Consider the following 56434-nt stretch of genomic DNA (forward strand, 5'->3'; position numbering starts at 1 on the left):
GAGAACGTTCCTCCTCGACCATCCCCGACACGCTGGCGTTCCCGGCCGCGCGTTGCAGACCGAGCATGCCCCGCGCGCCCAGGACGTCCGGCCGTCCCGCCGCAGCCGCCTCGAACGAGGTCGAATCCTCGTCCGATGTCACGCGGTCTCCGCGAGGGCGCAGATCGCCCCCGTGCTCCTCGCCGCCGTGCTCGTGTCCACGCATCACATCTCCTCGGTCAGTTCGCGCGGGGGTTGGGACTGAAGCTGCCGCGCAGGGTCGGGTCCGTGGCGCTCGGGAGGGACGTGACGGTGAGGACCCCGCGGTTCTCCGGCTCGGTGGCGATGCACAACGCGTCGTTCATACGGAGGTCGGAGACCTTGATGGGCTCGGGCGAAAGGCCGACGTCGCTGCACCGGGACTGCAACTCTTGGGGAGTACCACCGCGGAGCAGGATCATCTGCCGCCTCGGGACGGGCTGGATTTCGGGTGCCGGTCCGGCGGTCACGAGCAGGTCCACACCCGCCGGTGCATTGACGCCGATCGGCGCCGTCACCCCGTTGTCCACGTCGATGACGACGCCGAGCGAGAGGATGACCGTCGTGGCTCCGGCCGGTCCCTGGGCGCCGGGTGCTCCTGCAGCGCCGGGTGCACCTGGAGCGCCGGGTGCACCTGGAGCGCCGGGGGCGCCCGGAGCGCCGGGGGCGCCGGGGGCGCCCGGAGTGCCGGGCGCGCCCGGAGTGCCGGGTGCTCCCGGTGGACCTGCGGCCGGCCCCGGGACGGACCCAGATGAGGGCCCGGCACCCCCGCCGGGTGCAGGGGAGGGTCCGGAGCTTTCTGGCGCCTCGGAATCCGGCGACGCCCCCGCCGGGGGAGAGGTCGGTGGTGAGACCGACGTCGTGGTCGTGGTGGTCTCGCTGGACGCCGTCGTCGTGGTGGAGCTCGCCGCCGGCGGCACGACGGGCGGGACGGCAGGTGGCAGCGCGACGCTGGGGACGGACGCGGGCGGAGCCTCGGCCTCGCCCGACGAGACCTCGGACGGCTCCGTGGCGCGGCTCGACGGCGCCTTGTCCGCTGCGCCACCCGGGGCGGGTGCGGCCGCGGCTCCGCCCGGATCTGCGCCGCCGGGAGCGGGCGTAGTGCTCGGGGCCGGGGCGGGCGGCGGGGCCTCGCGGCCCGTGATGAGGTCGAGCGGGTTGATCCCGAGCGCCGTGGCGACCCCGGCGCCCGCTCCGAGGAGGGCCAGCACCGCGGCCAGGATCACCATCCACCGCGACAGCAGCGGCACGACCTCCCGCGTGCCCCGCAGCTCGACCTTCTGCGCCGGAGGCCGGGGTGTCACACGCACCGTGAACGGGTGCTGGGTCGGCTTCCCCAGCCAGCGCAGGCGGTTCCGGACGACGAGGCGCACCGTTGTGTTCCCGGGTGCCACCGCGAGGTCGCCGCGGTCGAGGGTGAGGCGGAGCTGCTCGTCCTCGTCGAACGCCTCGAGCGCGACCGGTTCGAGCACGTTGCCCTGGTTGGATAGGGTCACCGCGTACCGACTGCGCAGCCGTGCCCGCTGCGCGGCGGGCGAGATCTCGCCCGAGAGCTGGTGGAACTCGCCGATCGCGAGGCGGCCGTGGCGATAGGTACTGAGCTCCGGGTGGACCTGCGAGTCGGCGCGCACGGTGAACGGGGCCCGGCCCGCCGGCGCGGTCATGGACCGCGGCGGAGCGAACGTGATCGTCGCGCGGTCCTGGCCGTCCGGATAGATCGACAGCATGTCGGGGTCGGGAGTCGCCCATTCCGCCGCGGGACCGGTGACCGCGATGCGGAAGGACTCCACCTGCGTCCCGGTGTTGTGCACCGTCACCGCGATCGTCACCGACGCGCCGGGCTCGACGCCGCTCTCGGCCGGATCGAGCGTCATCTCGGCTCCGGAACGCTGCCCGTCGGGGACGTCCGCGCCCCCGGCTCCCGGCGCCTCGCCCTCCGGCCAGAGCGGCTTGGTCGACGGCGCGGTCGTCTCGGCGTCGTCGTGCCCGGGCCCGTTGCTCCATCCGAGGTAGCGGCCGCAGTGGCGGCAGAACGCGGCCTCGCCGTCGTTGGACTCGTGGCAGTACCGGCAGGTCACGGGCACGTCCGGCACCTCTCGGTCGTCCGACCCGACCAGCCTCCGGCGGCAGCCCACCCGACGGCAGGTGTGTCCGGGAGCCGGTCCGGGCAGCGGGACTGCCCGTCCGGGCAACGGGTGGGCATCAGCCCGCCAGGTCCGCGTACGCGCCGAACTCGCGGTCCAGGCACAGCCGGCCGAGCTTGCGGTACTCCGCGGCCACCGCGGTCACGAGATCGCCCATCTCCACCGGCCGGGCGGCCTCGGCGGCGCGGTACGCGGCGGTGACCGCGACGGCCCGGATGCTCCCGCCCGCGAGGTCGAAGGCGCGGGCGCAGAAGTCGAGGTCGAGATCGTGGGCCCGGGGGAGGCGCGTGCCGAGGCACCGGTCCCAGAGCGCGCGACGCAACGCCTCGCCCGGCGTCGGGAAGTCCACGATGACGTCGAGGCGGCGCACGAAGGCGTCGTCGAGGTTGGCGCGCAGGTTGGTCGAGAGCAGGGCGAGCCCGTCGAAGGACTCCATGCGCTGCAGGAGGTAGGCGCTCTCCATGTTCGCGTAGCGGTCCTGGGCGTCGCGGACGTCGGAGCGCTTGCCGAAGATCGCGTCGGCCTCGTCGAACAGCAGCACCCCGTTCACCCGCGCCGCCTCGACGAAGATCTTCTCGAGGTTCTTCTCGGTCTCCCCGACGTACTTGTCCACCACACTCGCCAGGTCGACGGTGTACAGGTCCAGCCCGAGGTCCGCGGCCAGGACCTCCGCCGACATCGTCTTGCCGGTGCCCGACTCGCCGGTGAGCAAGCCGATGAGGCCGTGCCCCCGACCCCCGCCCGGGCGCATGCGCCAGCGCCCGAGCACCAGGTCCCGATGCCGCGCGCGGGCGGCGAGGCCGTGCAGCGCCGTCAGGACGGCAGCGGGCAGGACGAGGTCGTCCCACCCGACGGCGGGTTCGATCCGCCGGGCCAGTCCCTCGAGACCGGCCGCGTTCTGCTCGCGCGCCCCGCGCCGCAGCAACGGGCCGTCCACCGTGGTCCCGGTCAGGTCGGCCTGCAGGACGGCGGCCCGCGCGGCCCGCGCGATCTGCGGCGGGTCGAGCTGGAACTGTGCGGTCTCCCGGGCGGGGTCGACCCCCTCGCCCAGCCGCGCGCCGAGCATCGAGCGCCAGGTCGACTCCCGCACCTCGACCCCGGCCGCCGTCACCGTGAACTGCAGCGGCGGCTCGAACGACCAGCCGGGGTCCCAGGCCCCGGGCCCGACCAGGAGCACCGACACCGGAGCCGTCGCCAGCAGGCGCAGCAGGGCGGGCCGGTCGGCGAGGGCCGTGACCGGTTCGACGACGAGTCCGGCTCCGGCGAGCCGGGCCTCCCGGACGAGCACACCCGCCGTCGCGACCGGGTCCGCCGTGGCCGCGAGCCGGGTCGCGTCGACCGTGAGGACGGGGCGGCCCACGCGCTCGAGCGCCGTCGCCCCGAGCAGGGAACCCGAGGCGCCCGGTTGCTCGCGCAGGTAGACCAGGCACGCCCCGCGGTCCAGCGCACCGGCGAGGGCCTCGTCGCCCGGGAGCGGCAGGTGGCCCACCGGAGGTGGCGCGACGAGGACGTCGAGGAGGGCGGGGTCGGGCCGGTCGTCCCCGAGCAGGTGGGCGGTGACCCGGTCCGGGACGCGCAGCGCCCGGGAGAGGAAAGGCCGCTCGGCGTCGTCGATCACCACGAGCCCGCCGGCGACCAGTGGTGCGTCGTGCCCGAACCGGACCCGGCCGTCGAGCCGGGCCTCGGCGCACCCGCACAGCCGCAGCGCCGTGCCGATCGTCGCCCGCCGACGGCTGACGTCGTCGTTGAGGTAGCCGTAGAGCGGCTCGAAGCGGCTGTCGAGGTCGGGGGCCGTCGCGAGGAGGAGCAGCTCCACGTCGAGGGGGACGAGCCCGAACCGCTCGGCGAGCAGCCGCAGCCGGACGGGACCGCGCGCCGCGTCCGCGTCCTGCTCGACCCGGCGCAGCAGTGCCTCGTCCACCGGATCGGGCCAGGGGACCGGCCGTTCGGTTTCGTCGAGCAGCTGCTCGACGCGATGGTCGGACACGTACAGGCCGCGGAACGGGTCGTCGGGCTGGGGGTCGGTGGTGCGCCGTGCGGCGACCGCCCGGCGGACCCTGGCCTCCACCACGGCCAGGCGCCCCAGCACGTGCGCGTGATCCGCCCCCGGGCTCACGCGGGACGCTCACGCTCGGAGAGGTCGACGACGATCTCTCGGGCCGCGGGCCCCGCCGGCCACCGCGTCCCCGTGACCAACGGAGCCGTCACGACGACGTCGAGCGACGGCTTCAGCTCGCCGCCGAGCGCGTTCCAGACGTCGGCGAAGGAGCGATCTTCGGGCGGGGGCAGCGCCACCGCGAGCGGGACTGGCACCCCGTACCCGGCGAGGGTCGTCCCCAGGACGCCCGGCGGGAGGCTCTCGTGCGCGAGCAGGGTGGACAGCATCGAGGCGAGCAGGCGGTGCTCGTCCTCGGGTCGCTGGGTCCAGGCGGTGACGAGGTACGAGAGCTTGACGTGCCGCGGCGGGGGGCGTCGGGCGACGATCGTGCCGCGGTCGTCGTACTCGTTGATCATTCCGCGCTCGCGCCGGCGGAGGTCCTCCCGGATGTCGTAGAGGTACAGGTCGACCGTCGGGGCGCTGCGTCGTGCGGCCCACTCGCGGGTCGGGGCGTCGAGGACGACATCGACGTCGGCGGCCCCGAGCGCCTCCTCGCGGACGAGCCGACGCAACGCCTCGTCGACCTCGTGGATCATCAGATGAGCCCCTCGCGCAGGGCGAACGCCACGGCGTGGGCCCGGTTGCGCAGCCGCAGCCGGGAGGTGACCTCGTGGATCACGTTCTTCACGGTGCGCTCCGAGTAGCAGAGCTCGGCCGCGATCTCCTCGGTCGCGTGGCCCTCCGCGAGCATCCGCAACACGGTCACCTCGCGGCTCGTCAGGCCGGAGGCGGTCAGTCCTCGCGGGGTGAGCGCGTCGCGCTGCATCCGCCCGACCTGCTCCAGCAGGCGTCCGAGCAGGTCCGGCGCAAGCGTCCCCTCGCCGGCGGCCGCAGCCTGCACGGCGGACACCAGTCGCTCCGGGAGCGCCTCGACCCGGCGCAGCATCCCGGCGCACCCGGCCTCGACCGCGACCAGCAGGTCGGCCGCGTCCAGCTTGGTGGCCACGGCGACGACCCGGCACCCGGCGCGCTGGTGCGCGCGCACCAGCTGCACCCCCTCCTCGTCCATCCGGTCGACGACGACGAGAGCTACGTCGGCAGGCCGGTCGGTGTCGACGAGGTGGACCTCGGGCCGGTAGCGGAGCTGGCTCGCGACGCCGGCCCGCGAGATCGGGTCGAGTGCGTGCACCGCGACGGTGACGCGGTCGCTCATGGGCCCTCCCTCACCTGGGCGGCGGCTCACCGCACACACTCGATGCTCGTGGCCCGCCCACTCCCCACACCATCCGAGAGATCCCTGACGCGGACCGGCGCGCTGAGTGAGCCCGGCGGCGCGGGGAGCGACGGTCGTGACCCCTCGCTCCGAGACGCTCTCCCAGCGTCACCGGAGGACGCCCGTCCCTTAAGACGAACGAGCTAAGGACCCTGACAACCCGGTCACCCACTGGCGACACTCGAAGCAAGGTCGAGGTCGGGGGACAGTCGGATGGGCGTTCTGGTCGGGCGCGACGACGACATGGCGTTCCTGCTCGACGCCTGGTCCGAGACGCGACGGGGGGCCCGCTCGATCGTCCTGCTGGGCGGCGAGGCCGGGATCGGGCGGACCGAGCTCGTCGCGACCTTCACCGAGCGCGTCCGCGCCGACGGCGTCGACGCGGTCGTCGCGCAGGCCGTCACGGTCGCGGGGCAGCGCCCCTGCTGGACGGTGGTCGCCGCGCTGCGGCGCCGCCTCGGGCTGGCTGACGACGAGGTCGACCCGGGGGCGGTGCTCACCGGGGTCGGTGACCTCCTGTCGCGCCTCGCCCGCTCCGGCCCGACCGTCCTGGTCGTCGAGGACCTGCACCTCGGGGACTCCTCGTACACCGACCTGCTCGACTACCTGCTGGCGGAGCCGGACCGGGGGTCGCTGCTGGTCGTGGCCACCTACCGGACCGAGGTCGCCCGCCGGCTGCCTGGTCTGAGTACGGTGCTGGCCCGCCTCGGCGCCCACCGGGCCGTCCGCCCTCGCGAGCTCTCGCCTCTGACCGAGCCGAGCGTCGACGAACTCGTGCGACGGTCGACCCGTCGGGACGGGGGGCTCTCCCGACGGGTGTGGCAACGCTCCTGCGGCAATCCGGCGATCGCGCTCGCGAGCATCGAGGCCGGTGACGACGAGCTCCCGGTCACCCTGCGGGCCCTCGCGCTCGACCGGCTCGACGCCCTGCCCGACGGCGCCCGGACGGTCGCGCGGGCGCTGGCGGTCGTCGGCGAGCCGGTCCCCCACGGCCTGCTCGCCTCCATGCTCGACCTGGGGGAGCCACACCTGACGGCTGCCGTGCGGGCCGCCGTCGAGGGCGCCGTGGTGACGGTGGACCGCGACCGCTACGCGCTGGTCAACGGGCTGCTCGGGGAGGTCCTCGACGGCGAGGTCCTGCCCGGGGAGCGGGCGCGCCTGTGCGTCCCGCTCGAGCGCCGCGCCGCGCCGCCGGAGCACGACGAGGTGCTCGCCGCGTGCTTCGCGGTCGCGGGCCGCAGCGATGACGATGACGCGACCCTCGCCGCCCACGAGACCCTCGCCGGGCTACTCTGCGGTCCGCTGGGACGGCTCGACGACGGGGTGGCCCTCGCCCGGCGAGTGCTCGGGGAGCTCCCCGAGCCGCGGCGCTCCGACCCGGCCGCCCTGGGCCTGCGCGCCGTGCTCGCCGATGCGCTGGTGCGCCTCGGCCGCTGGGACGAGGCGGCGTCGGAGCTCGACGCCCCCGACGTCCCGACCCCTCGCCTCCTGCTGGTCGCCGCCCGGCTCGTGCTCGGGCGTGGGGACCTCGACGCGGCGGACGAGAGGCTGGCGGTGGTCCCCGGTCTCGCGCAGACGGTCGGGGACACCCGCTTCGCCGACGACGTCGTCGACCTGCGAGCCCGCCTCGCCCTCGCGCGCGGCGACCGGGGCACGGCCCGACGCCTCGTCGCGCAGCGGCTCGCGACGGGGCGTGGCGGGGCCTGGGTCGTTGCGCCGGTGCTGTGCACGGGGTTCCGGGCCGAGGCCGGTGACCCCGATCCCGAGGCACTGGACCGGCTCGTCCGACGCCTCGACACCCTGGCGGACCGCGTGGACCGCGGGGACCCCGTTCTCCGCTCGGCGGCGGAGGCACACCTGGTGCTCTGCCGGGCGGAGGCGGGTCGCGCGGAGGGGGAGCGGCGCCCCGAGGACTGGGAGCACGCGGCCGGGCTGTGGTGGGCCCGGGGCGAGCTGCCCGCGGTCGCGTACTGCTCGTGGCGGCAGGGGGAATCGATGCTGGACGTCGGCCGCCGAGCGGCCGCCGTCGAGGTGCTGCGGGAGGCCGAACGCCTCGCCGTCTCCCTCGGCGCGACCGGTCGGATCCGGGGGATCCGGCGGACGCTCGAACGCGCCGGGTCTCCGACGACCTCCGCGCCGGACGACCCGCCGTTAGTACCAGGCATCGACACCCTGACGGCCCGCGAGACGCAGGTCCTCGCCGAACTGTCCCGCGGCCTGACGAACCGGGCGATCGGGCGACGGCTGCGGATCAGCGAGAAGACCGTCGAGGTGCACGTCACGCACGTCCTCGCCAAGCTGGGCGCACGGTCGCGCCTCGAGGCGAGCACGGTGTGGCACGGCGCCGCGGCGTGCACGTCCGGGCCTCGCATCGTTCCCGCGTCGCTGCCCCGCCGTCCGCGCGGCGAACTCACCCCAGGTAGGCCGTGAGCACGAACTCCAGGACGCCGTAGACGACGTAGCCCGCGCCCAGCAGGACGAGGACGACGAGCAGCCACGCCGCCCACCGCTGCAGACCGCCGCTGCGGTTGGCCGACTCCGCGAAGTCGCGCACCCCGTTCAGCTCGCCCTCGACGGTGAACATGGGACGCACCCGCTCCATCCGGTCGAGGTGCTCGGCGAACGCGCGCGCCTCCGGGTCGTCGGGGTCGAGCCCGACGAGGTCGTCGTGGAACCGGCGAGCCGGATCCGGACGAGCGGCCCAGGTCATGACACTCACGGTAGCGTCCGGAGCCGTGGCGCGGTCACCGGCGGTGGAACTCGAGGTCGGCGGGCGCGAGGTGCGCGTCTCGAACCCCGACAAGGTCTACTTCCCCGAGCCGGGGATCACGAAGCGGCAGGTCGTCGAGTACTACGTCGCCGTGGCCGACCCGCTGCTCGGGGTGCTGCGCGACCGCCCGACGCACCTCAAGCGGTTCGTCGACGGCGTGACGGGCGAGTTCTTCTACCAGAAGCGGCTGGCCAAGGGGGCTCCCGATTACGTCGAGACGGTGCAGGTCCGCTTCCCCTCCGGGCGCGCCGCGGACGTGCTGTGCCCGACCGAGCCGGCCGTCCTGGCCTGGGCGGCCAACCTCGGGACGTTCGACTTCCACCCCTGGCCGGTCCGCCGCCCCGACGTCGACGCCCCCGACGAGCTGCGCATCGACCTCGACCCCCAGCCCGGCACCGACTTCGCCGACGCCGCCGTGGTGGGAGCGACGCTGCGCGAGGTGCTCACCGACGCCGGGCTCGTGGGCTGGCCGAAGACCTCCGGCGGGCGTGGCATCCACGTGATGGTGCCGATCCGGCCGGAGTGGGACTTCGTCGCGGTGCGCCGGTGCGTGATCGCGATCGGGCGCGAGGTGTGCCGGCGGCTGCCGGAGCAGGCCACCGTCGACTGGTGGAAGGAGGAGCGCGGCGAGCGCGTCTTCATCGACTTCAACCAGGCCGCCCGGGACCGCACGATCGCGTCCGCCTGGTCGGTGCGCGGCACGCCACGGGCGACGGTGTCGTTCCCCCTGACCTGGGCCGACCTGCCCGACGCCGAGCCGGACGACTTCACCGTCCTGACGGGTCCCGGCCTGCTCGCCGAGCGCGGCGACGCGCACGCGGGGCTGCACGACGCCCCGGCCGGGCTGGAGACGGTGCTGGAGTGGGTCGAGCGCGACCAGCGCGACCACGACCTCGGCGACATGCCCTATCCGCCGGAGTACCCCAAGATGCCCGGCGAGCCGAAGCGGGTGCAGCCGTCGAAGGCCCGCGCGGACACCCTCGGCAAGCAGGTCTGAGGGCCGTCGCGTCCACCCGTGGGTGGACGCCGAGGTGCCATCTGCGGGTCGACGATCGGCCCCGGAATCGTCACGACACTTTCTCGTATTCCGCCGACGGGGCGGTTCGAGAAAGGGACAAGACGATGGACACGCTGCACACCGACGAATCGTTCGGCGTCGACGGCCACCTCGACTCGGCGAACGGCAAGGTCCGCCTGGTCCTGCAGAGCGACGGCAACCTCGTCCTCTACCGCAACGATTCCGGGCAGGCGCTGTGGGCGAGCGACACGGTCGGCAGCGGCGCGGACCGGGTCGTGATGCAGGGCGACGGGAACGCCGTCCTCTACTCCGGGGCCGCGCCGCACTGGGCGACGGGTACCGACGGCCACCCGGGCACGCGGCTCGTGCTGCAGGACGACGGGAACCTGGTCGTCTACGGCGCGGACAGCGCGGCACTCTGGGCGTCGAACACGGTCACGGACTGGTCGGCACGCACCGCGTCGAGCGGCGACGTCCACCTCGGGACCGCCCGGTGGATGAACACGACGGCCCAGCTCAGCGCGGGTGGCACGATCACGGGGACCACCCGGATCTGGTGCACCTGGGCGCTGCGCGGGTACACGGGCAGCGTCGCGCCGATCGTGCTGGACGCCCAGGACCGGGTGCTGTGGCCGGAGAACGTCCGCGACGTGAAGCAGCAGTACGGCGTGGACGGGACGGCCATCCCGTTCAAGCCCAGCGACCGGACCGAGTCCTGGTCGGTGAACGTCCCGACGGAGATCATGCAGAGCGGGCAGGTGCACCGTCTGGCGCTGTTGCACTTCCTGGACGGGAAGAACCGACTGCTCGAGGACATCAAGATTCTCGGGGAGATCGTCGGGGCGATCATCGAGGTCATCCGGATCATCATCGAGAGCATGAAGAACGGCAACGAGGCCCCGGAGAACGGTACGGGGATCGTCCTGACCTGATCCGCGATCAGCCGAGTGCCGCGTCGAGCTGCTCGCCGGTCGGCATCGCGGCGCGCGGGCCCGGGGCCGTCGTCGCGAGGGCGGCGGCGACCACGGCGACGCCCAGCGCGTCCTCGAGGTCCTCGCCGCCCGCGAGCAGGGCGGCGAGGACGCCGAGCAGGGCGCTCTTGGCGCCGGCGGGGTCGACCACGGTGGCCGGGTGTGCCGGGAGCCGGCGCACCCGGCCCCCGTCGGCGAGCAGCACACCGTCCGCCCCGAGGGTCACGACGACGGGTGCCCCGCTCCACGAGTGCAGGGTCGCGGCGGCCTCGTGGGGCGGGCGCCCGGCGGCCTCCCGGCTCGCGCCGCGGCGCACCAGGTCCGCCAGCTCCGCGGCGTCCGGCGTGAGCACCGCGCCGAGGTCGAGCAGCCCGAGCACGGTGGGGATGACGGGGTCCGGGTCCAGGACGCACCGCACGCCCCGCTGCGCGGCGGTGCCCACCGCAGCCGCTACCACGGCCGCGGACACGTCCGTCCCGACGAGCACCGCACTGAGGCCCTCGATCCCCTCCAGGACACGGCGCACCGGGTCGGCGTCGAGGTGGCCGGCCGTGGTGACGGCGGAGACGTCCACGCCCTCGGTCGCGAGGTCCCGCGTGCCGGCGCCCCCGGCGGCGAGGCCGACCAGCCGGACGTCCGCCCCCAGGCGGGCCGCGGCGACCGCGGCGTCGGCGACCGTCCCGGGCACGGCGCCGACCACGGCGACGACGGGCGGGGCCTCCGGCTCGGTCACGCGAGCATCCTGGCGTCCGAACCGGCCGCTGTCATGATCATCGAGCACGTGCAGCGGTTGCACGGCCGTCCGACCGCCGAGGGTGCTCGCTCGTTCGTCACGGACCGCACACGCCTGGTGCCGAGAACGTGACCTGCATCGCGCCGCGCGGGCTCTTTCGCCCGGTCAGCGGCCCGAGCTGCTCCGCAGGGGGCCGACACGAGCGGGAGACCCGCCTAGGGTGCTCCGGGTGAAGGTGCTCCTGCTCGAGAACATCCACCCGACCGCTGCCGAGGCGTTCCGCCGCGCCGGACTCGAGGTCGACGCCCGCCCGGGGTCCCTGTCCGGGTCGGAGCTCGTCGCGGCCCTCGACGGGGTGTCCCTGCTCGGGATCCGCTCCAACACCACCATCACCGCCGAGGTGCTGGACGCGGGCAAGGACCTGCTGGCCGTCGGCTGCTTCTGCATCGGGACCAACCAGGTCGACCTCGCCGCGGCCGCCGAGCGCGGGATCGCGGTGTTCAACGCCCCGTTCTCCAACACCCGCTCCGTCGTCGAGCTCGTGCTGGGCGAGATCATCGCCCTGGCCCGGCGACTCACCGAGAAGACGCTGCGGATGCACGAGGGCATCTGGGACAAGTCGGCCAAGGGCAGCCACGAGATCCGCGGGCGCACGCTCGGGATCGTCGGCTACGGCAACATCGGCACCCAGCTGTCGAACGTCGCCGAGGCCGTGGGCCTGCGCGTGATCTTCTTCGACACCGCCGACCGGCTCGCCCACGGCAACGCCCGCCGGGTGGGGTCGCTCGAGGCGCTGCTGGCCGAGGCCGACGTCGTGAGCCTGCACGTCGACGGGCGCCCCGGGAACGCGGGCCTGTTCGGCGCGGAGCAGTTCGCGCAGATGAAGCCGCGGTCGATCTTCATCAACGCCTCCCGCGGCATGGTCGTCGACTACGACTCGCTGCGCGAGAACATCGAGACCGGCCACATCGCGGGCGCCGCGATCGACGTGTTCCCGGTCGAGCCGAAGGCCCAGGGCGACGCGTTCGACTCGCCGCTGCGCGGGCTGGACAACGTCATCCTCACCCCGCACGTCGGCGGGTCGACCGCCGAGGCCCAGGAGGAGATCGGGCACTTCGTCTCGACGAAGCTGCTCGGGTTCGTGGCCGGCGGCAGCACCGCCCTGTCGGTGAACCTGCCCGAGGTCGCGCCGCCGAACCCGCCCGGCGCGTACCGCATGGGCTACCTGCACTCCAGCGAGCCGGGGGTCCTCGCGGGCCTGAACAAGCTGCTCGCCGACAGCGGGGCCAACGTCATCGGGCAGGCCCTGTCGACGCGCGGCGAGCAGGGCTACGTCGTCACCGACACCGACAAGCCGCTCGCCGAGCACGTGCTCACCGAGCTGAACGGTGCCCCGCAGACGCAGTGGCTCCGGTTCTGGGAGCCGCAGACCGCCTGACCTATCGGGCGGCCCGCCGCGCCGCGTCCACCCGTTCGAGCTCCGCGATCAGGGTGGCCGCGTCGTGCGGGCCCTCCAGGCGCTGCGGGACGGTGCCCGCGGCGCCGAGGAAGAACGTGGGCGTGCCGGGCAGGTCGCTGGTCCGCGCGTCGATCTCGTCGTCGGCGACCCGGTTCGTGGTGTCGCCGTCGCGCAGGTCCTCCTCGAGCCGCCCGACGTCGAGGCCGAGCGCTACCGCGTGCCGGTCGAGTGAGTCCCGGTCGAGGGCGTCGGCGTGCGCGAACAGGTGGTCGTGGGTCTCCCAGAACCGGCCCTGCTCGGCCGCGGCCTCGGAGAACTCCGCGGCCTGCCGCGCGTCGGGGTGGTACTCCTCGAGCGGGAAGTGCCGGAAGACGTAGCGCAGCCGGTCCCCGAAGTGCTCGCGGACCTGCCGGATGCCGCCGGTCGCCTTCCCGCAGAACGGGCACTCGAAGTCGGCGTACTCGACGATGGTCAGCGGCGCGTCGACCGGTCCGCGGATGTGGTCGCGCCGCGGATCGACCGGGCGGAGCAGGTCGCGCGACGGGCCCTCGGGCGTCGGGGCGACCTTGAAGACGACCGCGCCGAGCACCAGGGCCAGCGCCGAGGCCGCCAGCACGCCGATCCGGGCCTGGTCGGCCAGCGCCTCGTCGTCGGCCAGGGCGAGGTCGACGATGAACAGCGAGATGGTGAACCCGATCCCGGACAGCGCCGCGCCGCCCGCGACCTGCGGCATCGTCAGGCCGGGCGGGAGCCGGCGCCGCAGGGCGGCGGTCGCCCCCGTGATCCCGAGGAACTTCCCGACGACGAGGCCCAGGACGATGCCCCAGGTCAACGGCGAGGTCGCGGCGGCACGCAGCGTCTCGGCGTTCAGCGCGACACCCGCGTTGGCGAGGGCGAACAGCGGCACGATGATGAACGCGGTGTAGGGCTGGTAGAGCCGCATCAGGCGTTCGTTGACGCTGACGGCCCGGTCGAGGCCGAGGCGTGCGGTGCGGGCGTACTCCGGGTTGGGCGACTGGCGGAAGCGGCGGGTCAGCTCGGCCGCCCGTTCCACCTCGCGGCGTTTCGGCGGGTACACCGGCAGGAGCAGCGCGATCAGCACCCCGGCGAGCGTCGCGTGCACCCCCGACTCGTGCAGCGCCACCCAGGTCACCAGCGACACGACCAGGTAGCCGCCGCCCCGCCACACCCGCAGCCGCCGCAGCTGCCAGACCGCGGCCAGCCCGACGATCGCGACCACCAGCGGGATCCAGTGCAGCTCGTCGGTGTAGACGAGGGCGATGACGGCGAGCGCGCCGACGTCGTCGGCGACCGCCAGCGTCAGCAGGAAGATCCGCAGCCGCTCCGCCCGCCCGGGCCCGACGACCGCCAGGGCCCCGAGCAGGAACGCGGTGTCGGTGGAGATCACGACGCCCCACGCGGACGCCTCCGGCCCGGACGGGTTGAGCAGCAGGAACAGCACCGCGGGCACCGCGAGTCCGGCGATCGCCGCGACCAGCGGGACCATCGCCTGCGACCGGTCGCGCAGCTCGCCGATCGCGAGCTCCCGCTTCACCTCCAGGCCGATGACGAAGAAGAACAGCGCCATCAGGCCGTCGTTGACCCAGTGCTGCAGGTCCAGGTCGACGCCCGTCCCGCCGACCTGGATGGAGATGTGCGTGTGCCAGAACGCCTCGTAGGTCCAGCCCCACGGCGAGTTCGCCCAGATCAGCGCGAGGAGGGTCGCGACCAGCAGGAACACCGCCGCGAGCGACTCCGAGGAGTCCCCGCGACGCGCCTCGGAGATGCGGTCCAGGACGCCGCGCAGGCGCCCGGTGCTCCGCACGGTGGTATCGGTCATCGCGGGTGATTCTTCCCGACGACGGGTCGTGCGCGGGAGTGACCTTCGCGGGTCGGCCGAGAGGTACACCAGGCACCTTCCCGAGCCCGAGGAGGTGTCTCATGTGCTTCTCGGCGACAGGTTGCCGGCGGCCGGCATCCGACGCGGCCGCGAGAGGTACACCAGGCACCTCCCGGGGCCCGCGGAGGTGCCTGGTGTAGCTCTCGACGGGTCAGTCGAAGACCCACCAGCAGAGCTCGTTGCGCCGGCGCTGGTCGTCCAGCACGAGGTCCCGGACGGCGTCCGGGAGCTGCTCGCGCTGCCAGGCGCACTCCCGACGACCTGCCGCGTCGCCGTCGGCCGCGCGCACCGCCTTGATCGCGTAGGCGGCCGCGCCGAGGTCGTGCTCGGCGACGTGGGCGACGGCGCCTGCCTGCCCCGCGGCGTAGGCGGCGAACCGCGGCGCGCCCCGCAGGTCCCGCGCCGCTCCCATCGCGTGCCCACCGGCCGCGCGCGCCGTCATCATGCGGACCTCGCCGCGCGTCCACGCCCGGGCGTGCTCGATCGCCTCCCGCGGCCGGGGGTCGTCTGGCCGCTCCGCCTCGAACAGCGGCAGGACGTGCTCGGCGCACTCCGCGGCCCAGAGCGCGAGGAGGTGGTGGTCGGCGTCGGTCAGCGTCCCGCCGCGCCGGATCGTCACGAGCCGCGCGTCGCGGTCCTTCGACAGGATCACCTCGACCACGCTAGGGCCTGTCCACTCCCGGCCCGCGAGAAATCTCGCGAGTCCTGTCGAAACCCGTCCTCTTCGTCCGACGCACGGGCGAACCCACCCCGAGGAGGACACCATGCAGATCGTCGTCACCGCCTTCACCAGCCTCGACGGCGTCGTCCAGGCGCCCGGCGGACCCGACGAGGACCGCGACGGCGGCTTCGCCCACGGCGGCTGGTCGATGCGCTACTTCGACCCGGCGGTCATGGGCGCGGCCTGGGACGACGCCATCACCTCCGCCGACGCGATGCTGTTCGGGCGGCGGACCTGGGAGGTGTCCGGGCCGGCGTGGTCGGCGCAGTCCGGCGACCCGTTCGCCGACCGGATCAACGCCATCCCGAAGTACGTCGTCAGCCGCACCCTCACCGACGCGAGCGCCTGGGCGAACTCGACGGTGATCGACGACCCGCGCCACTACCCGCAGGGCGACGGCCGGGTGCTCGTCATGGGCAGCCCGTCGGTGGTCCGGGAGCTGGTCGACGCCGACCTCGTCGACGAGTACCGCCTGATGATCGAGCCGGTCGTCCTCGGCGGCGGGAAGTCGATCTTCCCGCGGAACGGGAACAGTCGCGGCCTGGAGCTCGTGGAGTGCACGACGGCCGCCACCGGCACGCTCGTCTGCACCTACCGCAGGGGCTGAAGCGCGGCGGCGTGGGCGGAGAGGTCGTTGAAGGCGAGGAGCCGCGGGGTCGAGCCGGAGGTGTCGATCCGGCACACCGCGGCGTCCTCGACCCACATCCGCCACGCCACCTCGTCGCCCACGCCGAGGGCCCACGCGATCGCGGCCTTGATCGGCGAGACGTGACTGACGACCACCACGTCGTCCGAGGCCGCATCGGCGGCGAGGTCCGCACACGCCGCCCGGACCCGCTCGCCGACCGCCGCCACCGACTCGCCGCCCGCGGGGACGTGCGCGGGGTCGTCCCGCCAGGCCCGCCAGCCCGCGGCGTCCAGGGCGGTCGAGGGGCAGCCGTCGAGCGTGCCGTAGTCCATCTCGATCCAGCGCTCGTCGACCTCGACCGGCACCCCGAACATCTCGGCCGTCTGCCGCGCCCGCGTCAGCGGGCTGGACACCAGGCGCGCCGGGCGGGGGAGCGCCCGGGCGAGGACGGCCGCCTGCTCGACGCCCTGCGCGCACAACGGCGGGTCGGCGCGGCCCAGCAGCAGGCCGCTGCGGTTGGCCTGCGTCTGGCCGTGTCGTACGAGGGTGAGCATCCGGCTCACGCTACTGACGCGGGGCGTGTCCGATATGTGAGGCGAGGCGAGTTCGCCGGAGCGGCGGCGTCGGCCTGCGCCGGACGGGGCAGCGCGATGCGCCCGAGCAGGAGCACGCCGGCGCCGGGCAGGCACGAGACGAGTGCGAGCACGCCGTAGGTCACGGCCGCCGTGAGCCCGGCCTCCGCACCCAGCCCGGCCGCGCCGAACGCCGCGGCCATCGCCGCCTCGCGCGGGCCCCACCCGCCCACGTTGACCGGCAGCCCCATCGCGAGCAGGGCCAGGGCGAGCAGGGGGAGGAGCGTGCCGAGTGGCGCGACCGGCCCCGCCGCGACCGCGAGCAGGGCCAGGTGCCCCACGGTCGCGACCAGCGAGAGCCCGACGACGCCGGGTCCGGTCCCGCGTCGGAGGAGCCCGTCGCGCAGGTCGTCGACGAACGACTCCGCCATCGCCCGCCCCCGCCGTAGGCGCGCGGCCACGGGGCGCCGGCTGCGGGACGCCAGCGACACGACCGCCAGCGCGACCGCCACGACGACGGCCAGCACGGTCAGCACCGTGACCGGGTCCACCAGCTCGCGGGCGGGGGAGGGCAGCGCGACCAGCAGCGCGGCGCACGTCGCGATCACCACGACCTGCCCCGCCACCCGCTCGATCACCACGGCGCGGACCCCGCGCGCCACGTCGGCGTTGCGTCGGCCGTGGTCGACCGCGCGGTGCACGTCGCCGAGCACCCCGGCCGGGAGCACCGAGTTGAGGAACTGGGCGCGGTAGCAGTCGGCGAGCGCCCGCCCCGGCGCCAGTCGCAGGCCCACGCCCCGCGCGACGAGGCACCACCGCGCGGCCGAGGCCGCCGTCGTCACGAATCCGATCACGAGGGCCGCCGCCAGCGAGCTCCCCGAGACCGCGCGCAGGCCGTCGACGACGGCCCCCGTTCCGAGGTGCACGACCACGGCGGCGACCAGCAGCGCCCCCACCAGCAACTTCACGAACCTCATCGCGGCAGCCCCAGCAGGTCGACGTGCCCGACCTCGGCGGCGAACGGCTGCGCGAGCCGCCGGCCGAGGTACGCGTCCAGGTCCGCGGCGAGCGCGGGCTCCTGGACGGCGGCGGCGTCGACCCACCCGCGCACCCACTCCTCGGCCAGCGACTCCCCGGCCGCGAGGCGCCACGGCGAGGCCTCCCGGCGCACCGCGTACCCGGCGTGCTCGAGGGCCGCGACGGCGAGGTCCGAGGCGTCCGGGCCCGCGAGCGCGTCCCGGCGCTGGTGGGCGTCGAAGGCGGCGGCCACCCGGTCGTCCCACGGGTCGGCGGGGTCGAGCAGCACCCGGCCCGACACCGTCAGCGTCCAGAGCACGGCGGCGCCCGCGGCCGCGCAGGCGTCGGCCAGCCGCTCGATCTCCGCGCCGGTGAGCAGGTCGAGCAGCGCCGAGCAGACGACGACGTCGGTGCCGCCCAGGTCGACCTCCGTCACGTTCCCGACGACGGGTGTGGCCGGCTCGGGGAGCGCGGCGGACGCGTGGTGGGCGAGGTCGGCGTCGCGGTCGTGGACGTACCACCGCTGCGGCCGGTGCAGGCGCGGCGCGAGCCAGCGCCCCATCGACCCCGTGCCGCAGCCGAGGTCGCGGATCACGACGGACCCGGCACCGAGCGCCGCGTCGAGCTCGCCCGCGAGGACGGCCGAGCGCGCCTCGTGGTCCGCGGGCTCGCGCAGCGCCAGCCAGTCCGGGGTGCAGACGGGGGAGCCCGGCTCGGTCAGGCGAGCGCGGGGCGCAGCCGGTGCACGGTCGTGATCCACGAGGGCAGCGTGCCTCGCCGCGCGGACGCTGAGATCCTCCACCCGCTCCGCCGCACCGGGTCCCCCAGCCAGTGGCGCAGGGCTCCTGCCAGGGCACCAACGTTCTCAGCGGGCACTAAGGCCGAGGGCCCCGCCTCGCGGATCCCGCCGACGTCGGCAGCCAGCACGGGGATGCCCCGGGCGAGGGCCTCGGGAACCACCATCCCGAACGTCTCCATCCGCGACGGCACCACGAGCAGGTCGGTCGCGGACCACACCGCGTCCAGCCGCGGCCCGACGAGCGGGCCGGTCACCGCGATCCGATCGGCCAGCCCGTGCGCCGCCACCCGCCCCCGCAGCCCCGCGACGAACCCGGGATCGCGCGTCGCCGGCCCGACCAGCGAGCAGGTCCAGTCCCGGTCGTGCAGGCCGGCGAGCGCGTCGACGAGCAGGTCCTGCCCCTTCGTCGGCGTGAGCGCGCCCAGGCAGAGCAGGCGCGGCCGCACCCCGGTCACCGCCGACCCGGGCGCGGGCGGGGCGGGGTCCACCCCGGGCGGGGCGACGAGCACGTGGGCGGGGTCGACGCCGTGGACGGCCACGACGCGCTCCGCCGTCCACCGGCTGGTCGTGGCGACCGCCCCCGCGTGCCCGAGCGCCGCCGTCTCCAGCGCGCGCAGCTCCCGGGCACGCCCGGGAGCGAGCCCGCGCTCGTCCGCCAGCGGCAGGTGCACCAGCGAGACCAGCCGGAGCCGCGCCGCGTGCCGCCCGAGCACGTCCGGGAACCGCGCGCCGACGAGCCCGTCCACCAGCACCGACCGGCCGTCGGGTACGGATCGCAGGGCCGTGTCGAGGGCGCCGTCGTCGCCGACCGGCACCCGGAGCTCGTCCCACCCCGAGACCTCGAGGACCCGGCGGTCGTAGACGTTGCCGCCGCTCGGGACGGCGTCGAGGTCGTCCGGGACGACCACGTGAACCGTCACACCGGTCGCTCGTAGCCCGCCCGCGCGACGTGCGACTCGTGCAGCTCGACCGCGATCGTCGCGATCGCCCGGGCGCCCTCGCCGAGCGCTCCGGTGTGGATCGCGGTGGCGAGGCGGTCGGCGATCACGCGGGCCAGGAACTCCGTCGTCGTGTTCTCGCCGGCGAACTCCTCGACCTCGTCGAGGTTGCGGTAGCGGAGGTCCTCCAGCGCGGTGCCGAGCGCGGCCGTCGCGAGCCCGATGTCGACGACGATGTTGTCCGCGTCGAGCTCGGGGCGCCGGAAGGTGGCGTCGACGACGAACGTGGCGCCGTGCAGCGCCTGCGCCGGTCCGAAGACCTCGCCGCGGAAGCTGTGGGCGACCATCACGTGGTCGCGGACGGTCACGGCAAACAGGGTGAACATCCCCTTCAGTAGTCGACGCGGACCGCGAGCCCGGGTGCCCCGGCCGCCAGCCGCGCCATGGTCTCCGGCAACGCCTCGAACGGCACGGTGTCGGTGATCAGCGCCTCGAACCGGTCGTCGGCGAGCAGCCGCAGCGCGAGCGTCATCCGGTCGGCGTAGGTCCGCCGCGCGCGCCGGGCCCCCGACACCATCCCGACCTGGCTCGAGCGCACCGCCAGCCGCCCGGCGTGGAACCCCTCGCCGAGCGGGACCGACACCGCCCGGTCGCCGTACCAGGACATCTCGATCACCTCGCCCTCGACGCCGAGCAGCTCCAGGGACCGTGCCAGCCCGGCGGCCGTGCCGCTGGTGTGGAACACCAGGTCGCAGTCGCCGAGGGCGTCCTCCGGCGTCGCGAACCCCACGCCCAGGGCGCCCGCCGTGCCCGCCCGCGAGGCCTCCACGTCCACCAGCTGCACCCGCACGCCCGCGATCGACGCGAGCAGCGCGGCCACCGAGGCGCCGACCATCCCCGCCCCGACGACCGCGATCCGGTCGCCCACCCGCGGCCCCGCGTCCCACAGCGCGTTCACGGCGGTCTCGACGGTGCCCGCGAGGACGGCCCGGGCCGCGGGGACGTCGTCGGGCACGACCGACACCGCGGACGCGGGCACCACGAACCGCGTCTGGTGCGGGTGCAGGCAGAACACGTCACGCCCGACGAGATCGTCCGGCCCCGCCTCCACGACACCGACCGCGAGGTACCCGTAGGCCACCGGACCGGGGAACTCCCCGACCTGGAACGGGGCCCGCATCCGCTGCGCCTGCGACGCCGGGACCCCACCCCGGTAGACCAGCAGCTCCGTCCCGCGGCTGATCGCGGAGTGCCGGGTGCGCACGACGACGTCGTCCGGCCCGGGGGGCGGGAGCCCGACGTCGAGCACGGTCGCTTCGCCAGGACGGAGTACGCGGAAGCTGCGTGCGGAGTACAGAGTTCCTCCATCACGGTCGGGTCACGGCCTCGGGGAGGATCGTGCTCCATGGCCGCAGGAGAACCGACCCTGCCAGAGCGCGGGAGCACCCTGCTGGCGCCGCCGATCGCGGCCCAGCTGACGACGGCGGGTCTGCTCGGCGCCGCCCTCCTCGCGGCCCTGCACACGACGTCCGGGCTCGGCGGTGTGGGCCTGATGGGCGGCGCACTCGTGCTCGTCCTCGGCGGAGCGCTGCTGGCGAGGAGCGGGGAGCGCTCCCTCGGCCCCGCGGGCAGCGTGACCCTGCTGCGGCTGGTCCTGATCGCCGGCGTCGCGGGCCTCGTCGTGCAGCATCTGGCCGGGCGTCCGGTGCGGGACGTCGTGCTCGTCGGGCTCACGGTCGCGGCGCTCGCGCTGGACGCGGTCGACGGGTGGGTCGCGCGCCGGACCGGCACGTGCACGGAGCGCGGTGCGCGGTTCGACATGGAGTCCGACGCGTTCCTGCTGCTCCTGCTCGCGGTGTACGTCGCCTCCGACCTCGGCCCGTGGGTGCTGCTCGTCGGCGGGATGCGCTACCTGTTCGTCGCCGCCGGGTGGGTCTGGCCGTGGCTGACCGCGCCCCTGCCGGCCCGGTACTCGGCGAAGGTGGTCGCCGCGCTGCAGGGCGTCGCGCTGGTCGTGGCGAGTGCGCACGTGCTGCCCGGCTGGGCGGCGGCCGCGCTGGTCGGGGCGGCGCTCGTGGCCCTCGTCTGGTCGTTCGGGGTGTCGGTCCAGTGGCTGGCCCGGCACGCCGACCCCGGGGCCGCGCAGCGGACCACACCTGTCGTCGGGACGGAGTTCTCGTGGTGGCGGGGACTCCTGACCGGGCTCGCCGCGCTCGTGCTCGTCGCGGTGCTGGTCGCCCCGCGGGACCCGTCGGCGCTGGTCTGGGGTTCCTACCTGCGGCTCCCGCTGGAGGGCGTCGCGGGCCTCGCGCTGCTCGTGCTCCTGCCCGACCGGTGGCGCCGTCTCCTCGCCGTCGTCGTCGGCGTCCTGCTCGGGGTCGGGGCGGTCCTGACGGCGTTCGACGTCGGGTTCGTCTCCGTCCTCGCGCGCCCGTTCGACCCGGTGCTGGACAGCCCGCTGCTCGAGGACGGGGTGGGCTTCGTCGGGTCGACCTACGGGTCCGCCGCCGAGGTCGCCGCGATCGTCGCGGCGATCGTGCTCGGGGTGCTGCTCGTCGCCGGCGCGGGGATGGCCGCGCGCCGGGTCGCCGGCGCCGCCGCCCGGCACCGGCGCGGGACGCTGCGGGTGCTCGCGGCGCTCGGGGGCGTCTGGCTCGTCGGCGCGGTCGCGGGGCTGCAGACGGTGCCCGGCGTGCCGGTCGCGGCGGCGACCACGGCCGCGGCCACGGTCGACCGGGCCGCGGCGATGCGCACCGCGTTCGCGGACGCGCAGCGGTTCCGCGCGGAGTCCGGCTCCGACGCCTGGGCCGACGCGCCCGCGGCCGATCTGCTCGGCGGGCTGCGCGGTAAGGACGTCGTCGTCGCGATCGTGGAGAGCTACGGCCGGTCGGCCCTCGACGACCCGGGCCTCGCCGCGACCGTCGCCCCCGCCGTCGACGCCGGTCAGGCGCGTCTCGCCGGGGCCGGGTACGGGGCGAGGAGCGGGTTCCTGACGTCGAGCGTGGTCGGGTCCGGCAGCTGGCTCGCGCACGCGACGCTGCTCTCCGGGCTGCGGGTGGACAACCAGCAGCGCTACTACACGCTCACGTCGTCGGACCGCTTCACACTGTCGGCCGCCTTCGCCCGCGCCGGCTGGGAGACCGCCGCCGTCCAACCGGGCACCACCCGCGCCTGGCCCGAGGGCCGGTTCTACGGCTACCAGCGCGCCTACAACGTGCACGACCTCGGCTACCGCGGACCGTCGTTCGGCTGGGCGTCGATGCCCGACCAGGTCGTCCTGGACCGGGTCTCGCGCCTGGAGCTGGACCGACCCGCCCGCGGACCGGTGATGGCCGAGGTCGACCTCGTCTCCAGCCACGCCCCGTGGACCCCGCTGCCGCACATGGTCGACTGGGACACCCTCGGCGACGGCTCGCAGTTCGCCGCGCAGGCGGCCCCGACCGACGCGGCCGCGCGCTCCACCGAGCAGGTCCGGCAGGACTACGCGCACTCCGTCGCCTACACGATGGACGCGCTGACCTCGTGGGTGCAGCGGTCGGCCGACCCGAACCTCGTCGTGGTGGTCGTCGGCGACCACCAGCCCGCGCCGCTCGTGACCGGACCCGGCGCCGGGAAGGACGTGCCGATCTCGATCCTCAGCCGGGACCCCGCCGTCCTGGACCGCGTCGGCTCGTGGGGATGGAGCCCGGGCCTGCGGCCGACGCCGGACGCCCCGACGTGGCCGATGGAGGCGTTCCGCGACCGTTTCCTCGGCGCGTACTCGGGTCCACCGCGACTGTGACCGGCGTCACTCTGCTGCCGCGTTAACGTCCTGTCGGGCGCGGACGACATCCCGTGCGAGCCCGGCGCCGTCAGACCCCCGACCTGACGGCCCGGGCTCGTTCATTCTCCCGGGGAAGACGGACGACGGGCACCTGCCCGGCCGTCCCCCGACGGCGGCCGGTGCAGGTGCCCGTCGCTCGGTCAGCGTAACCCGTTCGTGGATCCGACCGGACGGTCTGTCGCGATCACCGCCGCGCTGCCCCTCCCCGCGCACACCCGATCCCTGGAAGTGTGGGCCGGCAGGAACGCCGTGGTTCGGATCGTCAGTGAGGTGACCGGGTGAAGACTCGTGCGGCAGTGATGGACAAGGGGCAGACGGAGTTCGAGATCGTCGAGCTCGACGTCGACGAACCCGGGCCCGGCGAGGTGCACGTCAAGTTCACGGCCTCCGGTCTGTGCCACTCCGACCTCCACCTGGTCGAGGGCATCTACGGCGACTCCCCGCGCTTCCCGATCGTCGCCGGCCACGAGGGCTCGGGGATCATCGAGTCGGTCGGCGAGGGCGTCACGCACCTCGAGCCCGGTGACCACGTGGTGTGCAGCTTCATGCCGAGCTGTGGCTACTGCCGGTACTGCGAGACCGGGCACACCAACCTCTGCAACATCGGGGCCAACATCCTGCAGGGCTGCATGCCCGACGGGACGTTCCGCTACCACCGGGGCGGCACCGACCTCGGCGGCTTCTGCATGCTCGGGACGTTCTCGGAGCGCGCCACGATCCACGCGCGGTCCGCGGTGAAGGTCGACCCGTGGCTGCCGCTCGAGGTCGCCGTGCTGGCCGGCTGCGGCGTCCCGACCGGATGGGGCTCCGCGGTCAACGCCGGCGGGGTGCGGGCGGGCGACACCGCGGTGATCTTCGGCGCCGGCGGGGTCGGGATGAACGCGGTGCAGGGCGCTGCCCAGGCGGGCGCGCAGTACGTCGTCGTGGTCGATCCGGTCGAGTTCAAGCGCGAGACCGCGCTGTCCTTCGGCGCGACCCACGTGTTCGCGGATGCCGAGGAGGCCGCCACCACGGTCAAGGAGCTGACCTGGGGCAACGGGGCGGACCAGGCGATCCTCACCGTGGGCGTGATGGACGAGACGGTCATCCGGCAGGCCTTCGACATCGTCGGCAAGGGCTCGACGGTCGTGCTGGTCAGCCAGGCCAACGCGGCGAACAACACCATCCAGCTCCCGAGCGCGCTCATGGTCCGCAGCGAGAAGGTCCTCCGCGGCGCCCAGTTCGGGTCGTGCAACCCGCACAACGACATCCCGCGGCTGCTGCGGCTCTGGAACAAGGGCAGCCTCAAGCTCGACGAGCTCGTCACGAAGCAGTACACGCTCGACCAGGTCAACGAGGGCTACCAGGACCTGCGCGACGGCAAGATCATCCGTGGCGTGGTCGTGCACGGGTAGGCGGTCACCGCGATGCGCGTGCTGGTCGCCCCGGACAAGTTCAAGGGTTCCCTGACGGCGGTCGCGGTGGCCGACGCCGTGGCGGGTGTCCTCCGGGCCCACGGACACGACGTCGAGCTGTGTCCGATCGCTGACGGCGGCGACGGCACCGTCGACGCGGCCGTGGCGGCCGGGTTCACCCGCCGCGGGCTGACCGCGGCCGGCCCCACCGGCGAGCCGGTCGCGACCTCGTACGCCCGCGACGGGGACACCGCGGTCGTCGAGCTCGCCGACGTGTGCGGGCTGGTCCGGCTCCCCGGCGACCTCGAGCCGTACCGGTCGTCCACCTACGGCCTCGGCGAGGTGCTGCGCGCCGCGCTCGACACCGGGGTCCGGCGGGTCGTGCTGGGGATCGGCGGCAGCGCCTCCACCGACGGCGGGGCCGGGCTGGCCCAGGCGCTCGGGGCGGTCCTGCGGGACGCGGACGGACGGGAGCTCCCGGCGGGGGTCGGCGGCGGTCGGCTGCCCGAGGTCGTCGCGGTGGACCGGCCCCCGGTCCTCGCCGCCACTCTCGAGGTCGCCTGCGACGTCGACAACCCGCTGCTCGGCCCGCACGGCGCCGCGGCGGTCTATGGGCCGCAGAAGGGCGCCGGACCGGCCGACGTCACGGCCCTGGACGGCGCGCTGGCCCACTGGGCGCGCGTCGTCGGCGGCGACCTCGCCGAGGTCCCGGGCGCCGGCGCAGCCGGGGGAGCGGGCTTCGGGCTCATGACGCTGCTCGGCGCGCGGCTGCGCCCCGGCTTCGACCTGGTGGCCGAGCTCCTCGGGTTCGACGAGCGGTTGGCCGGCGCCGACCTCGTCATCACCGGGGAGGGCCGCCTGGACGCCCAGACGCTGCGTGGCAAGGGCCCGGCCGGGGTCGCCGCCCGGGCCCGGGCCGCCGGCGTGCCGGTGCTCGCCGTCGCCGGGAGCATCGACCTGAGCGCGGAGGAGCTGGCCGGGGCGGGCATCGTCGGGACCGCCGCCCTGGCCGACCTCGAGCCCGACCTCGCCCGCTCGCGGGCGAACGCGGCCGAGCTCGTGACCCGCAGCGTCGATCAGCTGCTGCGGGCCACCCGGTAGATCGCACCGGCCTCGTCGTCGGACACGTAGAGCGCGCCGTCCGGGCCGGGCACCGCGGCGACCGGGCGGCCGAAGCGGGAGCCGTCGGACGCCTGGAAGCCGCCGACCAGGGTCTGCTGGTCACTCATCCGGCCGCCGTTCCACGGGAAGAACGAGACCTCCGGGGCCCGCGGGGCCTGGCGGTTCCACGAGCCGTGCACGCCCGCGACGGCCCCGGAGCCGAGGCCCGGCAGGTCCGCGAACGCGAGCCCGAGCGGCGCGGAGTGCGCGCCGAACGTCTGCTCGAGCGGCGGGAGCGCCGAGCAGTCCAGCTTCGAACCGTCGGCGTTCGTCTCGGCGTCGCGGGTGAACGGCAGGTCCGCGGACCGCATCGGTGAGTCGGGCGTGCCCGGCTGCGTGTCCGGCTCCGGGTTGCAGTACGGCCAGCCGAGGTCGCGGCCCGGGGTGAGCGCGGCGAGCTCCTCCGGCGGGTGGTCGTCGACGTAGTCCGGGAGCACCTGGCCGAACTGCGGGCCCGGCCACGGCCACGGGATGTTGTCGCGGTTGTTCACCGCGGTCCAGAGCTTCCCGTCGGGCGCGAACGCCAGCCCCGTCCCGTTGCGGACCCCGCGGGCGAAGACCTCCGGGGTGCTCGAGCCCGGCGGAACCCGCAGGATCGCGGCCCGCTGCGGGGTGGCCTCGCGGTCCTGCGGCGACACGTTCGCGGTCGACCCGACCGAGACGTACAGGGACTTGTCCGGCCCGACGACCACGGTCTTGAGCGCGTGCGCGTACGCGCCCTTCAGATCCGGGCTCTTCTCGTCGGGGAGGTTCGGCACCACGACGCGCTTCCCGGTGGCCGCGCCGTCGCGGTAGTCGAACGCCGTGATCTTGTCGCTCTCGGCCACGTAGAGGGTGCTGCCGTCGAACGCCATGCCGTGCGGCTGGGTCAGGCCGCTCGCGAGCGTCGACCGCTGCGGCGGGGCCCCGTTCGCGCCGGGGACGAGCCGGGTGACCTCACCGCTGCCGGGCAGCGACACCAGCAGCGACCCGTCCGGCGCCCACGTCTCCAGCCGGGCCTCCGGCACGCGCGCCCACACCGACACCGTCCAGCCGGGCGGGGTCAGCACCTGCCGGGGCGTGTCGAACGGGGCGTCCCCGAGCCCCGGCGGCACCGCGACGGGGCTCTCGACGAGGCCCGTCGGCGCGGCGGCGACCGGAGCGGTCGCGGCGACCTCGGACGGGGGCTGCCCGCCCGACGACGACCCGCCGTCGGACGAGCACGCGGGGACGAACAGCAGCAGGGCGGCGGCACCGGCCAGGCCGAGACGGCGGGCGCGGGCGGAGAGGGGTGCGCTCATGTCACCGTCCAGCGTGACCCCCACGCGCCGCGATCACCACTCGGGGCCGGTCCGCCCTAGGCTCGCGTGATGACGGGTGAGCCGTGGACCCACCGCCCGCCGGGCACCGTGCCCCCGGCCCGGCTCCGGCCGCGCCTGCACTACGAGCTCATCAGCTGCGGTCTGCAGGGCCACGCCCTGCTCGGCACCGACGCCGCGTCCCTCGACCCGCCCGACGACGGGTCCGACCCGCGGATCGTCGTGCGGTCCGAGGGCGGGACGCGCTGGCACCGGTGCCTGCGCTGCGACTCCTGGCTCCCGCTGCCGGCGCCGACGACCCCGACCCGCGAGCACCTCCCGACCCGCGCCGAGGTCGACCTGCCGTTGCGGGGCCGGGCGCTGCGCGACCGGTTCGTGCTGCGCCTGATCGCGATCGACCGGCTCCTGCACGTCCTGGGGCTCGGACTCGCCGCGGCGGCCGTGTTCGTGTTCCTCGCCGACCGGGAGGCGCTGCGCGGGCCGTTCTTCGCGGTCCTCGAGACCCTGCGCGCGACGCTCGGGCTGGGCGACCGCCTGCACGACGGGCTCGTCGGCGAGGTGACGAGCGCGTTCACGGCGCAGAACTCGACGATCGTCCTGGTCGGGGTCGCGCTCGCCGCCTACGCCCTGCTCGAGGGCGTCGAGGCGATCGGGCTGTGGCGCGGCCGGCGCTGGGCGGAGTACCTCACGCTCGTCGCGACGTCGGTGCTGCTGATCCCCGAGCTGTACGAGCTGAGCGTGCGGGTGACGCCGACGAAGGTCGTCGCGCTCGTCGTGAACCTGGCCGTGATCGTGTACCTGCTGATCGCGAAGCGGCTGTTCGGCCTGCGCGGGGGAGCGGCGGCCGAGCACGCCGCGCGGGCCGCCGACCAGGGCTGGGACGCCCTGGAGCGGACCGCGCCCGACGCGGGTCAGGGCTCGCGGGCCGTCCGGTAGCGCGCGGGGTCCGGACGGGGCCGGTCGCGCCACCCCGAGGTCGCCCACCGCGCCTGCCAGGCCGGACCGGTCAGGATCGGGACCAGGCCCTCCCACGACTCGCTCATGCGCGTCCACAGGTCGTCCGGACCGTCGGCGATGGTGTGACACCCCGAGGCCACCGCGACCACCGCGCGTGCCGCACGGTCCGGGTCGACGCGCTCGGCCAGGAGGCCCGCCGCCTCCGCGTCCCGGAGTCGATCCGCGGTGGCGCACTCCCATCCGGTGACCCAGGCGAGGCGCTGTTCGCGGAGGTCCGGCTCGGAGATCGCGCGGCTGATCCCGCGCACGAGGGGGTCGTACATCCACCGCGCGACGTAGGCGTCGGTCTCGAGCAGCAGCCGCCACACCGGGTCCACGCCCCACCGGCCGATCTCCTCGCGGACGAGCTCCCACGAGTCGCAGACCTCGGTCATCAGCGCGTCCGCGAGCGCCTGCTTCGAGGAGAAGTGGAAGTAGAGCGCGCCCTTGGTCAGGTCCGCGCCGGCGAGGATGTCGCTCAGCGCCGCCCCGCGGTACCCCCGGGCGTCGAAGGCGTCGGCGGCGGCGCGCAGGAGTCGACGGCGGGTGCGCCGGGTGCGTTCCCGGCCCTCGGCGTCGGCCCAGGCAGAGACGGGAACGTCGAAGGAGGCCGGCGGCGCGGACCCGGGCGACGTCACGCGCGCATCGTACGGCCCCGGACGATCTTCACCGGCGCAGGGCGTGCCGCGGCGCCCGCTCCTCGCGGGCGGCCGCGAGGAGCGCCAGGACGGTCCGGGCCGTCCCCGGGGGCGCGGGGTCCGCGGGGGTGAAGGACAGCATCGACGCCGGGGCTCCCGGGCGCCGGGCACACCGGTCCACCTCGTCGAAGATGGGCGTCGGGTCGTCGATCACGGGGTCGGGCCGCATGCCGCCCGACGGTGCCAGCTCCGGGCCGGCGCCGGCGGCCCCCGCGTGTCTGCTTCACCTCACCGAGGGGTGCCGGCCACCCGGGCGGGGAAGGCCCGGTCCCATGCGTGCAGTCGGAGTGACGGAGTTCGGCGGGCCGGAGGCCCTGGAGATCGTGGAGCTGCCGGAGCCGGAGGCCGGTCCCGGCGAGGTGGTCGTCGACGTGGCCGCCGCGGCGGTCAGCCCGACGGACACCTTCACCCGCAACGGTGCCCGCGCGAAGGTCCTCGCGAAGGACCCGCCGCCCTACGTCCCGGGGATGGACGTCGCCGGCACCGTCGCCGCGCTGGGCGAGGAGACCGGCGGCAGCGGGCTCGCGGTCGGCGACCGCGTGATGGGGATCGTCGTGCCGGGCGGGTCGCGCGGCGGCTACTCCTCCCGGATCGCCCTGCCGTCCGACTCGGTGGCCCACGCCCCGGCGGGCACCGACCACGCCGCCGCGTCGACGCTGCCGATGAACGGGCTGACGGCGCGGCTCGCGCTGGACGAGCTCGCCCTGCCCGCCGGCGCGACGCTCGCGGTGACCGGGGCGGCCGGCGCGTTCGGGGGCTACGTGGTGCAGCTCGCGAAGGCCGACGGGCTCCGGGTGGTCGCGGACTCCTCCGAGGCCGACGAGGAGCTCGTGCGCGGCCTCGGGGCGGACGTCCTCGTGCGCCGCGGCGACGACGTCGCGGACCGCATCCGCGCGGCGGTGCCGGAGGGCGTCGCGGGGATCGCTGACGGCTCGCTGCAGGGCGACGCCCTCGTCCCGGCCCTGGCCGACGGCGGCCGGATCGCGACGGTGCGCGGCTACGGCGGCCCGGAGGGCGGCAGCGGACGCGGCATCACCTGGCACCCGGTGTGGGTCCGCGACTACGCCCGCAACCGCGCCGCGCTCGACCGGCTGCGCGAGCAGGCGGAGTCCGGCGTGGTGACCTTGCGGGTCGCGGACACCGTCCCGGCCGAGCGGGCCGCGGAGACCCACCGCCGCCTCGAGGCCGGCGGCGTGCGGGGCCGGCTCGTCATCACGTTCTAGCTAGAACGTGGGCAGGACCGCCACGACGAGGAGTGCGACGACGGCCAGCGTCATGCCGACCGCGGCGACCGGGCGGCGCACCGGCGTGCGCAGGCCGACCGCACCGGCGACGAGCGCGAGCAGCGCGATCCCGATGCCGACGAAGGTGTCCCAGGCCAGGGCCATGCTGCCGAAGGCCAGCGGGCGCAGGCTCACCAGCAGGGCGAGCACGCCGAGCACCGCGGAGAACGCGGCCGCACCGTTGCCGGGCGGGCGCGGGTCGTCGGTGTCGTAGTCGGCGTCGTACTCCGGACCGTCCTCGATCGGGACCCAGCCCGGCGCCCACCCCTGGCCGGGCGGCCCCTGCAGGGGCATCCCGGGCCGGCCGGGGTGCGGCGCGTACCGCGGGCCGCCGGCCATCGGACGCGGGCCGTAGCTCTGCGGCGGGCGCCGGTCCGGGGCCGCGCCGCCGTCGCCGGTCGGTCGCGGCGTGGGTGCCGGTGTGCCCGGCCGCCCGGTCTCCTGGGTCATTCCGATCGCCCCCGATGGCGCCGTCCCCCGCTCCGTCACGGGGCTCTCGTCCGGCGCATCGGCGGAAACCCCGACGGCGTTAACCGTCGCAGTCCGGATGCGGCCGATCGGGTGAGCAGGACCTCAGTGGGTGGGGGCGGAGCTGGTCGCGTCGACGCAGAAGGCCCACAGCGCGGCGCGCTGCGCGGCGGACTCCTCGCCGGGCAGCCAGTGCGTCGGGCGGGGTGCGCGGTCGTGCCAGAACACCCCGCTGCAGCGGCCCGGCTCGGCCGCGGCCGCCAGCCACACCGCGGTGTCGGCGCCCTGCTCCGCGGTACGCAGCAGCGGGCCGGTCAGGCGGTGGAAGCCGGGCAGCGAGTCGGCGACACCGGGGGTGTCCGCCCAGCCCGGGTGCATGCTGTGCACCGCCACCCCGGCGGACGCGAGGTCGTCGGCGAGCAGTTCCGCCAGCACCACCTGCATCCGCTTGGTGCGCGCGTACGCCGCACCCCCGGAGTACCGGCCCTCGGTGTACTCCGGGTCGTCGGTGCGCAGCGACGCGGTGTACATCCCGCCCGAGGACACGAAGACCACGCGCGCCGGGTCGCCGGGCCGGTCCGGCGGCGAGCCGGCCCGCAGCAGCGGGAGCAGCTCGCGAGTCAGCAGGAACGGCGCCAGGACGTGGGTGGCGAGGCAGAGCTCGTGCCCGTCCGCGGTCTCGACGCGCTCGCCGGGGAGCACCCCGGCGTTGTGCACCAGCCCGTGCAGGGCCAGCAGCCGGTCGCGGGCGTCGAGCGCGTAGCGACGCACGTCGGCGAGGTCGGCGAGGTCGCACCGGGCGACGGTCACCCGGGCGTCGGGGTGCGCCGCGAGGACGGTGTCCCGGGCGGCCTCGCCCCGGCCGCGGTCGCGCACGACCAGCTCCACGTCGGCGCCGCACCCGGCCAGGCCGGTCGCCGTGGCCGCGCCCAGCCCGGAGCTCGCGCCGGTGACGGCGACGGTGCGCCCGGCCAGGGCGTCCGACGGCAGGGCTTCCCAGCCGGCCGACCGCGCGAGGTAGCCCAGCTTCGAGTAGCCGGGGACCACGAGGCGGTCGAGGGCGGCGTCGAGCAGACGCGGGAGGCGCGGGAACGGCACGGCGTGCACCCTACGGGCGCGGGGGCGGCCCGGCAGGCCCGGATGATCTTCGTCGGGCCCGGGTCGTCCTAGGGTGGGCAGACCGTCCCCTCCCGGGGGACGTCCTCGCGGAGCAGGTAGTCCTCGACGACCCCGGTGATGCACGGCGTCGACGGGTAGGCGCCGTGGCCCGCGCCGAGCCACGACACCAGAGCGGTGCCCTGCATGCCCGCCGCCACGCGCTGGGTCTCCGCGAGCGGCACGAGCGGATCCGCGGTCGTCCCGACGAGCAGGATCGGGACGGCGGTCCCCGCGAGCGGGGCCGGTGGCGTGGTGGGGACCGGCCACGAGGAGCAGACCAGGGCGCGCTGGGCGAACCACCCGCCGAACACCGGGTCGGCACCGCGCGCCCGGGCCGACGCCTGCGCGACCTGGTCGACCGTCGGGCGTTCCCCCTCGTCGTTGCAGGTCGTGACGAGCGCGAGGTCGAACCCGCCGTCGTTCTCGGCGGTGTCGGCCAGCGCGATGACCCCGGCCGGGTCCCCGGCGCGGGCCCGGGACAGGGCCGCGGCCAGGGTCGGCCAGGTGTCCGGCTCGGCGAGCTCGGCGGCGAGCACGCTCACGACGGTGCCCGCGGTGAGCTCCCGGTCGGGCAGCGTCCCGGTCGAGGTCGGCGGGGAGGGCAGCGGGGCCGCCCGCAGCCGGGCGAGGAGGTCGGTGACCGCGCCGCGCGGGTCGGCCCCGAGCGGGCACGCCGTCGCGACGCAGTTCGTCGCGAAGGCGTCGAGGGCCGCGCGGGCGGCGACGGCGCGCTGGTCGGCGGTCACGCCCACCGGTGCGGTGGGATCGGGCAGCGCGTCCAGCACGAGCCGGCCCTGCTGGTCGGGGTGGTCCTGCGCCCACCGGGCGAGCGTGGCCGCGCCGCCGCCGAGCCCGATCGCGTGCAGCCGGGGCGTGCCGAGCGCGCGCCGGACCTCGTCCAGGTCGTCCGCGTCGGTCGCCGTGCCGTACTCGGTCAGGGAGTCCTCGAGCAGCTGCGAGCACGTCCGGGCCGCCGTCGCGGCCGCGGCGGCCAGCGGGGCCAGCGCGGTGGGGTCGGCCGCCGTCGGGTCGGCGTCGTCGATCGCGGCGCGGGTGCTCGGCGTGATGCAGTCGACCCCGCCGGAGGCGGCCCCGCGGACGTCGACGCCGTAGAGCGTGCGCCCGGCGAGCAGGTCGGCGGGCGCGCGGGCGGCGAGGCGCACGGCCTGCTCGGTGCCCGAGCGGCGGCCCGGGTCGCCGAGCACCGCGATCGGCACGCTCGGGAGGGCGGGGGCGGGCCCGAGGGTGACCCGGGTGACCTCGACCTCGGCGGCCCCGGTGGTCGACCCCGTCCCGTAGCCGCCGCCGACCGGCACCGTCGCGCAGCCCAGCCGCAGGTCGCGCCCGCCCAGCGCGGCGGCGCCGCCGAGGCGGGTGAGCTGGCCGGCCGTGCACTCGGTGAAGTCGAGCTGCGGGGAGGTGGCCACCAGGGGCGGCAGGAGCGACGGGGGCGGCGGCGGGGCGGTGGGCGCGCTCGACGTCGGGGCCGGGGGCTCGTCGCTGTTGATCGTGGCCACGGGCGGCCGCCGGCTCGGACCGACGGCGCACCCCGCGAGGAGCAGCACGACCAGCACGCCGAGCACGGTCCGGGCAGCGGGACGGATGGGAGCACCCTTCGGGACAGCAGGATCGGACAGCAGGATCGGACAGCAGGATCGGACACCGCCATGATGCCGCCCGCCGGGTCGTCCGGCGGTGAGGGCCCGTGCCTCAGGCCGGCGGCAGGATGTCGGCCAGGTCGAAGCTGGTCGGCCGCTCGAGCTGGTCGTAGGTGCACGACTCCGGGTCACGGTCCGGGCGCCAGCGCACGAACTGCGTGGTGTGCCGGAACCGCTCGCCCTCGAGGTAGTCGTAGCGGACCTCGACCACCCGCTCCGGGCGCAGCGGCACGAACGACAGGTCCTTGCCGGCGTTCCAGCGGCTGGTCTCGTTCTTGCGCGGCGTGCGCTCGCCCTGCTCGTGCGCGGCCCAGTTCCACGGATGCTCGTCGAAGGTGGTGACCAGCGGCTGCAGCTCCGCCATCAGCTCCCGGCGTCGGGCCATGGTGAACGCGCCGACCACGCCGACGCTGGCGAGGGAGCCGTCCGCGCCGTACAGCCCCAGCAGCAGCGAGCCGAGGGCGTCCGGGCCGGACTTGTGCACCCGGTAGCCGGCGACCACGCAGTCGGCGGTGCGCTCGTGCTTGATCTTGCTCATCACGCGCTTGTCGGGCTGGTAGGTCAGGTCCGGCTTCTTCGCGATCAGCCCGTCGAGCCCGGCGCCCTCGAAGCGCACGAACCAGTCCCGGGCCTCGTCGGGATCGGTGGTCATCGGGGTGACGTGGACCGGTGCGACGTCGTCGAGGGCCTCCTCCAGCAGCGCCCGGCGCTCGGCGAACGGGCGCCGGGTGAGGTCGTCGTCGCCCAGGGCGAGCAGGTCGAAGGCGACCACCGACGCCGGGGTCTGCTCGGAGAGCAGCGTGACCCGGGAGACCGCGGGGTGGATCCGCTGCTGGAGGGCCTCGAAGTCCAGGCCGTGCCCGTCCGGGGTCGCGACGATGATCTCGCCGTCGACGACGCACCGCGGCGGCAGGTGCTCCTTGAGCGCGGCGACGACCTCCGGGAAGTAGCGGGTCATCGGTTTGGTGTTGCGGCTGCCGATCTCCACCTCGTCGCCGTCCCGGAAGACGATCGCCCGGAACCCGTCCCACTTCGGCTCGAAGTGCTGGTCGGCCGGGATCGACTTCACGGGCTTGGCCAGCATCGGCAGCACCGGGGGCATGACGGGCAGGTCCACCGCGCCAGTCTGCCCCTACTGCACCCGCGGGGCGTGGGAGGCCGCCGCGTCGAGCTCGATGCGCACGGCGGTCGGCAGCGCGTCCACGGCGAAGGCCTGGCGGGCCCGGGCGAGGACCCGGCCGTCGATCTCGGCCCACACGTCGCGGACGTCGGTGCCCTCCACCAGCCAGACCGCCATCCGCAGCGCGGGCCGGCGCTCGGTGCCGACCATGCGCACCCGAGCCCGGCTGACGCCGTCGATCAGCTCGGCGTCCGCGCGGACCGCGTCCGCGATCGCGGAGTGCTCGACGGTCAGCCGCTGGCCCGGGACCTCGGACAGCAGCACGTCGGGGCGCGGCTCGGGGCGCAGCGACCGGACCGCCCAGGTCAGGCCGACCACGAGCAGGACGATGCCGCCCACGATCGCGATCCAGCGGGTCAGGTCGGCGTTGCCGGCGATCCAGTCGCTCACCACGGGGTCGACGACGGGCCGCTGCGCGCGGTTCGACCCGAACACCCCGTAGCCGAGCAGGACCACCAGGACCCCGAGCGCGAGCAGGACCAGCCCGGTCAGCAGGACCCGGGCCCGGTCGGCGGCGGTGGACCGGGCGACGGCGCGGCGGGAGCGGCGGCTCACTTGACCCCCTTGGTGGCGGCGACGGACACCGACACGCGCGGCCGGTGCGCGAGCGGCAGGCGGGTGAGGACCTCGTCGACCCGCTCGCGGACGGCGGTGCGCACGTCCTCGGGGGCGTCGAGCGTCCCGGCCTTCACCACGACCTTCTTCTGCGACGCCACGACCGAGGCGGACACGACGTCGGCGTGGGAGCGCACCTCGTGGCCGACCGCGCGGGCCAGCGACCGCGGCGACGTGGTCACGGTGACCTCGGGGACCGGGTCGGTCAGGGCGACGTCGTGGCGGCGGGCGACCAGCCCGACCAGCAGGACGAGCAGCCCGACGACGCCGACGACGATCGCGATCGTGCGCACCGCGCCCGAGGACCACGTCAGGCCGTCGAGCCCGTCGCGCCACGCCGGCCAGGGCACGACCAGCGGCGACGAGGCCGGCGCGAGCCACGCGGTGACGACCTCGATCGTGGTGATCGCCCCGATCGCGGCGACCACCAGACCGATCAGCGGCGAGAGCAGCCGCAGCACGAAACGCATCACTGCACCCGGGTGGTCGGGGCCGCGGGACCGGCCGGGGAGGTCAGGGCGGAGACGGTGACGTCGAGCGAGCGCACCGCGTACCCGGTGAGGGTCTGCACGCGTTCGCGGACGTTGCCGCGCACGGCGTCGACGGTGAGCGCGATCGGCGCCGGGTAGGCCAGCGGCACCTCGAGGCGCACGTCGACCTGGTCGCCGTAGCCGGAGATCTTCGCCGACGCGCCGGCCTCGCCGAAGCCCAGGCCGACGACGCGCCGCTCGGTGCGCATGGTGCCGTCCGTGGAGTCCGCGGCGTGCTCCGCGATGCGCCGCACCACGCCGAAGCCGATGTGCAGGCTGCCGCGCTCGGCGGGCTCGTCGTCGGGCACGGAGCGGGGGCCGGGGGAGGACGGGACGACCGGCACCGGGGTGGTCGCGTCCGTGGCGGGGCTGCTCATCGGTCGCGACCACGCCCGGTGAACTGGGTCAGGTCGAGCTCGCCGTCGAGGACCCGGCCCACGACGAGGCCCAGGATGCCCAGCACGAGGGCGATGAAGAAGCCGACGAGACCGCCGGCGGCGGCCGCGACGCCGAGCAGGAGGCCGACGAACAGACCGGCCGTGGTGGCGCTCATTTCCTGGGGTCCTCTCGATGGACTGGTGTCAGACGACCCGGCGCGTACGGACCGGGCTCAGGGGGGCGCGGCCGAGCCAGCGTCGGCCCGCGCGCAGGGTGCGGGGGACGACGTGGCCGGAGACCGCGACGACCGGCGCGTCGAGGCGCGGGTCGTCGTCGGGCACGTGCCACGCCGGGGGGTCGGGGGTGGTCGCGCCGGACGACGGGCGTCCGGCGCGAAAGGCCTCCACCCCCCGGCGGAAGGTCTCCGGGTCGCCGCCGACGTCGGGGTGGTGACGGCGGACGAACGCCCGGAACTCGGGGCTCGTCACGGTGCGGCGGCGGCCGGGTCGGTCGGGTCGGCGGGGTCGACGACGTCGGTCACGACGACGTCGACCCGTCGGGCCCCGGTCTCGGCCGCGACCAGGGCGCGGAGGGCCTCGGCCGTCGGCCGGACCCGGGCGCCGAGGCGCAGCACGACGCTGATCCGGGCCGGCTCCTCGCCGTCACCGAGCGCGACGCCGACGAGCCGGCGGCCGGGCAGGTAGGTCGCGATCGACCCGAAGGTGCCGCCGGAGAGCCGGACCACGTCCGGGTGCGCGAGCAGTGCCCCCGCGACCCGCTCGGAGAGCGACCCCCGGCCGGGGGCGTCCGCCGACCCCGGGGAGGTGGCGCGCACCCCCGGGGCCGCCGCGCCCGCCGCCGCGACCGGGTCCGGCGTGCTCACTCGACCCGCGCGGGCTGCGCGGGCGCGGGCTCGCCCGCGTCGGTGTCGTCGCCGGGCATGTGGATGTCGTTCACGGCGATGTTGACCTCGATGACCTCGAGCCCGGTCATCTGCTCGACGGCGCCGATGACGTTGCGGCGCACCGCGCGGGCGAGCTCGACGATGCCGGCGCCGTACTCCACGACGATGTCCAGGTCGATCGCGGCCTGCTTCTCGCCGACCTCGACCTGCACGCCCGCGGCCTGCGAGGTGCCGGTGCCGCCGGGGATGCGCTCCCGGATCGCGCCGAAGGCGCGGGAGACGCCGCCGCCCATCGAGTACACGCCCGACACCTCGCGGGCCGCGATGCCGGCGATCTTCTGGACCACGCCGGAGGCGATCGTGGTCTTGCCCTGCCCCGAGTCGTCGGCGAGCCGGGCGGGGTTGGCGCCGCCGGTCCGCGGGGCGGCCGGGGTGGTCGTCGCCGAGTCGGAAGGGGTCGTCATGAGGGGCGCTCCTCTGCGCTGGTGGTTCGTGGCGCCGGTGGTTCGTGCTTCCGCCGTGGGCGGCCGACTACCCCTACGACTGCCGGCCGCGAGGGATCGTCACGCGATGTCACTCGAACGGACTAATTGCGGGCGAGTCGATAGCGCACCAGCAGCCCGTCGTCGTGGGCCAGCACCGACGCGAGCTCCAGGGGGTGGGGCGTGTCGAACGCCGGTCCGGCGAGGATCCGGCCCGGACCGGCCCCGGCGAGCTGCGGGGCGAGGCTCAGGCACAGCTCGTCGACCAGGCCGGCTGCCGCGAGGGCGCCGAACAGGGTCGGGCCGCCCTCGCAGAGCACCCGCCGGAACCCCCGGTCGGCCAGGGCGGCGAGCAGGGCCGCGGGGGAGAGGTCGCCCGCGGCCACCACCTCCGCGGCCGGCCCGTACCGCTCCCGGGCCGCGGGGGCCGCCGCGTCGGTGGTGACCAGGACCGGGGGCACGGCGGTGTCGGTGAACAGCGCCGCGTCCGGCTCCAGGGTCGGCGCGGCGGTGACGACGGCGACCGGCGGCACCTCGGCGAGGCCCCGGGCGCGGCGGCGGGCGCGGAGCTCCGGCGAGGTGCGCGCCCCGCGGTAGCCCTCGGCCGCGACGGTGCCGGAGCCGGCCACGATCACGTCCGCCAGCTCGCGGAGCAGCCCGAACACCGCCCGGTCACCCGGGGCGTGCAACCCGGTGGAGAGGCCGCCGGCGCTGACCGCGCCGTCCGCGCTCGCCACGAAGTTGACGCGGACCCACGGCCGGGCGGGCGCCGCCGGGTAGGCGTAGACCTCCGCCAGCGCCGCCCGGTCGAGCTCGCCCGCCGGGCCGCCGGGCGGCCAGACGTGCCTCACTCCTGGGTGCGCTTCTGCAGGTCGTCGATCGCGCGCGAGGCCTGGGACTTGGTGAGGTCCTTCGGCGGTTCCTCGCCCGCGCGCTGCGCGAGGGTCTCCAGGTAGCTCGCCTGCGGGCCCGTCATCGGCTCCTCGCCGGTGACCCACTCGGTGGTGGGGCGCTCCTGCTTCGAGGGGTCGCCCGCCGGGTCGGAGTCCGAGCCCTGCAACCGCTCGATCTCGTCGTGTGCCTGCGCCTTGGTCAGCCCGGAGGGCGGCTCCTCGCCCGCCTGGTGGGCCAGCGTCTCCAGGTAGCTGGCCTGCGGCCCGGTCATCGGCTCGTCGCCGGTGACCCACTGCGCCGGGTCCTTCTCCGCGGCGGAGTCCCCGCCCGGCGCCTTCACCTCGTGCGGGTCCGGCGCCTCCGGCGCGGCCCGCGTGTCGTCCGTGTGACGTCCGGGGTCTTTCCCATCCGGCGTGTCGGACGGCAGACTGTCGCGCGTGTCGGTCTCGCTCATGATGGCTCCCGAGGTCTCGGCCGTCGTGCGGCGTGGTCGGCTGGTGACGGGCGACGACCGGACCGCGGGTCGGCACAGACCCCCCGAACGGTCGAACACCCGTTCGACACGGTAACGGCATACCCCGACACCGGGGTCCCGATACCCGACGGTTCCCGCAGATCGGGCTGCGGCGAGCACCGTCGGCCGATCGGGACCGGCCGCCCGTCGCGGTGATCCCGCGCGGCGAGCCGGACGCCGACCCACCACCACCTCCAGCACGCTCGGTGACAGCGTCGTCACGTCGTGCGGCGGAATCGGTCCGGAGCACGACCGGCGGGTTGCCGGAACGTGTCGATGAGCACGGTTCGAATCGTCCTCGGACGCGTGCGCGGGGCGATCGCCACCGTTAACGTCAGGTTGCTTCGGGCCACCACACCCCCGACGTCCGGCGGGCCGCACGGACGCGGACCCGCCACCCGGAGAGTCGGCCCATCCCCCCTGACGACCCGCCCACCCGCGGCGGCACGTGCGTGCCGCCCGCCCGATCCGGCCCGGGGAGCCCCCGGCGCCGCATCCTCCGCCTCCGGACCACCCGGGGACCACCACACGACGACGACGGGAGGGCACGAGGCCGTGACCATCACCTCCGGGGCAGCCGCCGACGGCACCGCCGCCAGCACGACCCCTGCCACCACCGCCCCTGCCACCGCCGCTCCTGCGGCGCAGGGCCTCTACGACCCCGCCCACGAGCACGACGCCTGCGGGGTCTCCTTCGTCGCCGACATCGCGGGCCGCCGCGACCACGGCATCGTCGCCAAGGGCATCACCGCCCTGATCAACCTGGAGCACCGCGGCGCCCGCGGCGCCGAGCACGCGACCGGCGACGGCGCGGGCATCCTCATCCAGCTGCCGGACGGGCTCTACCGTCCCGTGCTCGCCGAGCAGGGCGTGACGCTGCCCGAGACCGGTCGCTACGCGGCCGGCATCGCGTTCCTGCCCGCCGACCCCGAGCGGGCCGCCGAGGCGACCGCGATCGTCGAGCGCCTGGCCGCCGAGGAGGGCGTCGAGGTCCTCGCCTGGCGCGACCTGCCGGTCGACCCGGACGGCGCGGGCATCGGCCCGACCGCCCGCGAGGTCATGCCGACCTTCCGCCAGCTGTTCGTCGGTCTCCCGGCCGACGTGGACGCCGTCGTCGACACCCCGAACGCGGGCGACGACGAGGCCGGGATCGAGCTGACGATGGAGCGCCGCGCCTTCGCGCTGCGCAAGCGGACCGAGCACGAGACCCGGGCCGCGGGGTGCGAGACGTACTTCCCTTCGCTGTCCAGCCGCACCGTCGTCTACAAGGGCATGCTCGCCGAGGAGCAGCTCGGGCCGTTCTACGCGGACCTGACCGACGAGCGGACCACCAGCTCGCTGGCCCTGGTGCACAGCCGGTTCTCGACGAACACCTTCCCGGCCTGGGGCCTCGCGCACCCGTACCGCTACCTCGCGCACAACGGTGAGATCAACACGCTGCGCGGCAACCGCAACTGGATGCGGGCGCGCGAGTCGATGCTCTCGACCGGGGCGTTCCAGAAGTACGACCTGGACCGGCTCTTCCCGATCGTCACCCCGGACGCGAGCGACTCGGCGAGCTTCGACGAGGTGCTCGAGTTGCTGCACCTCGGCGGCCGGTCGCTGCCGCACGCGGTGCTCATGATGATCCCGGAGGCGTGGGAGAACCACGACGAGATGGACCCGGCGCGCCGGGCCTTCTACCGGTACCACTCCACGCTGATGGAGGCCTGGGACGGCCCGGCCCTCGCGGCGTTCACCGACGGGTCGGTCATCGGCGCCGTCCTGGACCGCAACGGCCTGCGGCCCGCCCGGTACTGGGTCACCGAGGACGGGCTCGTCGTGCTCGGCTCCGAGGTCGGCGTGCTCGACATCGAGCCGTCGACGATCGTGCGCAAGGGCCGCCTCGAGCCCGGCCGCATGTTCCTCGTCGACACCGTCGGGCGCCGCATCGTCGACGACGACGAGATCAAGAGCGAGCTCGCCGCGGAGCACCCCTACGAGGAGTGGCTGCACGCCGGGATGATCGAGCTGGCCGACCTGCCGGCCCGCCACCGCGTGCCGTTCGACCACGACGTCCTCGTCCGCCGCCAGCAGACCTTCGGCTACACCGGCGAGGAGCTGACGCTGCTCCTGCGCCCGATGGCCACCGGCGGCGCCGAGGCGACCGGCTCGATGGGCAACGACGCGCCGCTCGCGGCCTTCTCCAGCCGCAGCCGCTCGCTGTTCGACTACTTCACCCAGCTGTTCGCGCAGGTCACCAACCCGCCGCTGGACGCCTACCGCGAGGAGCTCGTCACCTCGCTGCAGGTCCAGCTCGGGTCGGAGACCAACCTGCTGGAGGTCTCGCCGGCCTCCTGTCGCCGCGTCGTCCTGCCGCTGCCGGTGATCGACGACGACGAGCTCGCGCAGCTCGTCGGCATCAACGACGACGGGAACCTGCCCGGCTTCGCCCCGCACGTGGTCTCCGGCCTCTACGAGGTGGCCGGCGGGGGCGACGCGCTGCGGGCCCGGCTCGCCGAGATCCGGGCGGAGGTCTCCGCGGCGATCGACGACGGCGCCCGCGTGATCATCCTGTCCGACCGCAACTCGGACGGGCGGTTCGCGCCGATCCCGTCGCTGCTGCTCACGGGCGCGGTGCACCAGCACCTGGTCCGGGAGAAGACCCGCACCCGCGTCGACCTCGTCGTCGAGGCCGGCGACGTGCGCGAGACCCACCACGTCTCGCTGCTGATCGGCTACGGCGCCTCGGCGGTCAACCCGTACCTGGCGCTCGACACGGTCGCCGACCTGATCGACCGCGGCGTCATCACCGGCGTCGGCGTGCCCACCGCGACCCGCAACGTGGTCGAGGCGCTCGCCAAGGGCGTCCGCAAGGTGATGAGCAAGATGGGCGTCTCGACGGTCGCGTCCTACATCGGCGCGCAGATCTTCGAGGCCATCGGGCTCGGCCCGGAGGTCGTCGACGACTGCTTCACCGCCACCACCTCCCGCCTCGGCGGCATCGGCTACGACGTCCTCGCCGAGGAGGTCGCGATCCGCCACCGGGTGGCGTGGCCGGCCGACGGCGTGCGCGCGCAGCACCGCGAGCTGGTGGTCGGCGGCGAGTACCAGTGGCGCCGTGAGGGCGAGCTGCACGTGTTCAACCCGCACACGGTGTTCAAGCTGCAGCACTCCACCCGCACGCAGAACTACGACACGTTCAAGGAGTACACCCGCGCGGTCGACGAGCAGAGCTCCTCGCTGCTGACCCTGCGCGGGCTGTTCGGGTTCAAGGACCGCCCCTCGATCCCGATCGAGGAGGTCGAGCCGGTCGCCGAGATCGTGAAGCGGTTCAACACCGGCGCCATCTCCTACGGGTCGATCTCGCAGGAGATGCACGAGGTCCTCGCGATCGCGATGAACCGTCTCGGCGGGCGCTCGAACACCGGCGAGGGCGGCGAGGACCCGGGCCGCTACACCCGCGACCCGAGCGGCGACTCCCGCCGCTCCGCGGTCAAGCAGGTGGCCTCCGGGCGCTTCGGCGTCACCAGCGAGTACCTGGTCAACTCCGACGACATCCAGATCAAGATCGCGCAGGGCGCGAAGCCCGGCGAGGGCGGGCAGCTGCCCGGCCACAAGGTCTACCCCTGGATCGCGCGGACCCGGTTCTCGACGCCGGGTGTGGGCCTGATCAGCCCGCCCCCGCACCACGACATCTACTCGATCGAGGACATCGCCCAGCTCATCCACGACCTGAAGAACGCCAACGACCGCGCCCGCGTCCACGTCAAGCTGGTCTCCCAGGTCGGCGTCGGGACGGTCGCGGCCGGCGTCTCCAAGGCCAAGGCCGACGTCGTGCTCATTTCCGGTCACGACGGCGGAACGGGCGCCTCGCCGCTGTCCTCGATCAAGCACGCGGGCGGACCGTGGGAGCTCGGGCTCGCCGAGACCCAGCAGACGCTGCTGCTCAACGGCCTGCGCGACCGCATCGTCGTGCAGACCGACGGCCAGCTGAAGACCGGTCGCGACGTCATGATCGCGGCGCTGCTCGGGGCCGAGGAGTACGGGTTCGCGACGGCGCCGCTGGTCGTCTCCGGCTGCATCATGATGCGGGTCTGCCACCTCGACACCTGCCCGGTCGGCGTCGCGACGCAGAACCCGAAGCTGCGCGCGAAGTTCGACGGCAAGGCCGACTACGTCGTGGCGTTCATGGAGTTCATCGCCCAGGAGGTGCGCGAGCACCTCGCGGCGCTGGGCTTCCGGTCGCTGGAGGAGGCCATCGGGCACACCGAGGTCCTCGACACCCGCGCGGCCGAGTCGCACTGGAAGGCCGAGGGGCTCGACCTCTCGCCGATCCTGCACCGTCCGGAGCTGCACGGGGCCTACGCCGAGCAGACGCTCTACTGCTCGAAGTCCCAGGACCACGGGCTGGACAAGGCGCTCGACCACACCCTGATCCAGCTCGCCGAGGGCGCGCTGGCCGACGGGTCGCCGGTGCGCCTGGAGCTCCCGGTCCGCAACGTCAACCGCACCGTCGGGACGATGCTCGGCTCGGAGGTGACGCGGCGCTTCGGCGGGGCGGGCCTCCCCGACGACACCATCGACGTGACGTTCACCGGCTCGGGCGGGCAGTCGTTCGGTGCGTTCCTGCCGCGCGGGGTGACCCTGCGGCTGGTCGGCGACACGAACGACTTCCTCGGCAAGGGCCTGTCGGGCGGGCGGATCAGCGTGCGCCCGCACCCGGACGCCCAGCTCGTCGCCGAGGAGAACATCGTCGCGGGCAACGTCATCGGCTACGGCGCCACCGAGGGCGAGATCTTCCTGCGCGGGAAGGTCGGCGAGCGCTTCTGCGTCCGCAACTCCGGGGCTCGCGCGGTCGTCGAGGGCGTCGGCGACCACGGGTGCGAGTACATGACCGGTGGTCGCGCGGTGATCCTCGGGCCGATCGGACGCAACTTCGCGGCCGGCATGTCCGGGGGGATCGCCTACGTGCTCGACCTCGCCGAGCGCCGGGTGAACCATCAGATGGTCGAGCTCGAGGTGCCCGGCGTGTCCGACCTCGAGGACCTGCGCGCCCTCGTCGAGAAGCACTACGCGGCGACCGACTCCGCCGTCGCGCACGGGCTGCTCACCGACTGGGAGGCCGCCTCGCTGCGGTTCACCAAGGTGATGCCCGTGGACTTCAAGCGGGTCCTGGCAGCGACCGCGGACGCCGAGCGCGACGGCCGCGACGTCAACGACGCGATCATGGAGGCGGCTCGTGGCTGACCCCCGCGGTTTCATGACCACCGGCCGGGAGCTCCCGCGCCGTCGCCCGGTGGACCTGCGCCTCAAGGACTGGCACGAGGTCTACGAGGAGCTCAACGAGACGACGCTGAAGAAGCAGGCCGGACGCTGCATGGACTGCGGCATCCCGTTCTGCCACCAGGGCTGTCCGCTCGGGAACATGATCCCGGAGTGGAACGACCTGGTGTGGCGCGACGACTGGTCGGAGGCCATCGAGCGCCTGCACGCCACGAACAACTTCCCGGAGTTCACCGGGACGCTGTGCCCCGCCCCGTGCGAGGCGGCGTGCGTGCTCGGGATCAACTCCGACCCGGTCACCATCAAGCAGGTCGAGATCGAGATCATCGACAAGGCCTGGGAGGAGGGCTGGGTCCGCCCGCAGCCGCCCGAGGCGCGGACCGGCTTCTCGGTCGCCGTCGTCGGCTCCGGCCCGTCCGGTCTCGCCACCGCCCAGCAGCTGACCCGCTCCGGGCACGACGTCACCGTGTTCGAGCGCGCCGACCGCATCGGCGGGCTGCTGCGCTACGGCATCCCCGAGTTCAAGATGGAGAAGCGCCGGCTCGACCGTCGCCTCGAGCAGATGGCCGCCGAGGGCACGCACTTCGTCGCGGGTATCGAGGTCGGCGGCGACGGCGAGCAGGACCTCTCCGTCGAGGAGCTGCGCTCGCGGTTCGACGCCGTCGTCCTGGCCGTCGGGGCCACCGACTGGCGCGACCTGCCCATCCCGGGCCGGGAGTACCACGGCGTGCACCAGGCGATGGAGTACCTGCCGCCGTCGAACCGGGTGCAGCAGGGTGACTACTCCCGCTCGGACATCGACGTCGCCGGCAAGCACGTCGTCGTCATCGGCGGCGGCGACACCGGCGCGGACTGCGTCGGGACCGCCCACCGCCAGGGCGCGGCGTCGGTGACCCAGCTCGAGATCATGCCGATCCCGCCGTCGGAGCGTCCGGCCACCAACCCCTGGCCGACCTACCCGGCGATCTTCCGCGTCTCCTCGGCCCACGAGGAGGGCGGCGAGCGGCTCTTCTCGGTCAACACCGAGGAGTTCCTCGGCGACGAGCACGGGAACCTGCGGGCGCTCAAGCTCGTCGACGTGCAGCGCGTCGGCGGGAAGTTCGAGCCCGTCGAGGGTTCCGAGCGGGAGCTCGAGGCCGACTTCGTCTTCCTCGCCATGGGCTTCCTCGGCCCGCAGAAGGCCGGTCTGCTCGACGCCCTCGGCGTGGAGTACGACGAGCGCGGCAACGTCCGGCGCGACGCCTCCTACGAGTCGACGGTGCCCGGCGTGTTCGTCGCGGGCGACGCCGGCCGCGGCCAGTCGCTCATCGTGTGGGCCATCGCCGAGGGCCGGTCCGCCGCCCGCGGCGTCGACGAGAAGCTGACCGGGCGCGACGTGCTGCCGCGTCCGATCAACCCGGGAGACCGCGCCTTCGCGTAGGCGTCACCGCCACGTCGACCGTACGAGCGGGCCGTTCGTCACCTTCTTGCGTGATGAACGGCCCGTTCGTGGTTCCGGGGGCTAGGCCGAACGGCTCACGATGGGCCCGGTGTTGATCGCGGGCACCGTGACCTGCAGGCGGTGCGAGGTGACCTGCCAGAAGCGGCGTTCCGGGTCGACCCGGCGCCAGGTCTCGGCGGCCTCGTGGACCTCGTCCTGCGACAGCCCGCGGTTCGGCACCACGGCCATGGGGGAGCGCAGGGTGAACCGGCGCCGCGGCGACGGCACCACCTCGAGCGCGGTGGCGAGGGCCGCCCACGCGTCCACGGCGCTGCCGTGCACGCTGACCGTCGTCGGCCCGACACCGTCACCGAGCAGCACGGTGTAGGCGCTGACCGCGTCGTACGTCACGTTGCCCTCCTCCTGCTCCCGGCGGGAGCTGTTGGCCTGTCCAGCACAACGGGTCGACCGCCCTCCGGGCCACCCGACACGCAGGCGCCAGCGCCGGGCTGAACCGATTCCGCGTCCGGCGGTCCACCCCTCCGGACGTCGCCCGACCGGCCGTACCGCCGGGCGATCAGGCCCCGGTGACGTCGGTCGCCGAGCAGCGCAGGAGCACGATCACCACGTCGCGGGACTCCATCAGTCCGCCGAGCAGCTCCGTCTGCTCCTGCGCCTGCTGCCAGCGCGGGTCGTCGCGGTGCTCCCGCGCCACCAGCGCGTCCACCGCGTCCGCCCGCCGCGTCCACTCCGGCGGGGCCTCGGGCAGCGCGTCGGCCTCGATCCGGTCGTGCACGCGGAAGCCGGTGGCCGTGAGATCGCGGTGCAGGTCGACGTCGGTGGGGAAGGAGTTGCTCTCCAGTTCGGCGGCCCGCTCGCCCCGGGCGACCGGGACAAGCAGCCCGAGCCGCCCGCCGCGCCGCAGCACGCGGTGCAGCTCGGTGAGGACCGCCCGTTTGTCGGGGACGGTGTCCAGCACACCGAGGGCCCAGGCCGCGTCGATGCAGTCGTCGACCAGGGGGAGCTGCTCGGTCCACGCCGCGACCGCGGGCCGGCCGAACAGCCGTACGGACGCCGCGGCGGCGTGCGCCATGGGCTCCGCGAGCACCACCGGACCGCGCCACCGCCACGAGTACTCGGTCGCCAGCCAGGCCGTCGGGCCGCCGAGCCCGGATCCGGCGTCGAGGAACCGGTCGCCGTCGTCGAGCTCGAGCCCGTCGGCGAGCCAGGCCAGGTCCGCGGGCCGCCCGGACCCCCGGCAGGCGGCCGGGATGGCATGGTCGGTCCCCAGCTCCGCGACCGCCCGCTCGGTCCACGCCGCGACGGTGTCGAACTCGGCTTCCAACGCCTCCTGCACCGCGCGCTCCCTCACCTGCCGTGGGCGGCACGGACTCGCCGGCCCACTTCCGCCTTCAGTTCGGCGGCAGGTACCCATCCGGCACTCGAGCCGACACCGGAGAGATTCACCCCGACGACGCCCTCGACGGCGAGCAGCGCCCGCGCCTCCTCGACGGCTGCGGAGATGCCGGCCTCGACCGGGTCGTCGGCGTCCAGGACGGCCTGCACCGCCTCCGGCGCGAGGTCGAGCCCCGGCAGCTCGGCGAGCCCGCGGGCGGTCCGCACGTCGGTGTAGACCGCGACCCCGGCGATCAGCGGTAGCGTCACGCCGGCCGCGCGACCCGCCGTCAGGAACGCGTCCAGCACGGCGGGGGAGGCGACGTGGTTGCCGATCACGAGCCGGGCGCCGGCGGCCTGCTTGGCGGCCAGGGTCGCGACCCGCCGGTCCACCGGCGGGGCGGCGGGGGCGACGGAGACGGTCGCGACCAGTCCGGCGTCCGCGGCGAGGTGGGCCAGCCGGGTCGCGTCGAGGTCGAACACCTGGGTCGCGCCCGCGCCGACGGTCGTCGCGGCGCCGCTCCCGGGCCGGCTGTCGCCGGTCACGCACAGCACGCCCTCGACCCCGAGGGCCGCGAGCCCGACCACCTCCTGCTCGAGCACCACCCGGTTGCGGTCGCGGCAGGTCAGCGTGACCCACGGCCGCGCGCCGAGCTCGAGCAGCTGGGCGGCGAGCATCGTGGGCGGGAAGTCGGCGCGGTCGTGCAGGTCGGCGACCAGCACCGCGTCGGCCCCGGCCATGAGCCGCGGGGCCACCTCCCGCAGCGTCGACGGGTCGCGCGCGGGGACCGCGAGGTCGGAGAGCACCAGCGGGGGGTTCACGACGGCGGGTGCGGCGGGCTCGGGCCCGTCCCAGGGCAGCACCGGGGTGCCGGAGGTCCACGGGCAGGGGAGGGCCTCGTCGAGCTCGCACGCCCCGGAGGGCCGCACCCCGCCGCACGGCCCGTACTGCATCCGCTTCGGGCAGGTGATCACCGCGCGGGAGTGCCCTCTCGGAGTGGGGTTGACCCCACCCGGGCGGAGGGCCGACACCCTCGGCGCGCAGGCCGCGGACGGCGACGCTTCTCGTGTCGGTCGACCGGGACCGACGGAAGCGCCGAGGAGCCCCCCGTGACCGTCACCGCCCGTCCCGTGCCCGCCCGGGGGCAGTCGTCCCTCGAGACCCCGACCACGCGGATCCCGCTCGCCGGCACCGTCGTCGTCCGTCACCCCGCCCCGCCGGTCCGGGTGCCGCACCCCTCGTTCCCGCCGTTCCCGGCACCGCCCGTCCCGATCCCGGCACAGCCCTCCGGGTACGGCTACCCGCCGCCCGGGGCCTACCCCGTGCCGCCGCTGCAGGCCCCGTTCTCCCCGGCCGGCTCGGGCGCGGCGGGCGTACCGTGGGGGCCGCTGTCCGGTCCGCTGCCGGTCGCCCCGTCGGCCGCGGGCCCCGCCCGGCGGCGGGGCGCGACCGCGGTCGTGCTCACGGCCGTCCTCCTGTTCGTCCTGCTCGTGGGCGGCGGGATCGTGGCCTACCTGGGCACGGTCGGCCTCGTGTGATCGGTGCCGTCAGGCCTCCAGCAGACCCGCGTCCCGGAGGCGCATGACGACGAACTGGTCGGCCAGCGGAACGCCGTCGACGAGGATGCGGTCGCCCACGAGCGCGCCCCGCCCCGACGCGAGGGTGGCGAGGACCGCGCGGTCGCGGGCGGTGAGGGTGGTGGCCAGGTCGGTGGTCATGGCGATCTCCTCGTCGTCGTTCGGTGATGAGGAGAGGTCTGACGGCGGGTGTGGTTGCGTCCGGCGCGCGCGGTTCCCCCGGTGGTGTCAGACCTCCAGCAGGAACCACACGCCGGCCGCCAGCGCCCCGAGCAGCACGACCGCGATCACGATCGTCAGCAGGACGGTCCGCACGCGCCCGGTCGACGGGGGAGGTGCGGGCTCCGGGGGCGGGGCCGGGGGTGGTGGGACCGGTGACCGGAACGGCGCGCTCGGGGGCCCGCCGGGGAAGGGACCCGACGGCGGCCCCACCGGAGGGAAGGGCACGGAGGGCGGTCCGACCGCGCGTCCGGGCGGCGGTCCCGCGACGCGCCCGGGCGGGGCACCCGCGGGCCGGGACAGGGGTGGCGGGGGGCCGGCCGGCAGGCGCACGACCGTCGTCCGCTCGTCGGAGGAGTCGGACCGCCGGAGCGGGGTGAGCGTGGTGCGGCCGTCCACGATCGGCTCCGGGGAGGCGGCCGGCGGGGGCGGGGCGGGCACCGCGGCCGCCGTGCGGACCGCGCCGAGCGCGACGACGTGGTCGGGGTGCGCCTCGACCACCACCGGCGCGGCGACGGCCTCCCGGACGCTCCGCACCACGAGCGGGACCCGGGCCGAGCCACCCACCAGGAGCACCGCGGCCAGGTCGCCCGGCGCCACCGGGGCCGCGTCCAGGGCCTGCCGCAACGTCTCCACGACCCGGGCCACCACGGGCGCGATCCGCTCCTCGAGGGCCGCGCGCGTCAGGGTCACGTCCACGTGGCGGCCGGGCAGCAGCAGCGGCACCCGGACCTCGTCGTCGAGCGTGAGGGCCTCCTTGGCCTCCACGCACTCCGCGCGGAAGCGTGCCAGGGCCGGTCCCGACGCCGGGTCCTCCGGGTCGAACTCGGCGAGCAGGCCTCCGGAGGCCTCGTCGACGAGGGCACTCACGGCGTCGTCGAGATCGGCGCCGCCGAGCCGTTCGGTCGCGACGGGCGCCCCCACGACCGTCCCGTCCCGCACCACCGAGGCCTCGCAGGACGTCCCGCCGAGGTCCAGCACCGCCACCGGGGCGCCCGCCGTCACCGGGCGCACCGCGGCGACGTGCCGCGCGGCCGCCTCCGGGTCGGGCACGGCCAGGGCCTCGGGCAGGTCCGCCGCGGCGGCGACGTCCTCGAACAGCCCGCGGCGGTAGGGCCCCCACGACGCCGGGTGCGCCAGCACCACCCGCTCCGGCCGGTCGCCGCGCACGGCGACGGCCCGGTCGACGACGCCGCGCAGCATCGCGGCGAGCAGGTCCGTGGCGGGTTCGCCGCGGTCACCGAGCAGCACCGGGGTCGGGTCGCCGAGCCGGCGGCGGACCTCGCGGGCGACGCGCTCGGGCTCGACGACGGCCCGGCGGGCGGCGCGCTCGCCGGTGAGCAGTGCGCCGTCGCCGCGGCGGGCGACGACCGCGGGCGCGAGGACCGCGCGCTCGCCCAGCGGGACCATGTCCACCCGCTCGGCGTCGCCGGCGGCCGCCGCGATCGTGGTGGTCCCCAGGTCCACGCCGAGGACGTAGGACACGCTGCCACCCCCGCTCCGGTCGCGATCTCGACGGATCGTAACCACGGGTGATGCGGACGGGCGAGGATGTCGGGCACGATCACGGGCGTGCAGCACGGATCGTCACACGCCGGGCGCGTCAAGGGGGCCATCCCTACCCCGCGGGAGGGCGCGCCCCCTCGCCCCACCGCCCGCCGGCGTCGCAGACTCGCGGGCATGACGACGGCGGACGACCCCACCCGCCGTCGGGAACGGCGGCGGGAGCACTGGCAGCGCCGCCGCGGCCTGGAGCGCCGTCTGCACGACGGGGCCGCGCTGCGGATCTCCTCGCTCGCGCTGCGACTGGGCCTGCTCGACGCCCCGCGGGAGCAGGTCGACGCCCTGCAGGGCGAGGTGGCCTCCGCGCTCGACGAGCTGCGGGCCGTCGCCGCCGGGATCTACCCGCCGCTGCTGCACGAGGCGGGCCTGGGGCCCGCGCTGCTGGAGGCGGTCCGGGCGAGCGGCGCGGACGTCGCGCTCGACGTCACCGACGAACGCTGCGGCGCTGCAGCCGAGGGTGCGGCCTACTTCGCCCTGGTCGACGTCCTCGCCGCCGGGTCCGGTCCGCTCGCGGTCACCGCGCGCCGCGAGGGCAGCACCCTCGTCGTGCGGATCGACGGGGCCGACCCGGCCCTGGCCTGCGTCCTGGACGACGAGGCCGCGCCGCTGGGCGGGACCGTCGACACCGACTCCTCCCTGATCGTCGCGAGGTTCCCGTGCGGGTAGCGCTGGCCGAGGACGGAGCCCTGTTCCGGCAGGGCCTGGTGATGCTGCTGGAGGCGGCGGGGCACGAGGTGGTGGCCTGCGAGCCCGGCGGCGACGAGCTGCTGCGGGCGCTCGCCGGGCAGCCGGTGGACGTCGCGGTGCTCGACATCCGGATGCCGCCCGAGCCCGACGGCGGGCTCGTCACCGCCGAGCGGCTCCGCGCGAGCCATCCCGACACCGGCCTGCTCTTCCTGTCGCACTACGCCGAGTCGCACTACCTGGTGCGCATCCTCGAGATCGGCACGGAGCGGATCGGCTACCGGCTCAAGGAGAAGGTCGGCAGCGTCGACGTGCTGTCGGACACCCTGACCCGGATCGCCGAGGGCGAGATCGTCATCGAGCCGGTCCTGGCCCGACGCCTCGTCGAGAAGCCCCGCAACGACCGGGCGAACGTGGTGGCGGCGCTCTCGGAGCGGGAGCGCGACGTCCTGAAGCTCATGGCCGAGGGGCGCGCGAACGGCGCGATCGCGGGCGAGCTGTTCGTCAGCGGGAAGGCCGTCGAGAAGCACATCGCGAGCATCTTCGACAAGTTCGGTCTGCACGCGGACGCCACGGAGAGCAACCGTCGCGTGCTCGCGGTGCTGACCTACCTGCGCTCCCAGCGCGAGGGGTGAGTCGTGCCGGCGGGTGTGGTGCGCGCACTCTCCGCCGCTGCGGTGGTCGGCGTGTGCCTGCTGCTCGCCGTCGTGGCCGGGGACCTCCTGCTCGGTCCGGCGGGGCCGGTGCTCGCGCCGTTCGCGGGGGCCGGGCTGGCGGCCGCCGTGCTGGCGGCGACCGGTCTCGGCACCGCGCGGCGGACCGACGGGGCCGGCGCCGGGCGGTCCGCCGTGCTCGCGGCCGCGACCGGGGACGCGGACTCCCTGCCCGCCCTCGCCGGGGTGCTGCGCGAGGGCACGCACGCCGAGCACGCCGAGGTGTGGCTGGCCGGTCCGGACGGTCTGACCGCCCAGACCGCGGACGACCGGGCCCCGTCCCTCGCGGCCCTGCTCACCCGCCCGGACGTCGACCACGCGCACCCGGTGCTCGACGGCGACTCCCGCAGCGCCGAGCTCCGGGCGGTGCTGACGCTGGGCAAGCCGGGCCGGGCGGTCAGCGCGACCGACCGCGCGCTCGTCGCCGACGTCGCGGAGGCCACCGGGCTGCTCGTCCGCGGCCTCGCCCGCGGCGAGCGGCTCCGGGCCCGGGTGGCGCGCTCGGCCGAGCTCGCCCGCGAGACCGAGGAGTCGCGCCGTCGGCTCGGGCGCGCCCGGGAGATCGAGCGGCGCCGGCTCGTCGGCGAGCTCTCCGGCGCCACGACCGACCGGCTCGCCGCCGTCCGGCGCGCGGTCGAGGACGCGGTCGAGGTCGTCGACGAGGGGCTGGAGCCGGACTCCGACGACGACGACCGCGCCGAGGCGGCCGACCTCGCCCGCCACCACCTGTACTCCGCCCGGCAGCGCCTCGAGGAGCTGCTCGACCGGTTCCGGGTGATCGCCCGCGGCGTGCACCCCGCGGTGCTGCGCGACCAGGGCCTGCGCGCCGCGCTCGAGGAGGTCGTGGCCGACCTGCCCCGCCCGGTGCACCTCTCCGGCCGCCTGCCCCGGCTGCCGTGGGAGGTCGAGTCCGGGCTCTACTACGCCGCCGTCGCCACCCTCTCCGCGGTCCCCGGCGACGCCCCGCTCGAGCTGGTGCTCGCCCGGGTCGGCGACCGCGCGTCGGTCGCGGTGACCGTGCCGGACGACCCGGGACCGGTGCTGGCCTCCCTCGGTGAGGACGCCGACCGGCTCGCCGCGCTCGGCGGGGCCCTGGACGCCGAGGCCGAGGGGCTCCGGGCCTGGCTGCCGGTGGAGCTCTCGCCCGTGGTGGAGTCCCGGTGACCGGGCGGGCGGCGTCGATCGCCTTCGGGATCGTGTTCGCGGTCGTCACGGTGATGACCCTCGTGTGGCTCACGGTGGGCGCCCTCGTCAGCACCCCGTTGAACGAGTCGTCCGGCCAGGCCGTCGTCGACTACCTGGCGAGCGCGGTCAACCTCGTCGTCGCGGTGGTGCTGCTGCGCCTCGGCGGGTCCGCATGGCCCACCCGGCTGCTGGCGCTGGCGATGGTCGGGTCGGCGGGCGCGTTCAACCTGCAGGCGCACGCCGCCACGCTCGCCGTCCGGGACGCGACCGGGCTCGAGATCGGCGAGCTGCACCAGGTGCTGCTGCACGGGATCGCGGGCGCCGCCTACGCCGGCGCCCTGCTGCTGGTCACCGGCATCCCGTCCCGACGGCGGGTGCTGGTCGGCGTGGTCGGGGCGGCGCTGTTCGTCGCGGGGTTCGGGACCGCGCTGCTGCCGCACACGGTCAGCTGCGTGGTGTTCTTCGGCTTCGGGGTGCCGCTGCTCGGCGTGCTCGCCGTCGGCCCCGCCGTGCGCCGTGGACCGACCCCGGAGGCCCGGGCCCGGGCGCGGCTGCTGACCAGCGTGCTCGTCGCCGCCCTCGGCGCCGCGGTGGTCCTCGCCCTGCTCACCGGGGTCCTCGCGCTGTTCGGCCGGCCCGGCCTGACCCTCGACGACCCGACCGCGCGGCACGGCGGCCTCGGTGCCGACCTCCCGCTCGCCCTGCTGTTCTGGTTCGCCCGGATCACCGCCGCCGTGCTCGCACTGGCCGTGCTCGCCGCCGACCGCGCGCGCTCGGCCGAACGCGGCCTGCACCGGGTGCTCGGCGCCCTGCTCGCCGTGGTCGCGGTCGGCGGGCTCGCGGTCCTCGCCTCGACGCTGGTCGGCGCCCTGCTCGGCCCGGCCGCGGGCTGGGTCGCGGCGGCGGTGGTCGCGGCCGGGGTCTGGCTGCCGGTCGCGGGCGCGGCCGACCGCCTCGCCGAACGGCTCCTGTCCGGCCGGCGGGCCACCCCGGCGGGCGTCCTCGCGCAGGTGTCGGCGTTCGCCCGGGACGACACCTCGATCGAGGGCGTCCCCGAGGCGCTCGGCCGCGCCCTCGGCGCCCGCGCCGTGCGCCTGACCGTGCACCGCGACGGGATGCGCGACCGGGTGCTGACCTGGCGCGACGTGGGCGCGGGCGAGCCGGCCGTCGAGGTCGCCGTCCGCCACGGCGGCGCACAGATCGGCACGCTGGCCGTGGACCCCGAGGCCCTGGCCGGATCGGGCGACCGGCAGCGGCTCGTCGCCGAGGTCGCCGACGGGCTCGGACCCGTCCTCGCCGCCCACCGGGCGGAGATCGAGCTCGAACGCCAGCTCCGGGCCGCCACCGCCCATGCGGAGCGCATCGCCGCGTCCCGTCGGGCGCTCGTCGCCGAGATGGACGCCGAGCGCCGGGGGATCGAGCGGAACCTGCACGACGGGGCCCAGCTCCATCTCGTCTCGCTCCGCCTCACCCTGGGCCTCGCCGAGCACCACGCCGGGGCGGGTCGGCTCGACGGGACCCGCGAGCAGCTGACCCGGCTCGCCGAGCAGCTCGACACCGCCGAGGCGGTGCTCGCCGAGACCGTGACCGGGGTGTCCTCGGCGACCCTCGCGGAGCAGGGCCTCGTCGCGACCCTCCGGGCCGACCTCGCGGACGCCGGCGACGTGACGGTGCTGGCGGACGGGATCCGGCGCCACGACGAGGCCGTCGAGGCGGCGGCGTACTTCGTGTGCCTGGAGGCGGTGAACAACGCGCGCAAGCACGCCGCCGGCGCCCCGATCCGGGTCCGGCTGGGGGAGCGGGACGGGGTCCTGCACCTCGAGGTCGCCGACGACGGCCCGGGCTTCGTGGTCTCCGCGGGCGGCCCCGGGCGCGGCATGCGCAACCTCTCCGCCCGCCTCGCGCGGGTCGGCGGGCACGTCACCGTCACCTCCGCGCCGGGGGAGGGGACGGTGGTGCGGGGGGAGATCCCGCTGCACGAGGCCGCGCCGGTGGCGCCCGAGCCCGCGACCGGCCTGACGGCGTTCGTGCGGCAGGCCGGGGCGGCCGCCCACGACGAGCAGCAGGCCCGCGACGCACGCGTCGCCGCCGGGGCCCGGGCCCTGATCGAGGACGTCCGGTCGCAGAGGGGGCGGACGGCGCCGCCTCCGGCGCCGCGGCCGCCAGTCGCCGAGGACACCCGGCTGCTCGCGGTGGTGCCCACGCTGGGCGCCGGACCCGAGCTGCCGTCGACGTCGGTCCCGGCGCCGTTGCCGCCGTCCGGGTCCGGCCTGTTCGACGCCACGCAGGCGCTGTTCCGACAGGCCGTCGAGGAGGTCCCGGTCGGGCACCCGGCCGCGGAGACGGTGCAGGGCCTCGCGGCCCGCCTCGCGGCGCCGTGGCGGATCGGGGTGACGGGACCGACCGCGGCCGACGCCCGCGCCGTCGCGGGGACGCTGTCCGGGCTCGTCGAGAAGCCCTGCGCGGTCGTCGACCTCGCCGGTCGGGCCGCGCTCGGTCCGCTCGCACCCGCCGAGATCGTCGACGTCCTGGTGCTGCTCGCCGAGGACGACGAGGGGACCCGGGTCCCGGACTGGCTCGCCGCGGTCCCGACGGTCGGTGCCCGCGTGGTGCCCCCGGTGTCGGTGAGCGCGGACGACCCGCTCACCGGGATCGTCCGCGTGGCCCTGCCCGGCGCCGGCGCGACCGGGGGGAAGAACCTGGGGCGGCTCGCGGGCCTGGTCGTCGCGCACGGCCGCCCGGCGGCGGCCCGCCGGCGGGCCCTGGACGCGCTCGCGGCGGCCGACGAACTGCTCGCCCGCGACCCCGACCGTCCCTGGACCCGGTGGTTGGCCGGCGAGGTCGAGCGGGTGCGGGCCGGTGGGGCGCAGGAGCTCGCGGAGGCCGCGCTCGCGGCCGACCTCGACGCCGGACGGGTCGCGCTGCCCGTCGCCCGCCGCGAGGCCGCGGTGCGGCTGCTCACCGGCCCCGAGCCGCGGGTCCGGCTGGGTCTCGAGGTCGGCGCCGACGCCGCGGAGGTCGCCCGGGCCGCCCGGGAGCAGCACGCGGTGTGGCAGCGGCTGGCCGCGCACCCGGGCGCCGCGCGCGACGTCCGCGCCGCCGCCGCCGTCCTGGCCGCGGCCTGCGAGGCGCTGCCGACCCGGGAACCGTCCGGACGCTAGCCGGCGCACCCCAGCTCGGCCCGCCACGCCGCGGTCCGCGGACGGTACTGCGGGTCGACCTCGACGTGCTGCTCGTCGAGCATCCGCTCGAACGCGGGAACGGTCCGCGCGACGTCCCGCGGACCGCAGTGCGTGGAGAGCTCGACCAGCTCGCGCCCGCTCGGGAAGCGGAAGTGCTCGAGGTCCGCGCGGGACAGGCCCCACCGCGCGGACGCGACCTTGACCCGGCTGACCACCAGCGGCCCGTGCACCCGCAGGTCGCGCAGGCACGCCTCGTCGACGGCCCCCTGCCCGCCGCGGCAGGCCCATGCCCGCTGGGCCGACGACAGCAGGCGCCCGCCGGCCGCGGTGCTCTCGATGGCCTCGGTCGCCGCGGCCGGGTCGACCTCGCACCGGACCTCGACGTCGAGCCACAGGCCGCCGGGGACGACGTCGAGCTCCACCCGCCCGCCCCGCGGGGTGCGGCAGCAGGCCGACGAGCCGGTGCGACGGGCGGAGACCGCGAGGTCGTAGCGGCCGCGGGCCCGGCGACGCAGGCGCACCTCGACCCCGGCCCGCAGCAGGTCGAGCCCCGCGGTGTCGACCAGGTAGGTCTGCCGGGTGCTCCACGTCGGGGCGGGACGACCGGTCAGGGCCTCCGCGGCCGCGTCCGGGGACGAGCGGAGCGACGTCTTCAGCTCGACGCTGTCCGCCGGCGCGGTGTGGGTGCTGAGCTGCACCAGGGCCTCGGGTGTCCCGAATCTGGCCACGGGGGCTCT

Annotated in this window: 54 protein-coding genes (1 of these 54 only partly in view); 17 read left to right on the forward strand and 37 right to left on the reverse strand. The window is 75.7% G+C overall.

What is annotated here, in order from left to right; translation table 11 throughout:
- The 5 genes from QRT03_RS11445 to QRT03_RS11465 form a co-directional block, all read right to left on the reverse strand.
- Positions 1 to 142, reverse strand: the start of a protein-coding gene (locus QRT03_RS11445) for an eCIS core domain-containing protein (protein ID WP_345783244.1). 479 nt of this gene lie to the left of the window's left edge; 142 of the gene's 621 nt are visible here — the first part of the coding sequence; the start codon lies at positions 140 to 142; the stop codon falls past the left edge of the window.
- 76 nt (positions 143 to 218) lie between these two features.
- Positions 219 to 2102 (reverse strand): COG1470 family protein, encoded by a 1884-nt coding sequence (locus QRT03_RS11450; RefSeq protein ID WP_286052878.1) that lies wholly within the window; start codon positions 2100 to 2102, stop codon positions 219 to 221.
- A 118-nt stretch (positions 2103 to 2220) separates the two neighbouring features.
- Entirely contained in the window at positions 2221 to 4278 is a 2058-nt protein-coding gene (locus QRT03_RS11455; RefSeq protein ID WP_286052879.1) for an ATP-binding protein, read from the reverse strand.
- Positions 4275 to 4856 (reverse strand): Pvc16 family protein, encoded by a 582-nt coding sequence (locus tag QRT03_RS11460; RefSeq protein WP_286052880.1) that lies wholly within the window; start codon positions 4854 to 4856, stop codon positions 4275 to 4277. Before QRT03_RS11460 ends, QRT03_RS11455 begins: the two co-directional genes overlap by 4 nt.
- On the reverse strand, positions 4856 to 5473 hold the full coding sequence (locus QRT03_RS11465) for a response regulator transcription factor (RefSeq protein ID WP_286052881.1): 618 nt from the start codon (positions 5471 to 5473) through the stop codon (positions 4856 to 4858). The genes QRT03_RS11460 and QRT03_RS11465 overlap by 1 nt, the downstream gene beginning before the upstream one ends.
- A gap of 273 nt (positions 5474 to 5746) precedes the next feature.
- On the opposite strand from QRT03_RS11465, the gene QRT03_RS11470 reads away from it, so the two are divergent.
- Positions 5747 to 7963, forward strand: a complete 2217-nt coding sequence (locus tag QRT03_RS11470; protein WP_286052882.1) for a LuxR C-terminal-related transcriptional regulator — start codon at positions 5747 to 5749, stop codon at positions 7961 to 7963.
- Here the strand turns inward: QRT03_RS11470 and QRT03_RS11475 are convergent.
- Positions 7944 to 8243 carry a hypothetical protein gene (locus tag QRT03_RS11475; RefSeq protein WP_286052883.1) on the reverse strand — a complete coding sequence of 100 codons (300 nt, stop codon included), beginning with the start codon at positions 8241 to 8243 and terminating at the stop codon, positions 7944 to 7946. The two genes, QRT03_RS11470 and QRT03_RS11475, sit on opposite strands and share 20 nt — an antisense overlap.
- On the opposite strand from QRT03_RS11475, the gene ligD reads away from it, so the two are divergent.
- Together ligD and QRT03_RS11485 are read left to right on the forward strand one after the other, a co-directional pair.
- Positions 8242 to 9300, forward strand: coding sequence for a non-homologous end-joining DNA ligase (gene ligD / locus QRT03_RS11480; protein ID WP_286052884.1), 1059 nt, complete (start codon positions 8242 to 8244; stop codon positions 9298 to 9300). The two genes, QRT03_RS11475 and ligD, sit on opposite strands and share 2 nt — an antisense overlap.
- A 125-nt stretch (positions 9301 to 9425) precedes the next feature.
- A complete protein-coding gene (locus tag QRT03_RS11485; protein ID WP_286052885.1) occupies positions 9426 to 10253 on the forward strand; it encodes a hypothetical protein in 828 nt (275 codons plus the stop codon).
- 7 nt (positions 10254 to 10260) lie between these two features.
- Here QRT03_RS11485 and QRT03_RS11490 read toward each other — a convergent pair whose 3' ends face one another.
- Entirely contained in the window at positions 10261 to 11025 is a 765-nt protein-coding gene (locus QRT03_RS11490) for a PfkB family carbohydrate kinase (RefSeq protein WP_286052886.1), read from the reverse strand.
- Between the two features lie 229 nt (positions 11026 to 11254).
- On the opposite strand from QRT03_RS11490, the gene serA reads away from it, so the two are divergent.
- A complete protein-coding gene (serA, locus tag QRT03_RS11495; RefSeq protein WP_286052887.1) occupies positions 11255 to 12463 on the forward strand; it encodes a phosphoglycerate dehydrogenase in 1209 nt (402 codons plus the stop codon).
- A gap of 1 nt (position 12464) precedes the next feature.
- Here serA and nhaA read toward each other — a convergent pair whose 3' ends face one another.
- Together nhaA and QRT03_RS11505 are read right to left on the reverse strand one after the other, a co-directional pair.
- Positions 12465 to 14324: a Na+/H+ antiporter NhaA gene (gene nhaA / locus QRT03_RS11500; RefSeq protein ID WP_286052888.1), complete on the reverse strand. Its 1860-nt coding sequence runs from the start codon at positions 14322 to 14324 to the stop codon at positions 12465 to 12467.
- Between the two features lie 211 nt (positions 14325 to 14535).
- Positions 14536 to 15036 carry a putative immunity protein gene (locus tag QRT03_RS11505; protein ID WP_286052889.1) on the reverse strand — a complete coding sequence of 167 codons (501 nt, stop codon included), beginning with the start codon at positions 15034 to 15036 and terminating at the stop codon, positions 14536 to 14538.
- 112 nt (positions 15037 to 15148) lie between these two features.
- Here QRT03_RS11505 and QRT03_RS11510 point away from each other — a divergent pair, with 112 nt between their 5' ends.
- Positions 15149 to 15712 carry a dihydrofolate reductase family protein gene (locus QRT03_RS11510; protein ID WP_286052890.1) on the forward strand — a complete coding sequence of 188 codons (564 nt, stop codon included), beginning with the start codon at positions 15149 to 15151 and terminating at the stop codon, positions 15710 to 15712.
- Here the strand turns inward: QRT03_RS11510 and QRT03_RS11515 are convergent.
- Genes QRT03_RS11515 through QRT03_RS11540 form a run of 6 tightly spaced genes read right to left on the reverse strand, consistent with a single transcriptional unit; the run spans position 15697 to position 20416 of the window.
- Positions 15697 to 16287, reverse strand: a complete 591-nt coding sequence (locus QRT03_RS11515) for a histidine phosphatase family protein (protein WP_286052892.1) — start codon at positions 16285 to 16287, stop codon at positions 15697 to 15699. The genes QRT03_RS11510 and QRT03_RS11515 overlap by 16 nt on opposite strands.
- A 5-nt stretch (positions 16288 to 16292) precedes the next feature.
- Complete coding sequence (locus QRT03_RS11520; protein WP_286052894.1) at positions 16293 to 17282, reverse strand: lysylphosphatidylglycerol synthase transmembrane domain-containing protein; 990 nt, start codon at positions 17280 to 17282, stop codon at positions 16293 to 16295.
- Positions 17279 to 18082, reverse strand: a complete 804-nt coding sequence (locus QRT03_RS11525; RefSeq protein ID WP_286052895.1) for a methyltransferase domain-containing protein — start codon at positions 18080 to 18082, stop codon at positions 17279 to 17281. Before QRT03_RS11525 ends, QRT03_RS11520 begins: the two co-directional genes overlap by 4 nt.
- Positions 18040 to 19041 (reverse strand): glycosyltransferase family 4 protein, encoded by a 1002-nt coding sequence (locus QRT03_RS11530; protein WP_286052896.1) that lies wholly within the window; start codon positions 19039 to 19041, stop codon positions 18040 to 18042. Before QRT03_RS11530 ends, QRT03_RS11525 begins: the two co-directional genes overlap by 43 nt.
- The gene (locus QRT03_RS11535; RefSeq protein WP_286053356.1) at positions 19038 to 19436 is read right to left on the reverse strand and encodes a 6-pyruvoyl trahydropterin synthase family protein; all 399 of its coding nucleotides are present in this window, start codon (positions 19434 to 19436) and stop codon (positions 19038 to 19040) included. Before QRT03_RS11535 ends, QRT03_RS11530 begins: the two co-directional genes overlap by 4 nt.
- Positions 19437 to 19450: 14 nt before the next feature.
- Complete coding sequence (locus tag QRT03_RS11540) at positions 19451 to 20416, reverse strand: zinc-dependent alcohol dehydrogenase (protein WP_425604830.1); 966 nt, start codon at positions 20414 to 20416, stop codon at positions 19451 to 19453.
- A 48-nt stretch (positions 20417 to 20464) separates the two neighbouring features.
- Here QRT03_RS11540 and QRT03_RS11545 point away from each other — a divergent pair, with 48 nt between their 5' ends.
- The 3 genes from QRT03_RS11545 (at position 20465) to QRT03_RS11555 (ending at position 25377) form a co-directional block, all read left to right on the forward strand.
- The gene (locus QRT03_RS11545; RefSeq protein ID WP_286052899.1) at positions 20465 to 22840 is read left to right on the forward strand and encodes a CDP-alcohol phosphatidyltransferase family protein; all 2376 of its coding nucleotides are present in this window, start codon (positions 20465 to 20467) and stop codon (positions 22838 to 22840) included.
- Positions 22841 to 23160: 320 nt separating this feature from the next.
- Complete coding sequence (locus QRT03_RS11550) at positions 23161 to 24276, forward strand: NDMA-dependent alcohol dehydrogenase (protein ID WP_286052900.1); 1116 nt, start codon at positions 23161 to 23163, stop codon at positions 24274 to 24276.
- A 12-nt stretch (positions 24277 to 24288) separates the two neighbouring features.
- Positions 24289 to 25377 (forward strand): glycerate kinase, encoded by a 1089-nt coding sequence (locus tag QRT03_RS11555; protein WP_286052902.1) that lies wholly within the window; start codon positions 24289 to 24291, stop codon positions 25375 to 25377.
- Here the strand turns inward: QRT03_RS11555 and QRT03_RS11560 are convergent.
- Positions 25353 to 26717 carry a PQQ-dependent sugar dehydrogenase gene (locus QRT03_RS11560; protein WP_286052903.1) on the reverse strand — a complete coding sequence of 455 codons (1365 nt, stop codon included), beginning with the start codon at positions 26715 to 26717 and terminating at the stop codon, positions 25353 to 25355. The genes QRT03_RS11555 and QRT03_RS11560 overlap by 25 nt on opposite strands.
- A gap of 69 nt (positions 26718 to 26786) precedes the next feature.
- Here QRT03_RS11560 and QRT03_RS11565 point away from each other — a divergent pair, with 69 nt between their 5' ends.
- A complete protein-coding gene (locus QRT03_RS11565) occupies positions 26787 to 27671 on the forward strand; it encodes a DUF2127 domain-containing protein (protein WP_286052905.1) in 885 nt (294 codons plus the stop codon).
- On the opposite strand, the gene QRT03_RS11570 is transcribed toward QRT03_RS11565, so the two are convergent.
- Together QRT03_RS11570 and QRT03_RS11575 are read right to left on the reverse strand one after the other, a co-directional pair.
- A complete protein-coding gene (locus QRT03_RS11570; protein WP_286052907.1) occupies positions 27647 to 28369 on the reverse strand; it encodes a TetR/AcrR family transcriptional regulator in 723 nt (240 codons plus the stop codon). The two genes, QRT03_RS11565 and QRT03_RS11570, sit on opposite strands and share 25 nt — an antisense overlap.
- A 28-nt stretch (positions 28370 to 28397) precedes the next feature.
- On the reverse strand, positions 28398 to 28598 hold the full coding sequence (locus tag QRT03_RS11575) for a hypothetical protein (protein WP_286052908.1): 201 nt from the start codon (positions 28596 to 28598) through the stop codon (positions 28398 to 28400).
- A gap of 103 nt (positions 28599 to 28701) precedes the next feature.
- Between QRT03_RS11575 and QRT03_RS11580 the strand changes: the two genes are divergently transcribed.
- Positions 28702 to 29652, forward strand: coding sequence for an NADP-dependent oxidoreductase (locus QRT03_RS11580; RefSeq protein ID WP_286052909.1), 951 nt, complete (start codon positions 28702 to 28704; stop codon positions 29650 to 29652).
- Here QRT03_RS11580 and QRT03_RS11585 read toward each other — a convergent pair whose 3' ends face one another.
- The 13 genes from QRT03_RS11585 to QRT03_RS32175 form a co-directional block, all read right to left on the reverse strand.
- Positions 29653 to 30162 carry a hypothetical protein gene (locus QRT03_RS11585; protein ID WP_286052911.1) on the reverse strand — a complete coding sequence of 170 codons (510 nt, stop codon included), beginning with the start codon at positions 30160 to 30162 and terminating at the stop codon, positions 29653 to 29655.
- Between the two features lie 123 nt (positions 30163 to 30285).
- The gene (locus QRT03_RS11590; RefSeq protein WP_286052913.1) at positions 30286 to 31278 is read right to left on the reverse strand and encodes an SDR family NAD(P)-dependent oxidoreductase; all 993 of its coding nucleotides are present in this window, start codon (positions 31276 to 31278) and stop codon (positions 30286 to 30288) included.
- 68 nt (positions 31279 to 31346) lie between these two features.
- Positions 31347 to 32912 carry an alpha/beta hydrolase gene (locus QRT03_RS11595; RefSeq protein WP_286052914.1) on the reverse strand — a complete coding sequence of 522 codons (1566 nt, stop codon included), beginning with the start codon at positions 32910 to 32912 and terminating at the stop codon, positions 31347 to 31349.
- Positions 32913 to 33048: 136 nt separating this feature from the next.
- Positions 33049 to 34113 (reverse strand): ATP-dependent DNA ligase, encoded by a 1065-nt coding sequence (locus QRT03_RS11600; protein ID WP_286052915.1) that lies wholly within the window; start codon positions 34111 to 34113, stop codon positions 33049 to 33051.
- A gap of 15 nt (positions 34114 to 34128) precedes the next feature.
- Complete coding sequence (locus QRT03_RS11605; RefSeq protein WP_286052916.1) at positions 34129 to 34731, reverse strand: Asp23/Gls24 family envelope stress response protein; 603 nt, start codon at positions 34729 to 34731, stop codon at positions 34129 to 34131.
- Complete coding sequence (locus QRT03_RS11610; protein ID WP_286052918.1) at positions 34728 to 35261, reverse strand: DUF6286 domain-containing protein; 534 nt, start codon at positions 35259 to 35261, stop codon at positions 34728 to 34730. Before QRT03_RS11610 ends, QRT03_RS11605 begins: the two co-directional genes overlap by 4 nt.
- Complete coding sequence (locus tag QRT03_RS11615) at positions 35261 to 35698, reverse strand: Asp23/Gls24 family envelope stress response protein (RefSeq protein ID WP_286052919.1); 438 nt, start codon at positions 35696 to 35698, stop codon at positions 35261 to 35263. Before QRT03_RS11615 ends, QRT03_RS11610 begins: the two co-directional genes overlap by 1 nt.
- Complete coding sequence (locus QRT03_RS11620; RefSeq protein ID WP_286052920.1) at positions 35695 to 35874, reverse strand: hypothetical protein; 180 nt, start codon at positions 35872 to 35874, stop codon at positions 35695 to 35697. The genes QRT03_RS11615 and QRT03_RS11620 overlap by 4 nt, the downstream gene beginning before the upstream one ends.
- Before the next feature lie 28 nt (positions 35875 to 35902).
- On the reverse strand, positions 35903 to 36187 hold the full coding sequence (locus QRT03_RS11625) for a hypothetical protein (protein ID WP_286052922.1): 285 nt from the start codon (positions 36185 to 36187) through the stop codon (positions 35903 to 35905).
- A complete protein-coding gene (locus tag QRT03_RS11630; protein ID WP_286052924.1) occupies positions 36184 to 36582 on the reverse strand; it encodes a hypothetical protein in 399 nt (132 codons plus the stop codon). Before QRT03_RS11630 ends, QRT03_RS11625 begins: the two co-directional genes overlap by 4 nt.
- Positions 36579 to 37067 carry an Asp23/Gls24 family envelope stress response protein gene (locus QRT03_RS11635; RefSeq protein ID WP_286052926.1) on the reverse strand — a complete coding sequence of 163 codons (489 nt, stop codon included), beginning with the start codon at positions 37065 to 37067 and terminating at the stop codon, positions 36579 to 36581. Before QRT03_RS11635 ends, QRT03_RS11630 begins: the two co-directional genes overlap by 4 nt.
- A 122-nt stretch (positions 37068 to 37189) precedes the next feature.
- Positions 37190 to 37936: a pyrimidine reductase family protein gene (locus QRT03_RS11640; RefSeq protein WP_286052927.1), complete on the reverse strand. Its 747-nt coding sequence runs from the start codon at positions 37934 to 37936 to the stop codon at positions 37190 to 37192.
- Entirely contained in the window at positions 37933 to 38433 is a 501-nt protein-coding gene (locus QRT03_RS32175; RefSeq protein ID WP_425604818.1) for a DUF3072 domain-containing protein, read from the reverse strand. Before QRT03_RS32175 ends, QRT03_RS11640 begins: the two co-directional genes overlap by 4 nt.
- A gap of 615 nt (positions 38434 to 39048) precedes the next feature.
- Here QRT03_RS32175 and gltB point away from each other — a divergent pair.
- On the forward strand, positions 39049 to 43722 hold the full coding sequence (gltB, locus tag QRT03_RS11655; RefSeq protein ID WP_286052928.1) for a glutamate synthase large subunit: 4674 nt from the start codon (positions 39049 to 39051) through the stop codon (positions 43720 to 43722).
- Positions 43715 to 45178, forward strand: coding sequence for a glutamate synthase subunit beta (locus QRT03_RS11660; protein ID WP_286052929.1), 1464 nt, complete (start codon positions 43715 to 43717; stop codon positions 45176 to 45178). The genes gltB and QRT03_RS11660 overlap by 8 nt, the downstream gene beginning before the upstream one ends.
- 81 nt (positions 45179 to 45259) lie before the next feature.
- On the opposite strand, the gene QRT03_RS11665 is transcribed toward QRT03_RS11660, so the two are convergent.
- The 3 genes from QRT03_RS11665 to QRT03_RS11675 form a co-directional block, all read right to left on the reverse strand.
- Entirely contained in the window at positions 45260 to 45589 is a 330-nt protein-coding gene (locus tag QRT03_RS11665; RefSeq protein WP_286052930.1) for a hypothetical protein, read from the reverse strand.
- Positions 45590 to 45755: 166 nt separating this feature from the next.
- Positions 45756 to 46535 carry a methyltransferase domain-containing protein gene (locus QRT03_RS11670; RefSeq protein ID WP_286052932.1) on the reverse strand — a complete coding sequence of 260 codons (780 nt, stop codon included), beginning with the start codon at positions 46533 to 46535 and terminating at the stop codon, positions 45756 to 45758.
- Positions 46536 to 46546: 11 nt separating this feature from the next.
- Entirely contained in the window at positions 46547 to 47548 is a 1002-nt protein-coding gene (locus QRT03_RS11675; RefSeq protein WP_286052933.1) for a methylenetetrahydrofolate reductase C-terminal domain-containing protein, read from the reverse strand.
- A 135-nt stretch (positions 47549 to 47683) separates the two neighbouring features.
- Between QRT03_RS11675 and QRT03_RS11680 the strand changes: the two genes are divergently transcribed.
- Positions 47684 to 48112: a hypothetical protein gene (locus tag QRT03_RS11680; protein ID WP_286052934.1), complete on the forward strand. Its 429-nt coding sequence runs from the start codon at positions 47684 to 47686 to the stop codon at positions 48110 to 48112.
- A gap of 9 nt (positions 48113 to 48121) precedes the next feature.
- Here the strand turns inward: QRT03_RS11680 and QRT03_RS11685 are convergent, their stop codons facing one another.
- Positions 48122 to 48292, reverse strand: a complete 171-nt coding sequence (locus QRT03_RS11685; RefSeq protein ID WP_286052936.1) for a hypothetical protein — start codon at positions 48290 to 48292, stop codon at positions 48122 to 48124.
- Positions 48293 to 48379: 87 nt separating this feature from the next.
- The gene (locus QRT03_RS11690; protein ID WP_286052937.1) at positions 48380 to 49855 is read right to left on the reverse strand and encodes an Hsp70 family protein; all 1476 of its coding nucleotides are present in this window, start codon (positions 49853 to 49855) and stop codon (positions 48380 to 48382) included.
- A gap of 195 nt (positions 49856 to 50050) precedes the next feature.
- Between QRT03_RS11690 and QRT03_RS11695 the strand changes: the two genes are divergently transcribed.
- Genes QRT03_RS11695 through QRT03_RS11710 form a run of 4 tightly spaced genes read left to right on the forward strand, consistent with a single transcriptional unit; the run spans position 50051 to position 55676 of the window.
- Positions 50051 to 50599 (forward strand): histidine kinase, encoded by a 549-nt coding sequence (locus QRT03_RS11695; protein WP_286052938.1) that lies wholly within the window; start codon positions 50051 to 50053, stop codon positions 50597 to 50599.
- Positions 50590 to 51252, forward strand: a complete 663-nt coding sequence (locus QRT03_RS11700; protein WP_286052939.1) for a response regulator transcription factor — start codon at positions 50590 to 50592, stop codon at positions 51250 to 51252. Before QRT03_RS11695 ends, QRT03_RS11700 begins: the two co-directional genes overlap by 10 nt.
- A 3-nt stretch (positions 51253 to 51255) precedes the next feature.
- On the forward strand, positions 51256 to 52494 hold the full coding sequence (locus QRT03_RS11705; RefSeq protein ID WP_286052940.1) for a sensor histidine kinase: 1239 nt from the start codon (positions 51256 to 51258) through the stop codon (positions 52492 to 52494).
- The gene (locus tag QRT03_RS11710; protein ID WP_286052941.1) at positions 52491 to 55676 is read left to right on the forward strand and encodes an ATP-binding protein; all 3186 of its coding nucleotides are present in this window, start codon (positions 52491 to 52493) and stop codon (positions 55674 to 55676) included. The genes QRT03_RS11705 and QRT03_RS11710 overlap by 4 nt, the downstream gene beginning before the upstream one ends.
- Here the strand turns inward: QRT03_RS11710 and QRT03_RS11715 are convergent.
- Positions 55673 to 56425 carry a hypothetical protein gene (locus QRT03_RS11715; protein ID WP_286052943.1) on the reverse strand — a complete coding sequence of 251 codons (753 nt, stop codon included), beginning with the start codon at positions 56423 to 56425 and terminating at the stop codon, positions 55673 to 55675. The two genes, QRT03_RS11710 and QRT03_RS11715, sit on opposite strands and share 4 nt — an antisense overlap.
- Positions 56426 to 56434 lie beyond the last annotated feature (9 nt).

Origin of the sequence: Actinomycetospora termitidis (assembly GCF_030286555.1) — a bacterium.
GTDB classification, from domain to species: domain Bacteria; phylum Actinomycetota; class Actinomycetes; order Mycobacteriales; family Pseudonocardiaceae; genus Actinomycetospora; species Actinomycetospora termitidis.

Excerpts from the sequence above, each read along its gene's own strand:
- QRT03_RS11460 (WP_286052880.1), bottom strand. The coding sequence starts at position 4,856 with ATGATCCACGAGGTCGACGAGGCGTTGCGTCGGCTCGTCCGCGAGGAG.
- QRT03_RS11465 (WP_286052881.1), bottom strand. The coding sequence starts at position 5,473 with ATGAGCGACCGCGTCACCGTCGCGGTGCACGCACTCGACCCGATCTCG.
- QRT03_RS11470 (WP_286052882.1), top strand. The coding sequence starts at position 5,747 with ATGGGCGTTCTGGTCGGGCGCGACGACGACATGGCGTTCCTGCTCGAC.
- ligD (WP_286052884.1), top strand. The coding sequence starts at position 8,242 with ATGACACTCACGGTAGCGTCCGGAGCCGTGGCGCGGTCACCGGCGGTG.
- QRT03_RS11475 (WP_286052883.1), bottom strand. The coding sequence starts at position 8,243 with ATGACCTGGGCCGCTCGTCCGGATCCGGCTCGCCGGTTCCACGACGAC.
- QRT03_RS11485 (WP_286052885.1), top strand. The coding sequence starts at position 9,426 with ATGGACACGCTGCACACCGACGAATCGTTCGGCGTCGACGGCCACCTC.
- nhaA (WP_286052888.1), bottom strand. The coding sequence starts at position 14,324 with ATGACCGATACCACCGTGCGGAGCACCGGGCGCCTGCGCGGCGTCCTG.
- QRT03_RS11510 (WP_286052890.1), top strand. The coding sequence starts at position 15,149 with ATGCAGATCGTCGTCACCGCCTTCACCAGCCTCGACGGCGTCGTCCAG.
- QRT03_RS11515 (WP_286052892.1), bottom strand. The coding sequence starts at position 16,287 with ATGCTCACCCTCGTACGACACGGCCAGACGCAGGCCAACCGCAGCGGC.
- QRT03_RS11520 (WP_286052894.1), bottom strand. The coding sequence starts at position 17,282 with ATGAGGTTCGTGAAGTTGCTGGTGGGGGCGCTGCTGGTCGCCGCCGTG.
- QRT03_RS11545 (WP_286052899.1), top strand. The coding sequence starts at position 20,465 with ATGGCCGCAGGAGAACCGACCCTGCCAGAGCGCGGGAGCACCCTGCTG.
- QRT03_RS11555 (WP_286052902.1), top strand. The coding sequence starts at position 24,289 with ATGCGCGTGCTGGTCGCCCCGGACAAGTTCAAGGGTTCCCTGACGGCG.
- QRT03_RS11560 (WP_286052903.1), bottom strand. The coding sequence starts at position 26,717 with ATGAGCGCACCCCTCTCCGCCCGCGCCCGCCGTCTCGGCCTGGCCGGT.
- QRT03_RS11565 (WP_286052905.1), top strand. The coding sequence starts at position 26,787 with ATGACGGGTGAGCCGTGGACCCACCGCCCGCCGGGCACCGTGCCCCCG.
- QRT03_RS11575 (WP_286052908.1), bottom strand. The coding sequence starts at position 28,598 with ATGCGGCCCGACCCCGTGATCGACGACCCGACGCCCATCTTCGACGAG.
- QRT03_RS11580 (WP_286052909.1), top strand. The coding sequence starts at position 28,702 with ATGCGTGCAGTCGGAGTGACGGAGTTCGGCGGGCCGGAGGCCCTGGAG.
- QRT03_RS11585 (WP_286052911.1), bottom strand. The coding sequence starts at position 30,162 with ATGACCCAGGAGACCGGGCGGCCGGGCACACCGGCACCCACGCCGCGA.
- QRT03_RS11610 (WP_286052918.1), bottom strand. The coding sequence starts at position 35,261 with ATGCGTTTCGTGCTGCGGCTGCTCTCGCCGCTGATCGGTCTGGTGGTC.
- QRT03_RS11615 (WP_286052919.1), bottom strand. The coding sequence starts at position 35,698 with ATGAGCAGCCCCGCCACGGACGCGACCACCCCGGTGCCGGTCGTCCCG.
- QRT03_RS11620 (WP_286052920.1), bottom strand. The coding sequence starts at position 35,874 with ATGAGCGCCACCACGGCCGGTCTGTTCGTCGGCCTCCTGCTCGGCGTC.
- QRT03_RS11635 (WP_286052926.1), bottom strand. The coding sequence starts at position 37,067 with ATGACGACCCCTTCCGACTCGGCGACGACCACCCCGGCCGCCCCGCGG.
- QRT03_RS32175 (WP_425604818.1), bottom strand. The coding sequence starts at position 38,433 with ATGAGCGAGACCGACACGCGCGACAGTCTGCCGTCCGACACGCCGGAT.
- QRT03_RS11685 (WP_286052936.1), bottom strand. The coding sequence starts at position 48,292 with ATGACCACCGACCTGGCCACCACCCTCACCGCCCGCGACCGCGCGGTC.
- QRT03_RS11695 (WP_286052938.1), top strand. The coding sequence starts at position 50,051 with ATGACGACGGCGGACGACCCCACCCGCCGTCGGGAACGGCGGCGGGAG.